Origin of the sequence: Pseudomonas sp. BIGb0558, from assembly GCF_024807515.1 — a bacterium.
Lineage (GTDB): Bacteria > Pseudomonadota > Gammaproteobacteria > Pseudomonadales > Pseudomonadaceae > Aquipseudomonas > Aquipseudomonas yamanorum_A.
In genome coordinates, this window is sequence record NZ_JANUEW010000028.1 from 1 (window position 1) to 55884 (window position 55884).

Here is a 55884-nt window from a genome sequence, read left to right on the forward strand (position 1 = left end):
CGAGGTGCCGACAGGCGGGGCAGAGCGTTTTGGTTACTTTGCCGCTTTTGCAAAGTGACTCGCTGTAAGAGCGAAACCATAAGCCGCCGTTACCTGACTAACGGATATTCACCCATACCACAGGGGTATCAAACCATACCAACCCGATATTAGACGAAAGCAAAACCACCAGAGGAAACTACCCACAATTACAAAAATACCTAAAGAATATAAAAATGCCCACCCACTCCTCCTGGATCGTACTGTCCATCACCGGTCTCTACATGCTGAGCCTGGCACTGATCAGCTACGGCGTTCGCCGCCACTCCCGCAGCGCCAATAACTACACAACGGGCGGTGGCCACTTCCCGGCGTTCCTGATCGGCTTCCTGATGCTCTCGGAATTCATCGGCACCGCAGTCAGTATCGGCACCGCCCAAACCGGCTTCAAGGTAGGCATCTCCGCCGCATGGAACCTGTTCGCCCTGGCCCTCGGTTTCGTGCTGTTCGCCTGGCTACTGGCGCGCAAGTACAAGGACCTGGGCGACAACACCATCTCCGGCGTACTCGCGCGCAACTACGGCCAGCGCACCCGCTTCGCCACCTCGATCATCACTATCTTTGCCCTGGAGATCGTCGCCGTGTCGATCTACGCCAGCGGCGGCGCGGTGTTGGCCAGCGTGATGCAAGTGGACCGAACCCTGGCGATCGTGATCGTCGGCGTGGTCTCGGTCGCGTACGTCAGCATCGGCGGCATGCGCTCAGTGATCTACACCAACTTCGTCCACGCCGCCTTGAAGTACCTGGGCGTAGGCCTGGCATTGTGGTTCGGCTTGAAGCAGGTCGGCGGCATCAGCCAGTTGCAGGCGCAATTGCCCGCCAGCATGTTTGACTGGACCACCGTGGGCTGGGGCCAGATCATCGCCTGGATGATCGCCGGTATTGGCTCGATATTTTCCACTCAATACGTAATCCAGGCAGTAAACACCGTGAGCCATGCGGGCAAAGCCCAGCGTGCGTGTTTCTACGTGGCCGTGCTGATGGTGCCGTTCGGCATCGGCGCAGCATTGATCGGGATGTGCAGCGCGGTGCTGTTCCCCAACGTTGACTCCCTGCAAGCCTTCCCCACCCTGATCGCCAGCATGGACCAACTGACCGCCGGGCTGGTGGTCGCAGGCCTTGCCGGGTCGCTGTTCGGCACCATCTCGGCAGTAAGCATGGGCTCGGCGACGCTGCTGCTGCGGGACTTCTACGAACCGTGGTTCAACCCGGAAAAAAGCGACGCCAAGTCCCTGCGCTTTGTGCGCCTGGCGACAATCGCCGTCGGCCTGTTGCCGATTGCCCTGGCGCTGACCTCGGACAAGGTGCTGATGATCGCCTTCCTCGGCAAGGCGTTGCGCGCCTCCCTCGCGGTACTGGTGTTGATGGTGTTCTATGCACCGAAATTCGGCACCGCAGCCGGGGCATTCCTGAGCATCATTGCCTCGTTGCTGGCCACCGTGGGCTGGTTCCTCGCCGGTAATCCGTGGGGCATCGACAACGCTTACATCGCCCTGTTTACCCCGCTGATCATCATGGGCATCAGCCATGTGACACGCCGCAAGACTCCGGCAGAACCACTGGTGGCGGCCACCAGCTGAGGTAGGATGGCAGCCCCACCAATAAGGAAGTTGTGAAATGCTGCCGATTCGCACCCCGCTGATCCTGCACCCCGGCCTGTCCACCCCTACCCGGCGCATCTGGCTGAAGCTTGAGAACCTGCAACCCTGTGGCTCGTTCAAGTTGCGCGGGATGACCACGCTGTGCGCCTACGCGGCGAGCCAGGGCAAGACCACGGTGGTGTGCCCTTCCGGCGGCAATGCCGGGCTGGCCACGGCCTTTGCAGCAAGAGGCTTGGGGTTGCAGGCGCGGATCGTGGTGCCCTCCACCACCCCCGAAGCCACCCGCGCGCGTATCCGCCAGGCGGGCGCCGAAGTGGTGGTGCACGGTGATCTGTGGGATCAATCCAACGAGCTTGCGTTGCAACTTTCCGAAGCGCCTGAAGCCCTGTATGTACCGGCTTTTGACCATCCGTTGTTGTGGGAAGGCCACAGCAGCATGATCGATGAAATTCTCGAAGACTGCCCGCAGGTGGGCGCCATCGTGACCTCCGTGGGTGGCGGTGGATTGCTCGCGGGCGTGCTGACGGGGCTGGAGCGTCATGGACGGTTCGACTGCAAGGTGATTGCCTGTGAAACGGCAGGCGCGGCGTCGTTTGCCGCCGCCGTGGAAGCTGGAAAACCGGTGCGCCTGGCGAAGATCGACACCGTGGCCAAGTCGTTGGCGGCCACTCAGGTGGCGGCGTGGCCGGTTGAACATATCGGCAGGTTTGCCCATCAGTGCGTGGTGTTGACTGATGCCGAGGCGATGATGGGCGTGGTGCGGTATGCCGATGATTTACGGCAGTTGGTGGAGCCGGCGTGCGGGGTTTCGTTGGCGGTGGCTTATCTGGAACATGCCGCGATTGCCGGGGTTGAGGATGTGGTGGTGATTGTGTGTGGCGGGGTGAGCATCAGCGCCCAAACGGTTGCTCAGTGGCAAGCACAGCAGCCCTTGTAGGAGCTTGCCAGCGATGGCGGAGTATCAGTCACATCATTGCTGAATGTGCTGCAGCCATCGCCGGCAAGCCGGTTCCTACAGCTGATGGGGCGCCCTCAGGCATCCTGCAGGATCAGGTCCGCGCCCTTCTCCGCCACCATCAACACCGCCGCATGGGTATTGCCCGAGGTCACGTTCGGGAAAATCGACGCGTCGACAATCCGCAACCCCTGCAGCCCATGCACCTTCAAGCGCTTGTCCACCACCGACACCTGCGAGTCCGAACCCATGGCGCACGACCCGCACAGGTGATAGATCGAGCCGCTGTTCTCGCGGAAGTACTGCAGCATCTGCTCGTCGGTTTCCACCGCAGCCCCCGGCAACACCTCGGCCACGGTCACGCCCTTGAGCGCCGGGGCCTGCATGATCTTGCGCATCAGCCGGCTGCCCTGGATCACCTCGTCGATGTCCTTTTGGGTGCTCAGGTAGTTGGGGTCGATCAAGGCCGCATCCCGTGGGTTTTTCGAGGCGATGCGGATCGTCCCGCGGCTGGTGGGCCGGCACGGGTTGAAGCACAGCAAAAAGCCTGAATACGGCTCGGGCTTGAGACTAGCTTTGTTGTTTTTCGGGATCTGGTACGACAGCGGGTTGAAGTACAGCTGCAGGTTCGGATGCGCCTGCTCCGCGTTGCCACGGAAGAACCCGCCGGCCTGGTTGACGCTCATGGCCAGCGCGCCCTTGCGGGTCAGCAGGTACTTGAGCCCCAGCTTGAACTGGCCGAACAGCGAGCTGAGCTGGTCGTTCAGGGTCGGGATATTGGCCTTGTAGTAATAGCTGGCGCACAGGTGGTCCTGCAGGTTCTGCCCCACCGCCGGCAGGTCCTTGACCAGCGGGATGTTGTGTTCGGCGAGCAGTTGCTTGTCGGCCACACCCGACAGTTGCAGGATTTTCGGCGTGTCTACCGCGCCCGCACACAGGATCACTTCCTTGCGTGCGCTGAAGGTGCGAACCACGCCGTGCTGGGTCACGCTGATGCCGGTGGCGCGCTGTTGGTCGTCGAACAACACGCGGTCTACCAGCGCATGCAGTTCCACGCTCAGGTTGGGTCGCCCCAACGCCGGATGCAGGTGCGCAAAGCTGCTGGAGCAGCGCTCGCCGTTGCGGGTGTTGACGTCGTAGAGGCCCGCGCCTTCGAAGTTCGGCCCGTTGAAGTCATCGCTCAGGCCGTAGCCCAACTGCTCGCAGCCCTTGAGGAACACATCGCAGATGGCGTGGGTCTGGCCCTTCATCGGGGTGATGCTGATGGGGCCGCTGCCGCCGTGGTATTCGGTGTCACCCAGCGGGTGGTTTTCCAGCTTGCGGAAGTACGGCAGCACGTCCTTGAAGCCCCAGCCGTCGTTGCCGTTGGCGGCCCAGTCATTGAAGTCATGGGCCTGGCCGCGCACGTAGATCATGGCGTTGATCGAGCCGGAACCGCCCTGCACTTTGCCGCGCGGGGCGTAGATTTCACGGCCAGCCAGCTGTTTTTGCGGCTGGCTGTAGTACATCCAGTTGAAGGTCGGGTTGTAGTACATCTTGGCAAAACCGACCGGGATCTTGAACCACCAGGAGCTGTCCTTGCCGCCGGCTTCCAGCAGTAACACCGAATGCTCGCCCGAGGCGGAGAGTCGGTTGGCCAGGACGCAACCTGCGGCGCCGGCACCGGCGATGATGTAGTCGTATGTCATTCACGGTTACCGCATAAGTCGTTTTTTTTAGCCCTTGGCGGGCGAAGTGTCTTTCACGTCAGCCGGCGTAGGCGCCATTTGCAGGTGCAGGCGTTCGCCGGTGTACGGCGTGTGCTTGCGCACCACGTCCATGTTCAGCTCCACCCCAAGGCCCGGCTCGGTGGACGGGATGATGTAGCCGTCCTCCCATTGCAGCGGCTTGGTCAGCACTTCGGCGTGGAAGCCACCCCAGGTCATGATGCTTTCCTGGATCAGGAAGTTCGGCGTGCACGTGGCCAGCTGGAAACTCGCCGCTGCGCCAATCGGCCCGTTGTACAGGTGCGGGGCGATTTGCGCGTAGTAGGCCTCGGCCATGCTGGCGATTTTCTTGGCTTCCAGCAGGCCCCCGCAGCGGGCCACGTTCATTTGCAGGATCGATGCACCGCCGGCCTGCAACAGCTTGAAGAACTCGTACTTGGTGGTCAGCCGCTCGCCGGTGGCGATGGGAATCGTGGTCTTGGCCGCGACCTGGGCCATGGCGTCTTCCTGGCCCGGTGGCACCGGTTCTTCGAACCACAGCGGGTCGTATTTCTCCAGGCGCTTGGCCAGGCGGATTGCCGACGACGGCACCATCTGCCCGTGGGTGCCGAACAGCAGGTCGCACTTGTCCCCCACCGCTTCGCGGATCTTGCGGCAGAAGGTTTCGCAGCGCTCCAGCACTTCCAGGGAAATCTGGTGGCCGGAGTACGCGGTGTACGGGCCTGCCGGGTCGAATTTGACCGCGGTGAAGCCCTTGTTCATGTTCTCGATGGCGCACTCGGCGGCCAGGTCCGGGTCGTCGTAGTCGTACTCGCCCTTGCTGTTGACCGGGTACAGGTAGGTGTAGGAACGCAGGCGTTCGTTGACCTTGCCCCCCAGCAACTCATAGACCGGCTTGTTGGCAGCCTTGCCGATGATGTCCCAGCAGGCCATTTCCAGGCCGCTGACCACGCCCATCATGGTCAGGTCGGGACGCTGGGTGAAACCGCTGGAATACGCCTGGCGGAAGAAACGCTCGATGTGGTGCGGGTCGTGGTTGAGCAGGTAGCGCTCGAACACGTCCTCGATGATCGGCAGCATGGCCTTGGGGCCGAAGGTGGCGGCGTAGATCTCGCCCACGCCTTCGATGCCGCAGTTGGTTTTCAGTTTGACGAACAGCCAGTACATGCCGCCGATGTGCGGTGGCGGTACGGCGACAATATGGGTTTCAAGGGCGACGATTTTCATCTCAGGCACCTGTCTGGTTGAATTTTTTACGATTGATCCGGGCGCGCAAGGTCAGGGCCGCAAGGGTCCCGAGCACGCCGATGAAGGCGATGTAGCCGAAGTACAGGTTGTAGCCGACCTGCCCCGGGTAGGTGTCGGTGAGGTAGCCGTTGATCAGCGGGATAAAGGTGTCCGGCAGGTAACCCACCACCGAGACGATGCCGATGGCCAGGCCGGTGATGCGCAGCGGGATGTCGCAGCTGTCGAGGATCGCCCAGTAAAGGCCGCGAATCGCGTAGGTCATCAGGCCGATAAAGATCACCGTGCCGATCAGCAAGCCGAGGCTGCCAATGGCCGGGAACACGATCAGGCCGACCATCGCCAGGGTCACCAGCACCAGCGCGACGATGAGTACCGAGATATTCGAGAACTTGTCCCCCAGCCAGCCGCCGCCGATCCCGCCGATAGGCCGCATCCACAGTTTGATGGTGGTGATGGTGCCCGCCATCACGGCGGTCATGCCGCTGCCTTGCAGGTAGTCAGAGAAGCTGTAGGTGGCCCAGAACATGTGATAACCGCAGAACACAATGGCGGTCACCAGCCACAGCTCGGGGATTTTCACCAAGGTGGCGAGGTCGGTGATCAGGTTGAACTTGCCCTTCTCCACCGCCGCGGTTTCGGCCATGGACTTGGGGTCCTTGAGCAGCACCAGCACACACCCGATGGCGATGCACACGAACGAATACAGGTACACCACATGCTTGAAACCTTCGGCGGCCGTCTGGCTGCGGGTTTCGGTGGCATAGGCGAACAGCCCCAGGGCCACGGTTGCCAGCAAGGCTTCCACCAGGCCACGGCCACCGTCGAGGATGCCGAAGAAACGGCCCTGCTCGCTGTGATGGGCAATCATCTTCACCCGCTTGAGCACCGAGGCCCAGAAGGTCAGGCCGGTGGTCAGGCCCCAGCAGCCGAAGATGATCATCAGGCCGGTCATCGACGGCACGGTGGAGTACCAGATGCCCAGGGCACCGGTGGCCACCAGCGAGAAAAAGATCAGAAAGCGCGGCGGCAGGCGATCGGCCAACCAACCGCTGGGCAGGTAGCTGAGGAGGAAGATCGTACCGAGCATCGAATACAGATAACCCAGCTGGCTGTGGTTTATCTGGAACACCTCGAGCATGGTGGTCTGGTAGACCTGGCGCAGGTAGAGGATCGGGTAGATCGCCCCGGCGGCCAGCACCAGCAACATCAATTGGAAGTAGCGACTGGCTTTGTCGCTTTTGGCCGCGGACACGGCATCGAAACCCTGGGCAACGGGTGCAGGCTTGGACATCTTGTAGACCTCGGGCACCCACTGTGCAGGTGCCCCGATAATTGTTTTTATTGAGGTGAAGCCGGTGGTCGGTGAATCAGTACTTCATGACCACCAAACGGGTCTGGGTGAATTCAAGCATCCCGTGCTTGCCGTCATCGCCGCCCAGCCCTGAGCGTTTCCAGCCGGCGTGGAAGCCCTGGTAAGGGTCCGCCGGGGTGCGATTGACGTACAACTCGCCGGCCTCAATGGCATTGGCGACTTTCATGGCGGTGCGGTAGTTCTCGGTGTAGAGCACCGACGACAGGCCGAACTGGTGGTCGTTGGCCATGGTCAGGGCTTCGTCGATGTCGCGGTACTTGAGCACCGGCAGCACCGGGCCGAAGATTTCTTCCTGGATGATTTCCATGCCCTGGCGGCAGCCACTGAGCAGGGTCGGCGGGTAGAAATGGCCCGGGCCTTCGGGGAGTACCCCGCCTGTTTCCAGTACAGCACCGTCGGCGATGGCGCGCTCGACCATGGCGTGAATATTCTGCCGGGAGCTGGCGTTGACCAGCGGGCCCATCAAGCCTGCGTCAGTGGCACGGTCACCGAATTTGACGGCGCTGATCTTCGCTTTGAGCAGCGCCAGGAATCGGTCGTAGACGCTTTCCTGCACGTACACGCGCTCTACCGCCGTGCACAGCTGGCCGCAGTGGGTGGTCTTGGACGCGATGATGTCGCTGGCGGCCTTTTCCAGGTCGGCGTCAGCCTCGATGATCGCCGGGGTCTTGCCGCCCAGTTCCAGGGACGGCTTGGCGATGTTGGCCTTGCAGTAATCCAGCACGATGCGCCCGGCGTTGACGCTGCCGGTCAAGGTGATCAAGCCCACGGCCTTGTGAGTGCACAGGGCGGCCGCAGTGGCGTGGTCCATGGTCAGGATGTTGATCACGCCGGCCGGCATGCCCGACTGCTCAACCGCGCGGGCGATTTCGAAGGCGGACAACGGCGTGTTGTTGCTCGGGCGCACCACCACGGTGTTGCCGGCAATCAGCGCCGGGGCGATTTTGCGCAACAGGGTGTAGACCGGGTAGTTGAACGGGATCAGGCATGCCACGACGCCAATCGGCTCGCGTTGCAGGAACAGGTTTTCGTCCGGGGTGTCGCTGGGAATGATCTCGCCTTCGATGCGGCGTGCCCATTCGGCATGGTAACGGGTGATCTGTGCGGCGTAGCGCGCTTCGTTGCTGGCGTCATCCAGGCTTTTGCCGGATTCGCTGGCCAGCGCCTTGCCTATGCTTTCAGCGCAGGTTTCGAGGGCGTCGGCGAACGCCCGCAGGTGTTCGGCGCGCTGGATGCTGGTGAGTCTGCCCCAGGTTTTCTGTGCGGTGGCGGCGGCGTCGACGGCGGCAATGGCTTCGTCAGGGGTGGCAGCGGATACCAGGCCTACCTGGGCCTCGGTCGCGGGGTTGTAGACCGCGATTTGGGTGGCGCTGGCAGGTTCGGCGAAGTGGCCGTTGAAAAAGTTGCGCTCGATTTGCATGTGGTTTTTGCCCAATCGTTGTTGTTTTGCGAGTGACTTGCAGTTTTGTCATTGGGCGGGGGTTGGACAAACGATTTATTGACGGGGGTAACGTGCGAAAAATGCAGGTTAGTGGCTGATCCGTATTAATGACCCGGGTCTGAGCCTGTATTGTTCCGCCCATCCTTCCTACAGTGCCGCCCACTTGGAACCGTGGGAGGACTAAGCATGCAACCAGCATCAACCGCACAGGCCTACAACTACAAGGTCGTGCGTCAATTCGTCATTGCAACCATCGTTTGGGGCGTGGTCGGCATGGCCATGGGCGTGTGGATCGCCTCGCAACTGGTCTGGCCCGAGATGAACCTCGACCTGCCGTGGACCACCTTCGGGCGCCTGCGCCCGCTGCACACAAGCCTGGTGATCTTCGGCTTTGCCGGCAGCGCGCAATTCGCCGCCAGCTACTACGCAGTACAGCGCACCTGCCAGGTACGGCTGTACTCGGACAAGCTCGCGGCCTTCACATTCTGGGGCTGGCAGTCGGTGATCGTGATCATGTTGGTGAGCCTGCCGCTGGGCTACACCACCACCAAGGAATACGCCGAGATCGAGTTCAGCGGCGCCGTGTGGATGACCGTGGTGTGGGTCGCCTATGCCATCGTGTTCTTCACCACCGTGGTGCGGCGCAAGACCCAGCACATCTACGTCGGCAACTGGTTCTTTGGTGCGTTTATCGTGGTGATCGCCATGCTGCACGTGGTCAATCACCTGTCGATCCCGGTGGACTGGTTCAAGTCCTACCCGGTGTATTCCGGCGCCACCGACGCCATGGTGCAGTGGTGGTACGGGCACAACGCCGTGGGTTTCTTCCTGACCACGGGTTTTCTGGGGATGATGTACTACTTCGTGCCAAAGCAAGTCGGGCGGCCGGTGTATTCCTATCGCCTGTCCATCGTGCACTTCTGGGCCTTGATCACCCTGTACATCTGGGCCGGCCCGCACCACTTGCACTACACCGCGCTGCCGGACTGGGCACAGTCGCTGGGCATGGCGATGTCGCTGATTCTGCTGGCGCCCAGCTGGGGCGGGATGATCAACGGCATGATGACGCTCTCTGGGGCCTGGCATAAATTGCGCACCGACCCGATCCTGCGCTTCCTGGTGCTGTCGCTGGCGTTCTATGGGATGTCGACGTTTGAAGGGCCGATGATGGCGATCAAGACCGTCAACGCCCTGTCCCACTACACCGACTGGACCATCGGCCACGTCCACGCCGGCGCACTGGGCTGGGTGGCGATGATCACCTTTGGTTCGCTGTACCACATGATCCCGAAAGTGTTCGGGCGCACGCAGATGCACAGCGTGGGGCTGATCAATATGCACTTCTGGCTGGCGACCATTGGCACGGTGCTGTACATCGCCTCGATGTGGGTCAACGGCATCACCCAGGGCCTGATGTGGCGGGCGGTGAACGATGACGGCACCCTCACCTATTCCTTTGTGGAAGCCTTGCAGGCCAGCCATCCGGGGTTTGTGGTGCGGTTTGTCGGCGGGGTGTTCTTCCTCAGCGGCATGCTGCTGATGGCCTACAACACCTGGCGCACGGTGCGGGTGGCGGATTTGAAGGTGGCGCAGCTTGAAGCGCAGATCGCCTGATGTGGGAGATCGTGCTGAACCTGGCGGCGGTGATCGGCCTGTATGGCGCGGTGGAGTATTGCCTGCGGGGTGAGTCGAGGGAGAGCCTGGATGAGGCCAGCCTGATTCCGTTTGCCGATGACCCGGAGGTGGCGCGGCGGGTGGAGTTGGCGACGGGCAAGCGGGTCAACGCGGTGGCGCCTGAAGAGGCAAAGCCGGGCTGGGGCAATGTCGATATTTGATAAAGGAATACGATCAATGTGGGAGCTGGCTTGCCTGCGATGCGGGCCACTCGGTGCTAATGAAACACCGCGGTGATGCTATCGCAGGCAAGCCAGCTCCCACAGAAGCCATGACTCAGCCGCGTTCGCGGGGAATCAGGCTCTGCAACTGCAACGCCAGGAAGTTGGCATCGAAGCCAAAGGTGTCCGGGTCTTTCAAACCATTGGTTTTCTTCCACAACCAGTCGTTTTTGCCCGGCAGCAGCACCAGGGAAATGCTGCCGTAGCGGGCGGCGGTCAAGCCCATCACCGACAGCGAAATCAAGCCACCGGCGCCCATCACATCCGGCACGAACTCAACCGGTTTGCCGGCGATATGGATGGTCAGTTTCTCGGTCTTGAAGGTGGAGGTCTCCACCGGCACGCTGGGGCCGGAAGCCACGTACGCTTCGCGCTGCACCTCCAGCAAACCGACGGTTTTCACAGGCGCAAGCCATTGCTCGATCTGGCCGAACAACTCGCTGATCTTCTGTGCCCAATGGGCCGATTGCACTTCGAACTGCTGCTTCTTGTGGGCTTCGCTGTCGGCGTAATGACGCAGCATCTCGCCCAGTTGTTGTACATCGTCCATTGCCGTGTTCCTTGGGTGACCCATGTTGCGAACCTTGATCATGGCAGATGCCGCACACCGGCGTATGACTAAAGCGCAGAGCTTGGGTAATGTGGTGCCCTCGCCCGTCCATTTCAGGAGCATCGCATGCGCACCATCGGCCTTATCGGCGGCATGAGCTGGGAGTCCAGCGCCGAGTATTACCGCATCATCAACCAGAGCGTGCGCGACCAGCTGGGGCCACTGCGCTCGGCGCAACTGTTGATGTACAGCGTCGACTTCGGCCCGGTGGAGCAGGCCCAGCACGCCGGGCGCTGGGACGACGCGGCGCTGATCCTCGAAGACGCCGCCCGCCGCCTGCAAGCCGGTGGCGCCGAATGCATCGTGCTATGTACCAACACCATGCACCTGGTGGCGCCGCGCATCGAAGCGGCGGTGTCCGTACCGTTTCTGCATATTGCAGACGCGGCCGGCGCGGCGGCGGTAGAGGCCGGCACCCTCACCGTCGGGCTGCTGGGCACCGCGTTTACCATGGAACAGGAGTTTCTCAAGTCACGCCTGGCGGCCCAGGGCTTGACCGTGCTGGTGCCCGACGCGGACGAGCGCCAGGCCGTGCACCGGATCATCTATGAGGAGTTGTGTGTCGGGGTGATCAGCGACGCATCCCGCGAGGTGTACCAGCGGGTGATCGAGTCCCTGGCGGCACGTGGTGCCCAGGCCATCATCCTTGGATGTACGGAAATCAGCCTGTTGATCAAACCGCAGCACAGCGACCTGCCACTGCTGGACACCACCGAGCTGCATGCGCAGGCTGCGGTGGCGTTTGCGTTGCAGGACGACTAGGCAGGCTTGCGGATACGCGCCATGGTCAGGGTGTCGACGAATGCGCCGTCACGCACGGCGTAATCCCGCAGCCGGCCTTCGGTCTCGAAGCCGAACTTGTGGTACAGGCGGTGGGCGGCTTCGTTGTCGGCGTACACCGTCAGTTCCACCCGGTGCAGGTTCATCCAGTTATCCGCCACCTCCAGCGCCGCACCCAGCAACCGGGAACCCACGCCCTTGCCCTGCCAGGCGGTGGCCACGCCCATGCCGAATGAACCGACATGGCTTTGGCGTACGCGCAAATACTGTTCAAGGCCGAGTTGGCCGATGACCTCACCGGCATGCACCGCCACCAGTTGTAGCCGCCGTTCGTTGTCCTGCACCAGGCGTTTGCGCCATGCCTCGGCCGACTGGAAAGGCATTTGCAGCACCTGACGGCACACAGCCGGGTCGTTGTAGAGCGCAGCGACGCCTTCAAGGTGGGCCTCGGTGAAGCGCGTGATAACGATCTTGGGTTCAGGTGTGTGCATGGTGTTTCGTCCTTTGAAAAACACGTGGCCGACCAGTGTAGGCGGCACAGCGGTTTTTTGGCGAGCACAAATCCTGCCGCACATCGTGCATCTGTAGGATAGCGATCGGCTCCCACAGCGCCGATACTTCACCCAGGCCCTGCCCCGTTTCGGCCTTCAAACCCTGTGACTAGAACAATAAAAAAGTCCCACAGAGGAACGCCCATGAGCCATCTTGATCCCCCCGGCCTGTTACAGGCTTTCAGCACCCTGACGCTTGATCTGCAACGCCTGGCCCAACATCAGGACATCGAACAGTTTCATGGCCATGCCCTGACGCGCATCAGCCAACTGCTGCCCTTCGACAGCGCCTGGTGGGGCCGCGCCGCGATCATCGATGGCCTGCCGGAAGAACACAGCAGCTACCTGCATCACCTGCCGCACACGTATCTGGCCGACTGGCAGTCGATCCGCCATGTGGACGTGACGGTCGGGCTGGTGCACGAGGCGCCCGGCCAGGCGGTGATTGTCGACATGCTCGACCCCGCCAACGGCCCGGGCCAGAACTGGTTGGGGCAGCGCTATGACATTGGCGAGTTGTTGTGTGTGATTCACGTCGACCCGCAAACCCGCCTCAGTGACCACTTGAGCCTGTACCGCAAGCCCGGCGCGCCACGGTTCAACCAGGACGACTGCCAACTGCTGAACAACCTGATGCTGCACCTGGTGGCGGCCGTCTCGGCGAACCAGATCCGCACCCTGGTGGCCATGCGCGAAACCCTCACCAGCCCGCGCAACCTGGCCCTGGCAGTCTGCGACCAGCGCGGGGTGTTGCAGTGTGCCGAACGCGGGTTTGTCGACCTGCTGCTCAGTGAGTGGCCGCAATGGAGCGGCCCCGCCCTGCCGGTGCCGTTGAGTCAGCGCGGGCATGAGGGCAAGCACATCCATATCGAAGCCTCGGCCGTGGGCGATCAGTTTCTGTTGGCCGCGCGCCTCAACCGCGCCCTGCCCCAGCTCAGTCCCAGGGAGAACGACGTGGCCCAGGGCTTTGGCGAGGGCAAGACCTACAAGGAAGTCGCCCGCGACCTGGGCTTGTCGCCGAACACCGTGCGCCATCACATCCGCGCCATCTACAGCAAGCTCGGGGTCAAGGACAAGGCGCGCATCGCGCACTTGCTGCACGCCCCGCCCGACTGACCTCACCCCTTAATTCGCTGCTTTTTTGCGCTGTCGTTTTGACGGCCACGGGCGCCCTTTGCCCATTTTCCGCTGCCATCCATCACATTCCATAAGAGATGCCTTGCGATGAATCACTCCACCTTGCGTCACCTGGCCATGCTGCTGGGCGGCACCCTGCTGAGCCTCGACAGCCAGGCCGCCGACCTCAACGCCCGGGACTTTTTCGGCGCGCCGTCCGGTACCAGCCTCGGCGTGCTGTACTTGCCGGCCACGCGCTACGATGATTTCCACGGCCCGGCCGACACCACCGGCAAGGCCGACTTGAAGGTCAACGCCGTGGCGTACCGCCAGGTGTTTTTCACTGACGTCTGCGGCACGCTGTGCACCCCGCAATTTATCCTGCCCTTCGCCGATATCAATGCGCGCTTGCCCGGCGCCAGCCAGCACACCGGCGAGAGCGGCTTTGGTGACCCGCAGGTCGGCGGCACGCTGTTTTTCATCAACGACCCGGCCGCACGCACCTACAGCGGGCTGTTGAGCCTGATCACCTTGCCGGTGGGCGAGTACCACAGCAAAAACCCCGACGTGTCCCCCGGGGCCAATCGCTGGGGCGCGACTTTCGTTTACAACTACACCCAGGGCATTGGCGAGAAATGGGTGCTGGAAGCCAACCTCGAAGCCCAGTTGTACGGCACCAATGACGACTATTTCGGCAGCGACCTCAAGCAAGACCCGCTGTACCGCCTGCAAGCCTTCGCCTCCTACGACTTCAGCCCGGCCACCTACGGCGCCCTGCGTTTGATCCACGCCGATGGCGGCGAGCTGCGCATCAACGACCAGCGCATCGACGACACCCACAAGCGCTACACCCAGGTGGGTTTCGAGGTAGGGCATTGGCTCGACCGGCAGAACCAAGTGATGTTCAGCCTTTCGCAAAACGTCGCGGCATCCAACGGCTACGCAGGCACCGACGCCCTGTTGCGGCTGGTCCATGTGTTCTGAATCACTTTCCCGGAGCTTGCCCATGAACACTCAGACCCACGCTGCAACCGCCGGCCTTTCGGCGCGGTCCTGGCCGTTGCTGGCGGCGATCATCCTGTTCGCCGCCATCACCCCGACCATCCTGATGACCGCACCGGCGGTGGCCGCGCAACTGGCCAGCCAATGGCAGTTGAGCCCGTCCCACATCGGCGACCTGTTCTCCACCGAGCTGGGAGCGATGAGCCTGGCCACCCTGCCCGCCTTCTGGTGGCTGAAACGGGTGGACTGGCGCCTGGCAGCCCTGGTCGCCGCCTTGGCATTCATTGCCGCCAACCTGTTGTCGATGCTCGCCGACACCTACGCCACCTTGCTTGCCTTGCGCTTTATGAGCGCCTTGGCGGGCGGTTCGTTGATGATCATCTGTCTGGCCAGCGCGGCCGCCACTGCCAATCCGAGCCGGGTCTACGGCTTGTGGGTGATGGGGCAACTGGTGGTCGGAGCCGTCGGACTCGGCGTGCTGCCCGGACTGTTTGCGCGCTATGGCCTCGGCGCCTGCTACCTGACTCTTGCGGGACTGATGACGCTGCTGTTGCCACTCGCCCGGTGTTTCCCGTCCGGCAGCCCGCCGCGCCAGCAAACCGATGCGGCGCCGATACCTGGCTCCCGGATGAAGGCTGCGCTGGGCATCGCCGGGATCCTGGCTTTCTACATCAGCCTCGGCGGCGTCTGGACCTTTATCGGCGCCATCAGCATTGGCGCTGCAATCTCCGCGCAACACAGCGGTGAAGTGCTGGCCCTGGCCACCGTGATGGGCATCGTCGGCGCCGGCTGTGCCTCGCTGATCGGCACACGGCTGCCACGCCTGCTGCTGTTGCTGGTGGGCTACGCCCTGATGGCCGGTGCGGTGCTGTTGCTGAGCGGTACCCCAACACTGATGCGCTTTGCCCTGGCAGCACTGCTGTTCAAGTTCACCTGGACCTTCATCCTGCCGCTGATTCTCGCCTGCCTGGCCGACCTCGACCGCAGCGGCAAGCTGATGAACACCTCCAACCTGGTGATCGGTGCGGGCCTGGCCATCGGGCCGGCCATTGCCGGGCGGCTGATCGAAGCCAGCGGCGGGTTTGCCTCGCTGCTGGTGGGCGGTGCCGCCGTCACCCTGTTGTCCCTGGCGCTGATGCTCGGCAGCCGCTCCACACCTGACGCTGTTTTAACTCGCTGAACTGGAGACTCTGATGAACCGAACCACCGCGTTTTTCTTTGATGAACTAAGCCTCTGGCACAGCGCCGGCGCCCACGCCCTGACTTTGCCGGTGGGCGGTTGGGTGCAGCCGCCTGCCGGCAGCGGGCATGCCGAGTCGCCGGAGACCAAGCGGCGCTTGAAAAGCCTGCTGGACGTGTCCGGGCTGAGCCGTCACCTGCAACAGCACAGCGCAGTCCCGGCCACTGACGAGGACTTGCGACGGGTGCACGGTGCCGACTACCTGCAACGCTTCAAGGCCCTGAGCGATGCCGGCGGTGGCGAGCTGGGCCCACAGGCACCGATCGGCCCGGGCAGCTACGAGATCGCCCGACTCTCCGCCGGGCTGGCCATCGCGGCGGTGGACGCGGTGCTGAGCGGACAGGTCGAGAATGCCTACTCACTGTCGCGACCACCGGGGCATCACTGCCTGGCGGACGGTGCCATGGGCTTTTGCTTCCTGGCCAATATCGCCATCGCCATCGAGGCCGCCAAGGCCCGTCGCGGTTTGGGCAAGGTCGCCGTGATCGACTGGGATGTGCACCATGGCAACGGTACCCAATCCATCTTCGAAGCACGCGGCGATGTATTGACGATCTCCCTGCACCAGGACGGCTGCTATCCGCCGGGCTACAGCGGTGAACAGGACCGTGGCCGTGGCGACGGCCTGGGCGCGAATATCAATATCCCGTTGCCGCCGGGCAGCGGCCACGAAGCGTATCTGCACGCGATGGAGCGCATCGTGGTGCCGGCCCTGGAGCGTTTCGAGCCCGAACTGATCATCGTCGCCTGCGGCTACGACGCCAACGCCGTCGACCCGCTGGCGCGAATGCTGCTGCACAGCGAGTCGTTCCGCCTGATGACCCGCGCGGTGCGCCAGGCCGCCGAGCGGCTGTGCCAGGGGCGCCTGGTGCTGGTGCATGAAGGTGGATACAGCGAGGCCTATGTGCCGTTTTGCGGGCTGGCGGCGCTGGAGGAATTGGCCGGCGTGCGCACGGCGGTGGAAGACCCGATGCTGGAGTTCGTCCAGTTGCAGCAGCCCAAGGACGTACTGCTGGGGTTTCAGCGCCAGTGGATCGACCGACTGGCGCAGGGCTTTGAGGCTTAGACCGCCGGGGCCGACACACGCCAGAGCCGGGCGATGTCCGAGGCGCGCTCGCGCAACAGGCGCGGCGCCTCGCTGCAGGCCTGCTCCAGGGTAGTCGGGCCGGACGGCAAGGCGAATGCGGCATCCACGCCATGGGCGTACATCTGCTCATAACCCTCACCCAACGTGCCGGCGATCACGATCACCGGCACGTTGTGCTGCTTGGCGATCCGCGCCACGCCAAACGGGGTTTTGCCCCGCAGGGTCTGGGCGTCGAAACGGCCTTCGCCGGTGATCACCAGGTCGGCGCCGCGCACGGCGTGTTCAAGGCCCACCAGCTCGGCCACCACTTCCACACCCGCACGAAATTGCGCGCCAAGGAACGCCTTGGCGGCAAAACCCAAGCCACCGGCAGCGCCGCTGCCGGGCTCGTCACGTACATCCTTGGGCAATACCTTGGCGCAGTGATCGGCGAAATGGCCGAGGGCGGCATCCAGCTGTTCGACTTGCCCGGGATTCGCCCCTTTTTGCGGGCCGAAAATCGCCGAGGCACCGTGGGGGCCGCACAGCGGGTTATTCACGTCGGCAGCGATTTCGAAGCGCACCTCGGCCAGGCGTGGGTCCAGTTGTTCCAGGCTGATACGCGACAGTTTGGCCAGTGCCAGGCCGCCCAAGGGCAATGCGGCACCTTCGGCATCAAACAATTGCACACCGAGGGCCAGCATCGCGCCGGCGCCGCCGTCGTTGGTGGCGCTGCCGCCAATCGCCAGGATGATGCGCCGGGCGCCGGCATCCAGTGCAGCGCGGATCAGTTCTCCAGTGCCAAACGTGCTGCTGGAACAGGCATCGCGTTTGCCCGGCGGCACCAATTGCAGCCCGCTGGCCTCGGCCATTTCGATGATTGCGGTGTGGCTCTCGGCCAACCAGCCCCAATGCGCATCAACGCCGGCGCCCAACGGCCCTTGCACGTTGGTGGTACGCAGCTCGCCCTGGCAGGCGGCGAGTACCGACTCCACCGTACCCTCACCACCGTCCGCCATCGGGCACTTGATCAGCTCGGCGTCGGGCCACACCGTGGCCAACCCCTCGGCAATGGCATTCGCCACGCCTTCAGCACTCAGGCTGTCCTTGAACGAGTCGGGGGCGATGATGATTTTCATGGGCTTTCTCCGGTTTTTATAACGCCCATGCTGCCAGTTGGCACCGGCAATAACGCCGGTCCATTGCACAAGAGTGGCTGGGGTTTGTTGTTCATTTCGACAAAGCCTGGGGCAAGAGCTGTACGCCGAGGTACAACGCGAGCATGCCGTCGAGGGTCAGCGGGTCGACGCCGCTCAGCTCGGCGATGCGCTCCATGCGATAGCGCAGGCTGTTGCGGTGGATACCCAGGGCATCGGCGCAGGCCTGGCTTTGGCCGTCGTGATCACACCAACTGCGCAGGGTCGCCAGCAACTGGCCGTTGCTGTCCTTGGCCAGTACCTTGCGCAGCGGGTTGAGGAGTTCGTCGAGGGCGTCGTCGTTGCGGTGGCGCCAGAGCATCACCGGCAGTCGGTAGCGGGTAAGGGTCAGCAAACGTGATTCGGGCAGCACATCGCGGCCATAGGCGAGCAGATCGCCCACCCGCCGGTAACAACGGCGCAGCCCGGCCAGGCCGTCCGCTTGCCCGCCGACGGCGACCCGCAGGACGTTCCAGCCCAGGCCGTCGAGTTTTTCCAGCAGGCGCGGGTTGTCGACTTGCACCGAGGCGGGCCTGCACCACAGCAGGGAAAACTGCGCGGAGCTGACGCACCAACTGTCGGGGTAGCGCGAGGTCAGCCAGGCGCTCAAGGCCTCGGCCGACTGGCCGCTGCCCAATTCAAACAGGTACGGCGTACGCGCCAGCTGCGGCTTGAGGCCCAACTGCTGCGCTTCGTCCACCAGGCGCGGTGAATCACCGGTCTCGGCCAGCAGCAATGCCAACAGGTCATCGCAGCGTTGGCGGCGCCATTGCTGCTCGGCTTGCTGGTGACGCTGGCTCACCAGCATCTCGGCGGTCATGCGCACCAGTTGCGCATAGGTGCGCAGCAACTCCGGTTCGCCGGTAATGCCCAGCACGCCGATCAGGCGCTGATCGTGCAGCAACGGCAGGTTGATCCCGGGTTGCACGCCCTTGAGGTGCTTGGCGGTCTGGCTGTCGATCTCCACCACCCGCACATTGGCCAGCACCAGCTGCGCGCCTTCATGGCGGGTGTTGATGCGTTCGGGTTCGCCGCTGCCCAGGATCAGGCCCTGGCTGTCCATGACGTTGACGTTATAGGGCAGGATCGCCATGGTGCGATTGACGATATCCTGCGCCAGGTCATGATCCAGCTCGAACATGGGGCTAAATTCCTGGAAAGTGGGTTGTTCATAGGCACAGCGCAAACGACGCCTGACTGTGCGCGAGCACAAAGACAGCACCCCTTGAGGTGGCCGAGACTCATTGGGCGATCAACGTTACCCTCGCATCGCGAAAAATCATAATAAAGAGAGACTGCCATGTCACAGAGCGCCGCTGTTACCCAGGCCACCGATGACGATAAAAACGCCGTATACAAGCGCATCACCCTGCGCCTGATCCCCTTCATTTTCATCTGCTACCTGTTCAACTACCTCGACCGCGTCAACGTCGGCTTTGCCAAGTTGCAGATGCTCGACGACCTGAAATTCAGCGAGACCGTGTACGGCCTCGGTGCCGGGATTTTCTTTATCGGCTATGTGCTGTGCGGCGTGCCGAGCAACCTGGCGCTGACCAAATTTGGTCCTCGGCGCTGGATTGCGCTGATGATGATCGTCTGGGGCACCTTGTCCACCTGCCTGCTGTTCGTCACCACGCCTAGCCACTTCTACGGCTTGCGCCTGCTGACCGGCGCGGCTGAAGCCGGGTTCTTCCCGGGTGTGGTGCTGTACCTCTCGCAGTGGTTCCCGACCTTCCGCCGAGGGCGGATCATGGCGCTGTTCATGTCGGCGATCCCGGTGTCCGGCTTGCTCGGCAGCCCGTTCTCCGGCTGGATCCTCAACCACTTCGCCGCCGGCCAAGGCGGGCTCGCGGGCTGGCAGTGGATGTTCCTGCTGCAGGGCATCCCGACGGTGATCCTCGGCGCCCTCGCCTACTTCCTGCTCAGCGACAGCTTTGCCAACGCCAAGTGGCTCACACCCCACGAGCGCGCGGTACTGGAAGCCGACCAGGCGACCGACCTGGCCAACAAGCCGAAGACCACCAGCGACTCGTTGCTGGCAGTGTTCAAGAACCCGGCCATCTGGGCGTTCGGCCTGATCTACTTCTGTATCCAGAGCGGCGTGTATGCCATCAACTTCTGGCTGCCGTCGATCATCAAGAACATGGGCTTCAGCGATAACCTGGTGATTGGCTGGTTGAGTGCGATCCCGTATCTGCTGGCGGCGGTGTTCATGTTGCTGGTGGGCCGCTCTGCCGACTTGCGCAAGGAGCGTCGCTGGCACCTGGTGGTGCCGATGCTGATGGGCGCGATCGGGCTGGTGATTGCGGTCAACTTTGCAACCACGCCGGCCATCGCAATCCTCGGCCTGACCATCGCCACCATGGGCGCCCTCACCGGCTTGCCGATGTTCTGGCCGGTGCCCACCGCGATGCTCAGCGCAGGTGCTGCCGCCGGTGGTTTGGCGCTGATCAACTCCATGGGCCAGATGGCGGGTTTCCTCAGCCCGTATATCGTCGGGTTCGTGAAGGATGCCACCGGGTCTACGGACCTGGCGCTGTACTTGCTGGCGGCGGTGATTGTCGCGGGCAGCGTGCTGGCGTTGCGCATGACGCGCACACTCAAGGCCTGACATCAGGGTAAACCGGCGCTGTCGACATCCACGGCGGCGCCGGTGATTTATAGTCAAAACACCGCCGGTCCCTCGTATTAACTCCAGCACCAAAGCCAAGTAACAAGAAGGCTACAAACCTTACCTAACCTTTACTCTGGCGCCGCGTAATCCCCTCAAAAAGCACTGTCTGAAACGTATGCCCGGGAATATGATTAAAACCGGTTCGATGCATAGGTAGAGGACTTGTCATGATCAGTCGACTCTCAAAAATGAAAGTAGCCATCGTGCTTATTGCCACCCTCGCCATCGCAGGGCAAGCAGAAGCCCGTGGTGGGTACGGCTATGGATGGGGTCACGGTGGTTACCGTGGAGGCTGGGGCTGGGGTGGGCCGGCCCTGCTGGGCGCAGTGGTTGGTGGCCTGGTAGTGGGCTCGGTGGTCGCCAACTCCCAGCCTCCGGTCTACGTGCAACAACCGGTTTACGTGCAACCGCAGCCGGTGTACATCCAGCAACCGCCGCCGGTCTACTACCAGGCGCCGCCGCCTCCGGGCTATTACTACCCGCCGCAACCGGTTCCGCAGCCGCGTTATTGATCGCTCACCCTTGCAGGTCCCGCATGAAAGCGGGGCCTGTCTGGATTGACCGGCGCTTAGAGTAATCCGCCGCCGTCGACATCAATCACGCTGCCAGTGACAAACCCGTTTTCCATCGCCAGCACATACCCGGCCGCCACTTCTTCGGCCTGCCCCACTCGCCCCACCGGCAATGCCCCGCCCGCCTTGGCAAACATCGCCAGTCGCTGCTCCTCGGACAAGCCAGAATACGCCTCGGTATCGATCACCCCAGGGCTCACAACATTGACCCTGCGTGGCGCCAGTTCCTTGGCCAGTTGCTTGCCGAGCGCTTCAGTCGCCGCATTGATCCCGGTCTTGATGAACTGCCCTGCCACCGTTTTGCGCCCCAATTGCCCCGAAGTCAGGGTAATGCTGCCGCGCTCGTCGAGAAACGGCAGCGCCGACTGGATCGCCCGCAGCGAGCCCCAGAGCTTCACGTTGTAGTTGTCTTGCGCCAGGTTCAGGTCGGTCTCGATCAAGGTCTTGGCCTGTACCGCAGGGCCGGCGGTGTAGACCAGATGGTCAAAACGCCCCACTGTTTCAAACAGGCGCTGCAAGGAGGCGGCGTCGGTCACGTCCACCTGCTCGCTGCGCACACCGTTCTCCACGGCTGAAGACAAGCGTCGCCCGGCCAGCACCACGTGAGCCCCGCGTGCCACAGCCTGTTTGGCCACGGCCGCACCAATACCGCTGCTGCCACCGATGACGATGACGGTTTTGCCGTTGAGGGGAGAAATCATGAAGAAATACCTGGTTGGGAAAATGAGCTTTCATCTTCCCAGCTTGGCAATCATTGAAAAATCCCGGTAAAACGACAAGATCTTTAAAGGATTTTTACAGATGAGCTCAATCCTCGATCTTGAAGTGTTCGTGCGCACCGCCGATACAGGCAGCCTGTCGGCGGCGGCCCGCAGCTTGAGCCTGACCCCGGCAGCCGCGAGCATCGCCCTCAAGCGCCTGGAAACCCGCCTGGGTATCCGGCTGCTGGCGCGCTCCACCCGCAGCATGCGCCTGACCGAGGAAGGCCGGCGCTACCTCGACAGCGTGCGCGTGGCGCTGGAAGCATTGTCGGAGGGCGAGCAGGCGATCAAGCAGCAGGGCCAGAGCTTGAGTGGTTTGCTGCAATTGGCGGCGCCCTCGGATTTCGGGCGCAATGTGCTGCTGGGCTGGCTGGATGAGTTCAAGCTCGAACACCCGAATGTGCGCCTTCAATTGTTGCTCAATGACAGCAATGCCGACCTGTTCCGCGAAACCGTCGACATCGCCCTGCGCTTCGGCGTACCACGGGATTCCAGCCTGGTGGCGCTGCCGGTGGTGCCCGATCACCAGCGCGTGGCCTGCGCCAGCCCAGACTACCTGGCACGCCACGGTACGCCCCGCACCCCACAGGACCTGGCGCAACACAGCACCCTGCGCTACATGCGCCGGGGCCGGGCGAACAACACCTGGTATTTTCGCCAGGGCGCCCTGCTCCAGGAAGTCGAGGTGAGCGGCGACTACCTGAGCGATGACGGTGAGATCGTGCGGCGCTGGGCGCTGGCCGGGCATGGCATTGCCTATAAAGCACGGCTGGATGTGGCCCGCGACATCAAGGCCGGGCGCCTGGTGCCGTTGCTCACAGATTGGCAAGGCGAGCCGACGCCATTCAATTTGATGTGCCCGCACCGGCTGCAAGTGTCGGAACGGGTCAAGGTGCTGCATCGTTTCCTGCAACTGCGCTGCGCCGAACTATTAGCGCAATAACCGTCGCGGGGCTTGTTCCAGAGCCTTGCTCTCTGGTATTGGATAGGCACTGTCTCCCCCTTTTGAGGTGTTCACGATGATTTACCGCACACTGGGCCAGTCCGGGTTGAAGGTCAGCGCACTGACCCTGGGCAGCATGATGTTTGGCGAGCAGACCAGCACCGAGGACTCGCTGCGCATCATCGACAAGGCCTGGGACCAAGGCATCAATTTTATCGACACCGCCGACGTCTACACCGGCGGACGCTCCGAGGAAATCGTCGGTGAAGCCATCGCCCGCCAGCGCCAGGATTGGGTGCTGGCCTCCAAGGTGGGCATCGGCCCGGTGGATGGCCTGCCAAACCGCAGCGGCTTGAACCGCAAGCGGATTTTCAATGCGCTGGAAGCCAGCCTGACGCGCCTCGACACCGATTACCTGGACATCTACTACCTGCACCGTGAAGACCACAACACGCCGCTGGAAGTGACGATCTCGGCGATCGGCGACTTGATCCGCGAAGGCAAGATCCGCCATTGGGGCCTGTCCAACTACCGCGGCTGGCGCATCGCTGAAGTGATCCGCGTGGCCGAACGCCTGGGGGTGGACAAGCCGATCATCAGCCAGCCGCTGTACAACATCGTCAACCGCCAGGCCGAGGTGGAGCAGATCACCGCCGCCGCCGCGTATGGCCTGGGCGTGGTGCCTTACAGCCCGCTGGCCCGTGGCGTGCTCAGCGGCAAATACGCGCCGGACGTGACCCCTGAAGCCGGCAGCCGCGCCGGGCGCCAGGACAAGCGCATCCTGGAAACCGAATGGCGCGTGGAGTCCCTGCGTATCGCCCAGCAGATCCAGCAGTACACCCAGGGCCGCGGCGTAGGGATTGTCGAGTTCGCGATTGCCTGGGTGCTGAATAACTCGGCGGTCAGCTCGGCGATTGTCGGGCCGCGCACCGAGGCACAGTGGGATGCCTACACCGGCGCGCTGGAGGTGAAGATCACGGCGCAAGATGAGGCATTCATTGATTCGCTGGTCACTCCGGGGCATTCCTCGACGCCGGGTTTCAATGACGTGAGCCACTTCGTGTCGGGGCGGATTGCCCGGCCATAACCACGCTTTACGGGAGGATCCGAGAAATCCTCCCGTAAACTGCCCCAAAACAGCGCAAACATCTCACCTTAAAAGCACTATATTCCCTCCCTGAAATCTTCCCTCTTTTGTATAAATCGGTTTTCGCGAGGACAGCGTGTCTAAAGGTGTTGTGTTATCGGTCTTGGCCTCGGTGTTGTTTGCCGTAATGTATTACTTCACGTCGCTGCTCACGCCCTTGAGCGGCCTGGAGATTTTCGGCTGGCGGATGTTGCTGACGGTGCCTTGCATGACCGTGTTCATGGTCGTCAGTGGCGAGTGGCGCCGTGCCTGGGAGTTGGTGCGTCTGGCCGCAGCCAAACCCACGTTGATTGGCGGGCTGGTGCTGTCTTCGGCCTTGCTGGGGGTGCAGTTGTGGCTGTTCATGTGGGCACCGCTCAACGGGCGCAGCCTGGATGTATCCCTGGGGTATTTCCTGCTGCCGTTGACGATGGTGCTCACCGGACGCCTGGTGTATGGCGAACAGTTGTCGCGCCTGCAAAAGGTCGCGGTGTTTTTTGCAGCCTGCGGCGTGCTTAACGAGCTTTATCAGGTAGGCGGTTTCTCTTGGGCCACGCTGGTGGTGATCATCGGTTACCCGATCTACTTCATCGTGCGCAAACGCCTGAAGACCGACCACCTCGGCGGGCTGTGGCTCGATATGGCGCTGATGTTGCCGGTGGCGTTGTGGTTTGTACAAAGCGGCGAGCAGGGTTTTGCCGTGCTCGACGCCCACAAGGGTTTGTACGCCCTGATCCCGATGCTGGGTTTGATCAGTGCTTCGGCGCTGGTGTGCTACATCGTCGCCAGTCGCTTGTTGGCGTTCAGCCTGTTCGGGCTGCTCAGTTATGTGGAGCCGGTGCTGTTGCTCGGCGTGGCATTGCTGCTGGGGGAAAGCATCAAGGCCGGCGAATGGCTGACGTATATCCCGATCTGGCTGGCGGTGATGGTGCTGGTGTTTGAAGGTTTCAAGCACCTGGTTCGCCAGCGCAAGGCCTGATGTGAACCTGTAGGAGCGAGCTTGCTCGCGAAAAACCTGAGAGCAACGCGTTCATCCAGAATGTACGCGTTTTCGTTAACGTTCTTCGCGAGCAAGCTCGCTCCTACAGAAAGCAGGATCAGTCAGCGGTGAGCACACCACGACGTACCTGGTCACGCTCGATGGATTCGAACAGTGCCTTGAAGTTACCCTCGCCGAAGCCGTCGTCGCCCTTGCGCTGGATGAACTCGAAGAACACCGGGCCCATCAGGGTTTCCGAGAAGATCTGCAGCAGCAGGCGCTTGTCGCCCGCCACTGACGAACCGTCCAGCAGGATGCCCCGCGCTTGCAGTTGGTCCACCGGCTCGCCGTGGTTCGGCAGGCGGCCTTCGAGCATTTCGTAGTAGGTATCCGGTGGCGCGGTCATAAAGCGCATGCCGATTTTCTTCAGCGCGTCCCAGGTCTTGACCAGGTCATCGGTGAGGAACGCCACGTGCTGGATGCCCTCGCCATTGAACTGCATCAGGAACTCTTCGATCTGCCCGGCGCCCTTGGACGATTCTTCGTTCAGCGGGATGCGGATCATGCCGTCCGGGGCGCTCATGGCCTTGGAGGTCAGGCCGGTGTATTCGCCCTTGATGTCGAAGTAGCGCGCTTCACGGAAGTTGAACAGCTTCTCGTAGAAGTTCGCCCAGTAGGCCATGCGCCCGCGGTACACGTTGTGGGTCAGGTGATCGATAACCTTCAGGCCGGCACCCACCGGGTTGCGCTCGACGCCTTCGAGGTAGACGAAGTCGATGTCATAGATCGAGCTGCCCTCGCCGAAGCGGTCGATCAGGTACAGCGGCGCACCACCGATACCCTTGATCGCCGGCAGGTTCAGTTCCATCGGGCCGGTTTCGATATGGATGGGCTGGGCGCCCAGTTCCAGCGCCCGGTTGTAGGCCTGTTGCGAATCCTTGACGCGAAACGCCATGCCGCACACCGACGGGCCGTGCTCGGCCGCAAAGTAGGAAGCAATGCTGTTGGGTTCGTTGTTGAGGATCAGGTTGATCTCGCCCTGACGGAACAGGTGCACGTTCTTGGAGCGGTGGGTCGCGACCTTGGTGAAGCCCATGATCTCGAAGATCGGCTCCAGAATGCCCGGGGTTGGCGATGCGAATTCGATGAACTCAAAGCCCATCAGGCCCATTGGGTTTTCGTACAGGTCTGTCATTTTCGGTGCCTCATCATTCTTGTCATTAACGGATGTCGTTAGTTGCCAGCAAGGATGAGGTGGGAAGGAGGCGCACAGGAGATACCCCGCACGCTGCGGGCGAGGAAGTCACCAAAGATGAGGGGGGACCCGAGTAGCTTCATGGTTACATCAGTCTCTTACGGGCGAGGCTTGCGTTAGCGCAAGTCCTTATTCTTGTATGCGTAAATCGATTCTACACAGCGTAAACAGATTTGTCCGTACTCTTATCAAATCCCCATTGCCCTCGCCCGCGCAAGGGGTTTGTTGCACAGGTAGATGCCCAGCAGGATCACCGCCCCGCCCATCAGCATCGGCGTGGTCAGTTGCTCTCCGAGCAGCAAAGCGCCGCAGATGACCGCCGTCAGCGGATTGAGGGCGATAAAAACGCCCGCGCGGGTGGCGCCGATACGGCGCAGGCCATCGTAATAGCCGATATAGGCCAGCGCCGAGCCCAGCACGCCGAGGTACAACAAACTCGTCAGTTGGGGCAGATCGATGGCGCTCAGTGCGGCCACCGTCAACCGGCCCGTCGCCAGCGTGGTGATCGTCAGCATCAGCGTGCCCAGCAGGATCGACCAGGTCACGGTTTGCAACGGCCCGAGGTGTTGGTTGAGGCCGCGGGAGAACAGCGAGTACACGCCCCACCCCACCACACAGCCAAAAATCAGCAGGTCACCGATCCAGGCATTCGCCGCGCCCTGCAACAGCTGTGGGTTACGACTGACAATCACCAGCCCCGCGCCGCCTAGGCACAGCGCGATACCCAGCAGTTTGAGCGGCCCTAAACGCTCCTTGAACAGCAGCCACGACGCCAGGCCAATCACCGCCGGGTTCAACGCCACAATCAGCGATGCCCTCGACGCATTGATGTAATGCAGCCCGTAGAAAAAGCACAGGTTGTAGAAAAAGATCCCGAAAAAACCCAGCACGCTTAATTGCACCCACTGCGCGATGGTCGGGCGCACCAGACGAATACGTACCATGCCCAGGAAGCCCAGCAACGCCAGGCTGGCCAGCACAAAGCGCACGGTCGCCGCCAGCAGCGGGTCCAGGCCTGCGGCCAGATAGCGCCCGGCAACGAAGGTGCCGCCCCAGATCATGGTCACGGCCGCCAGCTTCAGATAGGTGAGACGGTCAGAGGTCGGGTTCATCAGATTTCTACTCAGGAAACACAGGAATGGCTTATTGTTTGGCTAATCCCTTGTCATCGTAAAATGAGTAAATACTCATGACCCTTACCCAGCTTGAAATCTTTTCACTGGTGGCCGAGCTGCAAGGCTTCACCAGCGCCGCCAATCGCCTGGGCATCAGCCAGTCGGCGGTGTCCCACGCAATCAAATCCCTCGAGCAGGAATTGGGTGTGGAATTGATCCGCCGCCATCAGTCCCAGGTGGAACTCAGTGATATCGGCCAACAGCTGCTGTTGCGCGCCCGGGCCATGCTCGGGTTGGCCAATACGCTGCAACAGGAAGCCGCCGATGCCCGCGGGATGAAGCGCGGGACGTTGCGCATCGGCTCTTTCGGGCCCACTTCGTCGATTCGATTGTTGCCCAGGATTCTGCAGCGCTTTGGCCAGTTGCACCCGGGTATTGAGGTGCATGTCGATGAAGGGCCGGATCGGCAGGTAATGCAGTGGCTGGAAGAGCGGCGCATCGATGTGGCGTTCGTGGTGCTGCCCGAGGAGCGCTTCGATACGTTCCCGTTGGTCGAGGACCAACTGGTGGCCCTTCTGCCCGTGAACCATCCTTCAGCCCATCAACCCAGGATCAGTTTGAAGCAGCTATGCAACACCCCGTTTATCCTGACCCAGGCCGGGTCTGCCGAGCTGGTCTCGCGGCTGTTCCTCGGGGCCGGGCTCAAACCGGATATCCGCTACCGCTGCTCGCAGTTGCTGAGCACGCTGGACACTGTGCGGCGCGGCGATGGTGTGACCATCGTTGCCGAGTTGTCACTGCCGCAGACGAACGAACCAGGTTATTTGAAAAAACCCCTGGCACCTGCCGTCAAGCGCCAGGTGGGGCTGGCCGTACTGGATCAACGCCAATCGTCTCCCGCCACCCTGGCGTTTATAAAGCTGGCAACCCAACAGGATTACTCATCGGACGTCCATTCGGCTTGATGGCTTTGTGTTGATCCGTTGTCGTCAATGGCCGTGAAACGGATCCCGGGCTTGTCCCGGGACGGGGCCGCCCCCGTCAAAAGTACGACTTCGGCAGTATACGGTGCGATCATCGGCGGGTCGTCGCTACGGCTTTGAGCGCCATTAGCGGCCAATACAACGCTGGAAAGGGTCACGTAATAGGCGCTGGGATTGCTTACCCCAAGCCTCGGTTCATCCCCCGCAAGCCTGCGCCATTTCAGCCCTTGCGAGGCCTCCAGAACGGACGACGACAATGTATTCGGGCGCAGAAACAATTTGATCCGTGCGCGAAACGCCACTTGCACCGTACTGGCTTCGCCCTCGGGCCTGGGCGGGACACCCAGTACGTTGAGCCAGAACACCGACTCCCTGTCCGTTGGCAGCGCCGTGCCCTCCCCCTTATTGAACATCAGTCGCAACGCCTTGCCTTGACCGGCTTCCATACGCACGATGGGCGGACTCAGGCTAAAGGGAACATCGCTGAGTTCAGGCGCCAACTGCGCATCCCCATCGTCAACCCAGGCTTGTACCAACCGCGGGCCGCTGCTCTCATTTGTCAGATTGACCGTGACCTCCCGCGCCTGCGCCGGATAGACCACACGGGTGCGGTCAATCACGATTTCCGCGCGAGGCAAGCTCGAAAACAGCAGCAGCGCCAGGCCTGATGCAAATCCCGCCGGATTCAAAATCCAGCGCATCAGCGATAGGCCATGGTGAACGTTGCCACCCCGTTTGCCGTGCCCGGGGTAATGCTGGATCCGGTCTGGATATAACGGGCGGTCAGGGGGATAGTGAACGTCCCGTTGCCGGTGCTGCCTGCCAACCATTGGTTGGGGTTACCGATGGCCGAGGAGTCGGCGCCATAGCGGATCAGCGTGGGCCCGCGCAACAGCTGCAACGCCACACCGTCGGCGGTTGAGCCACCGGCCAGGGACAACACGTCGGTACGGTTGGCCGGTTGGGTCTGGTCGGTCACCGTGATCAACACGTCACGGGTACTGCCATCACCCCCGCCGCAGCTCAGGCTGATATTTTCGGTAGTACTGCCCGCATTGCTGCCGACCCCTCGGAATGCGGTAGTAGAAACCGTCCCCAGCGACATTCGCACCGATGGCGTCGACACGCTGCAGGTGGGCTTGCGGGGCGCTCTGAAGTCAATGCTTGGAAGCCTGGTCTCGTGAGTAGAGCCACCGGTCGAAGCTTCCAGGGAAAAGAACCCTAAAAACCCGCCATCATACGTTCCGCCAGTGGTCGGACCGGTAAGCACCATGTAAACAACAGCCTTGAACCCCCAAACGCCAAGCCGATTACCGGTTGTATGCAACGGTGGGTTCAAGAATGGACCGACGGCCACGTAACCACCGTTTGTATCTGCAGCCCTCACTGCGAAACCAATACCGGGTATTCCACTGGAGATAATCGGCATTCGTAGCCCGGAGTGGCTGAGGAACTGGCCTGAATCAAAGCCGTTCAGCCGGTAGCGGGAGCTGCGGATAATCCAATCGTCATATCCCGTACACCTTATGGCGTCGACCATGTCGAAACTGTACCCATTAGTATTTCCGATAACCTGGCCCACGACCGCGTTTGCAGGTATATCCACTGTCGCAGGGGTGGACACGGTGAGGCTTGGCCCACGTGAGCAGGTAGCAATCCCATAAGCCGTGTTGGACAGCAGTGCTCCGCTGAGCAACAACATACTGGAGGACATGCACCACGCCATACCACCCGGCCTTTTATACCCTCTGGGCCGCGCTAACTGCCACCACAGCCTCGTGAACATCACGCAGCAAAAACGAATAAGCATTTTTCCATATCCCCCAAAACGGTTTGAATCGCTCAATAAGCTCGCCATCGTCACAGCCCGGTCAACACATGGGAGCCAGGCGAAGCGACACACTGCCCTTGCAGAAGATCAGTGTTTGCCTGACGCTCGCCCTTGAGCTGCGGTGGCATTTGGTAGTTGATGTGGCACTGCCCGTCAGCCGCCGAACTCCACTTGACCAGCAGCACTCCGCTGTCCGCGATCCCGCGCACAAACGCCTTGCTGGCCTGACCGACCACGCCCACTTCACGGCCCTGCTCATCGAACACTTGGGCGGCGAATGGCAGTGGCTGGCCGTTTTTCTGCGTGGCCTTGAGTATCACGGCGCGCCCACTGATGGTTTCGAAGGTGATCAATGTCACTGCGCCCAACGTCGGGGCCACCGTCTGGGTTGACTCCTTCAACTCCACATCCAGGGCGGTGCCTTCGGGGTCGATCTCAACCACGTTGTTCTGGAAAGCCCTGAGTGACGGCACGACTGCGTAGCCGCTGCTGTCGATACGAGTACCGCCAGCGCCGCCCAGCATCGCGCCTTCGGCATTCGGTGCATGAACCAGCGTCGAGGCCTCCCCCAGGCTTTGGGACAAGGTCATGCCACCCGCGTGAGCAACAACAGCGCCATCGGCACTGAAGGACAACTGAGAACTGTCCCTGCTCTGGCCATACCCCGCCCGCAAGTTGGCCGCACGCGTGCGGTAGCCCGCATACGTATTGACATCGCTGGAGCTACTACCCCCGCTGGTACTGCGGTTAGCCGAAACCCCATAGCTGCCTTCGGCATTTTCCCCGTACAAACCGTTGATCCCCACTTGCTGCTGGGTGCCGCGGGACGAACCGGTGTCACGGGATAACGTGGTATTGATACTGGGCGATTTGAAATCACTGCCCAATGGCATCGACAGGGACAGCATGAAGCGATTGTCGATGCGACCCTGTTGCGCGGTGCGCCCAAAAAACACCTCGTCAGCAAGTTCACCATCAGTCAGTTGGCGGGTGTCCTCGATCCGCGAACGCTGGGCCGAAAGGTTCCAATTGACTTTTTTCCAAGTCGCCCCGTAGCCCACCGTAAACGAGGTCTGGCGTCCTTGCTGCTGCCCCCAGTAATCGACCGAGCTGCCATACAGGCTCAACGTACCGTCCCCCAGTTTTTGGCTGACGGTCAGGTCAATACGGCTTTTCTGACGGGCATAGCCATTGATGTCTTCGTCCCGGCGCCCGAGATCACGCACGTTGATCGCATCAGGCAAGCTGAGAAAACCGTCGGACGAAAAACGATAGGCCCCCAGCAAAAAATGCGTACCCGAGCTCGGCAGGTTCTTGTTGTAGCCCAGGCCAAAGCTGTGGCCGGACAAATTGCCCTGTCCCGGCACGCCCGTTCGCGAGCCACTGCCGTCGAGGGAAAACGCGCCGAGAGGCGTACTCACCGCCACACCGACCTTGCCCTGGTTATAACCCTCGGAAAATGAGCCGCCGCCATACAGCGTCACCTCGTCGGTCAGGCCTCGCTGTAAGGTGCCCTGGAACACCGACGGGGCTTTACCTTCGATCCCCCGCTGCTGTACCTCGCCCAAGGTTGCGCTGTATCGGATGGCGTCGGCACGCAACAACTGTGGGGTCACAGAATATGGCACTACAAAGGTGTTCCGGCGCCCGTCCACTTCGGTCACGCTGACGGTCAGGTCGCCGCCGGAGCCAGTGGCAAACAAATCACTGATGACAAAGGGACCTGGAGCAACCTTGGTTTCATAAATGGTGTAACCGTTCTGGCTGACCGTGACAGTGGCATTGCTGCTTGCCACACCACGAACCTGCGGCGCATAGCCTTGTTGCGATTGCGGCAACATGCGCTCATCGGTCGCCAGGGTCACGCCGCGTATGCGCACGCCGTCGAGAATCTGCCCACTGCTGAAGCTGTCGCCAATGGTCAGCTGTGACTTCCAGGGAGCGATGCTGCGCTGCACGTAGGTCGCGGTATTTTGATAAGGCTGCAAGCCAGTGCGAGAGTTTTGACTCAGAGCTCCCTGGTGCCGCAAACGCCAACTGCCCAGGTTAACGCCCGTATTGAGCCCCAGGTAGGATCGATCGTCTACGTTGCCCGAGGTGCGGGCCGACGTACTGAAGTTGTAGTTGAGCAAGCCGGCGGTGACGCCGTCATCCCAATAGGCCGGATCGACATAATCCCGGGCGGATTGCTTGAGGTAGAGCTGCGGAACGCTGGCAGACCGCTCCAGCGCAGATGCATCAAAATTGCTGCTGGCCAGTGGAATCCATTGCCCCAGGTCGCCGCAGAGCGCGCCGTCCAGACGCGGGCTGGTTTTCACGTCAAGGCCGGCGTCGCGCTCAACGTTGTCCCACGCAATACCCAACTGCTCCAGCATTTGCCGGGAAAAACAGGGCACGGCGCCACTTTTCGTATCGAGGGCGATAAAGTCGACATCGCGGCGCCCCACGCGCTGACCGTTGACGATGATATCAACGCGGTAAACACCAGGGCTCATGACGTTGCTGGTATTGAAACGGGACATGTCCACCGTGGCCGCCGTACCGCCGGAGAACGCTCCCAGATCAAAGGTCGGCGTGGTCGCAAAAGCCATCTCGGAGTAGATCAATACCGCGCCGAACAGCCCGCCAAGCATCAACCTTCCAGGTTTGAAGGGCAAAACCGGGGCGCAACGATATACCCGTAGTTGAACGTAATTTGGCATAGTCAAAACTTCAGAAGGGGCTTAGAGCAATCTGTGCGACATCGAGCGATGCGTGCAGCCATCCAACCGACGTCAACAGCCGTCTGTTCACGCTCAAAATTGCAGCGCAGCTCGCTGGGTGGGTGAAAAGGCACCGTAGTCATTGATGTACTTGAAATGCACTTGAGCACTGGGAGGGATGACGGCTACCGCCTCGCGAACCGGCAGGCTCAGCGTGCCGCCTGGCTCGACCATCTGCGCGTCGACCGGGAGCACTCTGGCGCCAGGCCCGGCTCCCATGGCCAAGGCAATTTCATTGAACGTCACGTGGTACGCCGAAGGGTTGTGTACCTGCAGTAACACGCCCTTGGCGCTGCGCTGCAGGGCGAAACGCAGTTGGCCAGGAGCTGTGTCTGCATTGCCGGGCAAACCGGTCGGCCGGAAGAACACCTTGGTGCGTATACGGAAGGCGAATTGCAGGTGATTGCGGTCGCCCTCTTCGGTTACCGGGTCGAATTCGTTAATCCGGGGCGGCACCTCCAACACATTCAACCAGAACAGAGACTCTCGGTCGGCGGGCAATGGAGCCTTGTTGTAGGCCAGGCGCATCGCCTGACTTTTCCCCGCATCCAGGCGAAACACCGGTGGCGAAAGACTAAAGGGGGCTTCGTTCAGCTCACGAGCCTGATGTGCATCACCGCCATCGACCCACGCTTGTACCAGCCGAGGTGTGTGCTGATCATCATTGGTCAACTGGATCGTGATCTCACGGCGCTGCTCTGGATAAACCTGCCGTGTGCCGTTGATGATGACCCCGGCAGAGGCAAGCTGGGTGGCCTGGCTCAGACTGAAACCCAATACAACTCGCATCAGCAAACGGCTGCATGTCGTTGAGAGATTGAACATTGTTTATTCCTTGATAGGCTCTTGTCTGCACCCGGCAATCGCACCGGGTGAGAACTTCAGGCAAAAAACGCAGGGGCAATCAGCCCGGCCTGATCAAGGAAACGTAACGGAGTACTGCACACTGGTACTGACCAACCCAGCGCCCGCGGGCCCACCGGTGGCGATATAGCGTGCTGTGAAAGGCAGCGTCGCCAGGCCGCCGGTGACGGTTGCAGGCGTCGAATTGAGACCCGAGCGCAAGTCGATGGGTGTGTTCACGGCACTGTCGACAATCTGTACTTCTACGTTGGTCGCCGGAGTTGCCGCTGCGACGTTACGTAGGTTGCCGGTGCCCGGATTGATGTTCGGGCTGCTTGCCTCGTACAACACAGCAACTACAGTTCCATCCGGGCATGTTGCGTTACCACCGACGTACACGAAGAACGGTTTTGCCCCGGCGGTTTGACCAGCAGCCGCAAGGGCTGAGGTCTGGACGCTTGACAGCACGACGGGGAAGTTGGCTCCCGTACCTGGAGAGGCACCGGTACCGCCGCTGATCGTGCACGTAGTGCCTTTAACCTCGCCGGAAATCGTGATGGTTCCGTCCGCCGCAGACACAGCAGTGGCCATTACCCCAGAAGTTGCCAGTAATGCCATTGCCAATAGTTGTTTCTTCATCATCAACGCTTCCTTAAGAAAATGGGCTAACGAAAGCGGCCCAAGACAACGTCGTCCTTTGGTCACACCTTCGTAGCCTTCTGTGGGGAGCACGCTGAGATTCGATCCATACAAAGTCTCATCAAATTGTTTCGCGCCTGCGCCTCAACTATTCCGCTTCGGTTTCAACGGGCGCCAGCGCATGGCTCAGGGATGCGCCATTGTCATCGAGGGTCGTGAATTGATCCTCGACCTGCCCTGCCGGCCCTGCGGCGGTGAGCGTCAGCGTGGCGCTGGAGCGCGGTGTCAACATTGGAGGGAGGTCGTTGCGCCAGGTACGGCCTTCGCGGTTCAGCACCACAGAAGACAAGGTGATGAAATAGTCGCCCGGATTGCTCACGTGCAACGAGCGGCCCTGCCACGTCCAACGCAAGGCTGCGGGTGCGTCCGCCACGGCGCCCGGCAAGCTTTCGGGGCGTAAAAACAGCTTGATCCGGGTGCGAAAGGCCAGGCTCAGGTGGTTGCTTTCACCGGCCGGCGGCGCTGGCCGGATCACCAGGACATTGAGCCAGTACAACGACTCCGTGGTGAGGCGTGGCTGATCGGGCTCCGACGTATGGATCAGGCGCAACGCCTGCCCCGCTCCGGCCTCCACCCGCAAGAGGGGCTGCACCACCAGAAACGGCACATCGCTGGACTCAGGCCGCGCCATGGCATCACCCGCGTCGATCCACACCTGCACCAGCCTCGGCTCAAGCGCCTCGTTCGTCAGGCTGAGGGTCATCTCCCGGGCCTGTTGGGGGTATACCACCCGGGTGCGGTCAATGACGACATCTGCCGATGTTTGGGTACTGGCCAACAGGGATGCCGTGACCAGCAATACCCTGATGTTCATCAGCGATAACTCAGGGTGAAGGTCGCAACACCATTGGCGCTGCCCGGAGTGATGTTGTCCCGGGTTTGAATGTAGCGAGCGGTCAGCGGGATACGCAGGGCACCGTTGCCAATGCTGCCCGCCAGCCATTGGTTAGGGTTGCCCTCGGAAGCCGAGTCGGCGCCGTACAGGATCAATTGCCCGCCACTCAATAATTGCAGGCCGACCCCCGTCGCCTTCGACGCAGGCGACAACGACAAAACACCGCTGCGGTTGGTGGGCGCGGTCTGGTCGGTCACGGTAATCAATACATCAGTGGTCCGCTCTTCGGTGGCCCCCGCGCAGTTGATCACCAGGTTATCGGTCACGGAGCCGGCATGGCTGCCAACCCCTTTGAAGTCTCTCCTGGCCACCACGCCCAACGCCAGGGTGAGCGTCCTGGTGCTGACGCTGCAGGTCGGTTTTATCAGTGCCGCGATCACTGCATTGCCCAGGTTCACGGCGAGAAACCCCGGCCCGCTGACGTCCGCAGGGCTGACCGTAAACCTGGCAATCGTGCGAGGGCCCAGCGTGCCCCCCGACACCTGCCCGGTGACCACCAGGTAGAGGCGCCCCTTCAAGCCCCAGGTTCCCGGCTTGCGCTGAGGCGCAATGTGCAACTTGATCGGGCTATCGGAGATGGCCCTCAACGGCGTGTTCGGGTCTTGTGCCGCAATGGCGAATCCCAGCCCGGGAATGTTGCTCGCAAACACTGGCATAACCAGCCCCAGGGCGCGGTAGGTCTGCCCTGTGGCCGGGCTGTTGACGACGGCCAGGGACGACGCCTCGGCTATCTGGATCAGCCAGTTGGGGTAGGTGCAACCCATGGCATGTGTGGTACCGAAGGGAAACTGGCCGATGGCGTCTCCCACCTTCGCGTCAGCCGGCACCTTGATCGTGGGAAGAGAGAGGTTGATGTCGGTACCGGGAGTGCATTGGGCCTTCTCGGCGGCCTGTGACATGCCCATCACACCCAACAAGAACAGGCCGATAAACAGCCTCATGATTGAGTCACCCTGCACTGTCCCTGCACTTGATCCACCTGGCTCTGTCGCCCGCTGCCGGCAGGCGGTAACCGATAGAGGATGGCGCATTGATCAGTGGATTTTTCGCCCCACTTCACAGTCAACGTGCCCTGGTCGGCGATACCGCGCACAAAGGCCTTGCTGGCCTGGCCGATCACCCCCACTTCGTTGCCCTGTTCATCAAACACCTGCGCGGCAAACGGCAATGGCTCCCCCCGCTCCCGGCGGGCCTTGACCACCACCGCACGCCCGACAACCGTCTTGAAGATCACCCGCGTCACCGCTCCCAGGGTCGGTACCACGTCCTGTGTGGTCTGCGTCAGTTCCACATCCTGCGCGGTGCCATCGGGGTCGATGCCCACCGTATTGGCCTGGTAGGCGCGCAGCGAAGGCACCACCGCGTAGCCGCGCCGATCGACCCGCACGTTGCCACTGTTCAGCAACGCGCCCTGGGCATCCGGCACATGCACCAGCGCCGCCGCTTCACCCAGGTAGTGGGAGAAGGTCAGGCCACCGTCATGCACAATCAACCCGCCGTCAGCATTGAACGACAATTGGCTGTTGCCGCCCGCCTGCCCATAGCCCATGCGCACATTGGCCGTGCTGGCGTGGTAACCCACGTTGGCACTGGCCGAGCGCTGGGCGCCACCTGCGTCAGCCGCATTACTGGCAGACACCCCGTAGTTGATCGCCCCGGCGTCATCCAGCACACCGCTGATGCCCAGTTGCTGCTGACGGCTTGAGGATTCGCCGCGGCTTGCGGACAGGGTCGTACTCAGGCTCGGCGCACGCACGCCGCTGCCCAGCGGCATGGACAACGTCAGCAACAGGCGATTGTCTACCTGGCCGCCGCCGGGTGTGCGCTCATCCCGCAGCCCGGTATGCTGACGGTACTCCTCGACCCGCGAGCGCTGGGCCGAGAGGTTCCAGCTGACCTGGCGCCAGGCGGCGCCGTAACTCACACTCAGGGACGTTTCACGCCCTTGCCGGCGGTTCCAGTAATCGGTCGAGCTGACGGAAAAGCCCAGCGCGCCGAGGCCGACCTGCTGGCTCACACTCAGGTCAAGCCGGCTTTTCTGCCGGGCATAGGCGTCGATATCCCCTTGCTGGCGGCCCAGTTCGCGCACGTTCATGGCATCCGTCAGGTTCAAGTAACCCACGGTGGAAAAACGATAGGCACCCACCGTGAAATGGGTACCGGTTTGCGTGAGGTTCTTGTTGTAGCTCACACCGAGGTTTTGCCCGGTCAGCACGCCATGCCCGGGAATGTGGGCGCGTGAATCCGTGAGGTCCACGGAAAACGCCCCCCAACCGGTGCCGAACGCCACACCTGCATTGCCCTGGATATAACCCTGGGACAGACTCGCGCCGCCATACACCGTCAAGCGGTCGAGCAGGCCATGCTGGAGCGTGCCCTGAAAGGCCAGTGGCGCACCGCCTTCAATGCCACTGTGACGGACTTCACCCAGCGCCAGGCTGTAGCGCGTGACCTCGCTGCGCAACAGGTGTGGCGCGACGGAAAAGGGCACGGTGTACACGGTTTTGCGGCCATCCACTTCGCTGACCGTGACGGTCAGGTCGCCGCCACTGCCGGTGGGGAACAGGTCATCAATGACAAACGGGCCGGGCGCAACGCTGGTCTCATAGATCGTGTAACCATTCTGACTGACACGCACCGTCGCCTGAGTGTCGGCAATGCCTCGCACCACGGGCGCATACCCTTGCTGCGAGGGCGCGACCATCTGATCGTCACTGCTCAGGCTGATCCCCCGCAGGCGAGTGCTGTCGAGAACCTGGCCACTGCTGAAGCTGTCCCCCAGCGTCAGGCGCGACTGCCACGCCGCAAGGTTGCGTTGCAGGTAGGTCGACGTGTTCTGATACGTCGCCCGCCCGTGGCGGGAGTCCCATGACTGGGCGCCCTGGTGACGCAACCGCCAGTGCCCGAGGTTAAGACCGCTGTTGAGCCCCAGGTAGGCATGATCCTCGCCCGTGCCGCGGGTTGTGGTCGAACTGCTGAAGTTGTAGCTGAGCAAGCCGGCGGTGATGCCCTCGTCCCAGCGGGCCGGATCCACCGCGCCACGGGCGGCGGCGTTCATGTAGACCTGCGGCACACTGATCGCCAGCGTCAGTGCCGCCGAATCAAAGGTGCTGACGGCCATCGGGATTCGACTGCCCAAGTCGCCGCACAGCGGGCCGGGCACAGGCACTGGCTCGACCTTGCCGCGAACCACCCCCAGGCGCTCGAGCAACGGCCAGTCCAGACACGGCACGGCGCCCTCCTGATGCGGCTCGGCGATAAAATCCAACTCGTGACGCCCCGCGCTCTGGCCGTTGATGGCAAGGTCGACACGGTACTGGCCGGGGCCCAGGTTGTTACGACGATTGAAGCGAGACACATCGACGCCAGGGGTCGTTCCCCCCGAAAACGCGTCAAGGTCGAACATCGCCGCAGACGCCGGCACCTTCGGGCAGAACAACAGGCCGCAGATACCACTGAGTACCGCGGGTGCAGAAAGAGAACGGGGTTGGGTTCGGATCCGCATAAATCAGGGCTTCAGGTGACTGTCGTTAAAGGAGGCCTGCCGAGGCGCAGAGAACCCGCCGAAATCATTGATGTACTGAAACTGCACCTGCGCGCCGGTCGGCAACTCGCCCAAGGTGCCGGGCAGTGCCAGATCCAGGCTGGCGTACGGCGCGACCATGCCTTGGTGCTCGGTGGGCATTCGCCCGGCGCCCGTCACCAGCGCCACTTCGTGAAAGGTCACGTAGTAGGGTGTGGGGTTGTGCACCCGCAGCAGCGCCGGGCGGCCTGCCAATACACGCCACTGCAGTTGGTCCGCCGCGTCGTGGGCAGTGCCGGGTAAATCCTGCGGGCGGAAAAACACCTTGGTGCGAATGCGAAACGCAAAGCGCACCTGGTTCGCGTCCGCCTGAGCCCCAGCACCGTTGGGCGGCACTTCCAGCACGTTCAGCCAGAACACGGACTCCCTGTCCGATGGTAATGGCTCACGGGTGTACGCCAGGCGTATGGCCTGGCTTTTACCGGGGTCGACGCGAAATACCGGCGGGGAAATGCTGAACGGCACCTCGCTGCGTTCGGCGGCGGCCTGGGGGTCGCCACCGTCCATCCACACCTGCACCAGGCGCGGGGCCGATGCATCGTCGTTGGTGACCTGGACGGTGATCTCCCGTCGCGGCTCCGGATAAATCTGCCGGGTGCCATTGATCACAATGCCCGCCTGCGCAACACCCATGGTCAGGCAAAACAGCACGATGCCGGCTGGAAGGCTTGATAGAGCGAACATGGTCGGTCCTCTCGGTCAAGGCAGGTTTACGGGTAAGTCACCCAATACTGCACTTCGGTCTTGAAGGCACCGGGACCCGCCACGCCGCCATGGGCCACGTAACGTGCCGCGAACGGTACCGTCGCCTTGCCTCCGGTAACCGTGGCAACCGTTGAGGCCTGGCCTTTGCCCAGGTCTATGGGGGTGTTCGCCACCGTGTCGATAATTTGCACTTCCACGTTCGCTGCTGCCGGGGCCGCGGCCGTGTTGCTCAAATTACCGGTAACCGGGTTGATGGCCGGGCTGCTGCGCTCAAACAACACCGCGACCTTGGTGTTGTCGGCGCAGGTACCCGCCGCCCCGCCCACAGAGATAAAGAAATCCTTGGATGGGCTTGCCCCGCCGGCCAGGGAGCCGGCCTGGACGTTGTCCAGTGCCACCACAAAGTCTGCACCTGAGCCCGCAGTGCCACTGGTGCCACTGCTAATGGTGCAGGTGCTGGCCTTGATTTCGCCGGTCAGGGTGATCGTTCCATCGGCCGCACTCAGGGAGCCGGAAACAAGCGCAGCGGCCATTAATAAACGGGCCAAGCCGGATACATGTTTTTTCATGACGCAGGTATTCCTCATTCATTGAAGTAAGTGCCCCGAGTGACCTGACAAACAGGCAGGCGAAGGCCTTGCGCGAAACATTCGATCGCGAGGGCTGCTCAACTGGGGACTGGGGGTCGTGGCACGTGCAGAGGCCACACAAAACGCCCGACGTACGTTATTGCAACGCACGACGAGAGCCGTTTGACGTAGGTGCATCCAGGACACGGGATGAACAACGTCACTTTGTTATTAGGCGGGATACAAGTCCGAGCACTTTTGCAACAGACTGGGCACCTGCAGAGGGCGCCAAATATGTTGCAAAGTATGCAACGGTCAAAAAACGCTCACAACTGACCGAATGGCTAGGTGCACCTCAAATTGCCTGCCGAACATGCTTATTTGACCAACGCCATCTATCATCCTGGCTTACTGTCCGTCCCTCACTCGGGGGCTTTTTTCTTTCGCCACAGGCTGCCCCATGCCACTCACCGTCAAAGGCCCGCGAAAAGCCTCCACGCGCCACCTGATCACCTTGCTCAGCGGCGCACTGCCGATCTTGCTGGGCGTGCTTATTCTGTACTGGCAAGCCGGCCGCACCCTGGAAAACAGCACAGCGCAAACCGCCATCGAGGCCGTGCGCCAGTTTGACCTGATGCTCGACAACACCGCCCTCGCTGCCCAGGAACTGCTGCCACTGGCCGGTCATGAATGTGATAACCCGACACAACTGGCACTGCGCGAACAAGTCACCCGGCGCCCTTTCGTGCGCGCCACCACCTTGTCCTGGCAGCGAAACATTTATTGCAGCTCGTTGTTTGGCGGCAACTACCAGTCGCCGGTCAATCCTGAGGACTACATCGACGGCCGGCTCTGGCTGATGAAAGGCAACCCGGTCACGCCCGACACTGCCTTGCTGGTGTACCGCCTCACCGAGGGTGACCGGGGCGCCTTTGCCTCCATCGATGGCTACCACTTGACCAACGCCTTGCGCCTGATCAGCCGCTACGCCGACCTGGTGTTGCAGGTAGGGTCCAACTGGCTGGCATCGGATGGCAAGGTGCACAACACGGCCCTGCCAACGTTCGCCGTGGCCCAGCATCATCTGGATTCCAAGCGGTATACCTACAGCGTGGAGGCCGGGATGCCGGAAGGCGAAACCTGGCGCTACATGAAAGCGCGGTATCCGGCTCTGTTCGTTCTGGTAGTGTTTTTCGGCGTACTGGCGGGCATCCTCGCTCACTGGCTGCAAAAGCGCTCATCCGCGCCGACCCTGGAACTGCAACGTGCCCTGGGCGCCAATGAGTTCGTGCCCTACTACCAGCCAGTGGTGCGGGGTGACAGCATTCGCCAGTGGGCCGGCTGTGAAGTGCTGATGCGCTGGAATCACCCCAAGGAAGGCCTGGTGCGCCCTGACCTGTTCATTCCCCTGGCCGAACATTCCGGCCTGATCGTGCCCATGACCCGCGCCTTGATGCGCCAGACGGCCCTGCAACTGGCACCTCACGCCGCTCAATTCGCTGATGGCTTTCATATCGGCGTCAACATTACCGCGCGCCATTGCCATGACCTGGAACTGGTGGAGGACTGCCGGGAGTTCCTCGCCGCATTCCCGCCGGGCAAGGTGATCCTGGTGCTTGAGTTGACCGAACGTGAGTTGATCGAGCCCACCGACATCACCCGCCAGTTGTTCCAGGCGCTGCACGAAATGGGGGTGATGATTGCGATCGATGACTTCGGCACCGGCCATTCAAGCCTGGGTTATTTGCGCAACTTCAATGTCGATTACTTGAAGATAGATCAAAGCTTTGTGGCGATGATCGGTGTTGATGCACTCTCGCGGCATATACTCGACAGCATCATTGAACTGTCCGCCAAACTGGACCTGGGCATCGTGGCAGAAGGCGTCGAAACACAAGAGCAATGCGACTATCTTACCGCTCAAGGTGTAGATTTCTTGCAAGGTTACCTGTTTGGCAAGCCTGTCCCTTGTGATGAGTTCATTAGATTCCTGAACGGTCATTGAATAGCCCGCCACTTCTACGGAAATATTGTTATTTATACAAAAGACATGATTTACTCATGGCTGATTAACTACTACAATTTTTCCTGCCTGTGCTGAATTGGCAGGAGGGCCACTTTCACTGAGTCGCCTTAAGGCTCTTGGCTTATCGCTTTGTTTGCAGTAGATATCAGCCAAATACACTATTGGAGTATAGATTTTGTCCAGACTCGCCGAATTTCGCGCAGCAGAAAAAGCCCTTCAAGAGCAGCTTGCCCAGCTGGAATCCCTGAAGAACGATGCTGGCCTGAAGAAAGAAATCGAATTCGAAGAAAAGCTGCAAGGGCTGATGAAAACCTACGGCAAAAGCCTGCGCGACATCATCTCCATCCTGGATCCTAACCCGGGCAAGTCCGGCGCTTCCGTCGCCGCAGCACCCAAACAGCGCCGTGCACGTGTGGTCAAGGTTTACCACAACCCGCACACTGGCGAACTGATCGAAACCAAAGGCGGCAATCACCGCGGCCTGAAGGCATGGAAAGAACAGTACGGCGCAGCCACTGTAGATTCCTGGCTTCGCGGCTAATGCTTTCCAGCTAGTACAAACGCACTAACCAAAGCCCCGCAGATGCGGGGCTTTTTTGTTTGCAGGCATCAACATTGAAACAAAATAGTACCGAAGCACCTTCAAAAACGAACTTTAAATAACATTTCACTTTGTTCAATCGACTAATTTCCAGCCCTTCCTACAGCACTCAAAGTTTAAGGCTGTCGCGCACCGAACTGACTTCGTCCTTGCTTGATTCGTAAGCTTCAGCCTGGCCTGCGTATGAAAAAACATAGGCCTTATCCGTATCGACCGCCCCGACCAACGTTTGCGACAGCACGTGCCGACCGTTCTCGGTGATTACACAGGTAGTTTCCAGCGCCTCGAGCCGGCTCAATGTAGTGGGATGCATCTTGGTGCACACACTTTGATAACCGCCTTGGGCAAAGTCCTTCTGGATGGATTTGCGCATTTCCAGTAGCACGCCCTGAAGGTTGACCGTATGCCCCGCTTCAATTGGGGTTCCCGTCAACTCCATGACCATCAGGGTCGCACCATTTTCATCGTTCTTTATCGCGCGCTGACGGGACACTGCCGAGGGCTGCGCCGGGGCTTGATCGTCCGGCACCACCTCCTCCACCTGCCAGCCGCTGGGCCAATGAATTTCAGGGTCGGCCGCCCATACGGCGGTGCTGCCCAACAACAGGCCCAGGGTACTTAACAGCGGTGCGCGAAATCCGATCATTGCGAAAAACACTCAAGGTTCAAGCGACAAAGTTTGGGCCCCGACGCCCGCTGCCCGCAAGGGCTGCGTGACCTTTTTCATTTGGCGCAGCAGGCCGGGCTGCGTATCATGGACCGGCTGCACGGATGCCAGCCGCAAGCCAAGGGATGCTCCAACCGGAGCCACGTTTGCCCCATTTTTCTCTGGAGGGCCCATGAGCCTGCACGAACTGAACACCTTCCCGGGCGTCACTGCCCAACCTGACACCGCCACCGCGAACTTCGTGTTCAACCACACCATGCTGCGGGTCAAGGACATCACCAAGTCGCTGGATTTCTACACCCGCGTCCTGGGTTTTTCCCTGGTTGAGAAACGTGACTTCCCGGAAGCCGAATTCAGCCTGTACTTCCTGGCCCTGGTCGACAAGTCCCAGATCCCGGCGGACGCCGCCGCCCGCACCCAGTGGATGAAGTCGATTCCGGGCATCCTCGAACTGACCCACAACCACGGCACCGAAAACGACGCCGACTTTGCCTATCACAACGGCAATACCGAGCCGCGTGGCTTTGGCCATATCTGCATCTCGGTACCGGACATTGTCGCCGCCTGCGCACGCTTTGAAGAGCTGGGCTGCGACTTCCAGAAGCGCCTGTCTGACGGCCGCATGAAAAGCCTGGCCTTCGTGAAAGACCCGGACGCGTACTGGGTTGAAATCATTCAGCCAACGCCGCTGTAAGGTTTCACAAGCAATAAAAAACCCCATGATCACTCATGGGGTTTTTCATTTCCGGGCCAGTATTTACGCCGGAGCGGAAGTGCGGATCAAGTGATCGAAAGCACTCAGGGAAGCCTTGGCGCCCTCGCCTACTGCGATCACGATCTGCTTGTACGGCACAGTCGTTACGTCACCGGCGGCAAAAACGCCTGGCAGCGACGTCTCCCCACGGGCATCGACAATGATCTCGCCACGTGGAGTCAGTTCCACAGTGCCTTTGAGCCAGTCGGTGTTGGGCAGCAAGCCGATCTGTACAAAGATGCCTTCCAGGTCGATCGTCTTGAACTCACCGCTGTCGCGATCCTTGTAGGCCAGGCCGGTAACTTTCTGGCCATCGCCCTTGACTTCACTGGTCAGCGCGCTGGTGATCACATCAACGTTCGGCAGGCTGTATAGCTTGCGCTGCAACACGGCGTCGGCGCGCAGCTTGCTGTCAAACTCAAGCAAGGTCACGTGGCTGACGATACCGGCCAGGTCGATGGCTGCTTCAACGCCAGAGTTACCGCCGCCGATCACCGCCACACGCTTGCCCTTGAACAGCGGACCGTCGCAGTGCGGGCAGAAGCACACGCCCTTGGCTTTGTATTCCTGCTCGCCCGGCACACCCATTTCACGCCAGCGGGCGCCGGTAGCCAGGATCACGGTCTTGGACTTGAGGGTCGCACCGCTTTCAAAACGGATTTCGTGCAGTTCACCAGCGTTCTTCGCCGGGACCAGCGCAGTGGCGCGCTGCAGGTTCATGATATCCACGTCGTACTGACGCACGTGGGCTTCCAGGGCGCTGGCCAATTTCGGCCCTTCGGTTTCCTGTACCGAGATAAAGTTCTCGATCGACATGGTGTCCAGCACCTGCCCGCCAAAGCGCTCAGCGGCAACACCGGTGCGGATGCCTTTACGTGCAGCGTAGATAGCAGCTGCCGAACCCGCTGGGCCACCGCCGACGACAAGCACGTCAAACGCGTCTTTGGCGCTGATTTTCTCGGCAGCTTTTTCGATGCCGCTGGTGTCGAGCTTGGCGAGGATTTCTTCCAGGCCCATGCGGCCCTGGCCGAAGTTCACACCGTTCAGGTAAACGCTTGGCACGGCCATGACCTGACGATCATCGACTTCGGCCTGGAACAACGCACCGTCGATAGCGACGTGACGGATATTCGGGTTCAGTACCGCCATCAGGTTCAGCGCCTGGACCACGTCCGGGCAGTTCTGGCACGACAGCGAGAAGTAAGTCTCGAAGCTGAACTCGCCTTTGAGGGCGCGGATCTGTTCAATCACTTCGACACTGGCCTTCGAGGGGTGGCCGCCGACTTGCAGCAGCGCCAGCACCAACGAAGTAAATTCGTGGCCCATCGGGATGCCGGCGAAACGCAGGCTGATATCGGCACCCGGGCGGTTGATGGAGAACGATGGCTTGCGCGCATCATTGCCATCTGTTTTCAGGGTAATCAGCGTGGTGAGGCTGGTTACGTCCTGCAAGAGAGCAAGCATTTCCTGGGATTTCGCACCGTCGTCGAGGGAGGCGACGATCTCGATCGGCTGGGTGACCCGTTCCAGGTATGACTTCAACTGAGCTTTAAGATTGGCGTCCAACATACGGGCGATTTCCTATTAATTCGGTTTATTGCAGACAAAAAAACGCCCGAGCGAATCTCGCCCGGGCGTTTTGAGGGCGGATGCAGCTTACTTAAGTGCGGTAACCCGCCCTTGGGACTTCACAGACTTAGATCTTGCCGACCAGGTCCAGGGACGGAGCCAGGGTGGCTTCGCCTTCTTTCCACTTGGCTGGGCACACTTCGCCCGGGTGAGCAGCAACGTACTGAGCGGCCTTGATTTTGCGCAGCAGCTCGGAAGCGTCACGGCCAACGCCGCCATCGTTCAGTTCAACGATTTTGATCTGGCCTTCAGGGTTGATCACGAAGGTGCCACGGTCTGCCAGGCCAGCTTCTTCGATCAGTACGTCGAAGTTGCGGGAGATGGTCAGGGTCGGGTCGCCGATCATGGTGTACTGGATTTTGCCGATGGCTGGCGAGGTGTTGTGCCAGGCAGCGTGGGCAAAGTGGGTGTCGGTGGAAACGCTGTAGATTTCGACGCCCAGCTTCTGGAATTCGGCGTAGTTGTCAGCCAGGTCTTCCAGTTCGGTTGGGCAGACGAAGGTGAAGTCGGCTGGGTAGAAGAAGACGACAGACCATTTGCCTTTCAGGTCAGCATCAGTCACGTCTACGAAGTTGCCGTTTTTGTAGGCGGTAGCTTTGAACGGTTTTACTTGGCTGTTGATGATAGGCATCGTTGACTCTCCGTCAGGTTTTGTAGAAGGGCTTAGTAAGTTGATGGGGTGAATCCTACCCACTCTCCCGGCCGATGGCTCATTGGCAAACCTGATGCTGACGATTGGTTTTCACTATTAGGCGACTGTATTAATAGAAGAAACCTTCAATCACTCAAGGGACGCGCGGGTCATGCCGAGAAAGGGCGTCGCCTCAACATAGCGCATGGCAGATTTCATGTCCTTCCAGCCGACGTAAGTCATCAGCGACTTCAAGTCCCAGCCGCTGCGATGGGCCCAGGTGGCGAAGCCCCGGCGCAGGGAATGGCTGGTGTATTGATCGGCCGCAATGCCGGCACGCTCCAGGGCCTGGCGCAACAGCGGGATCACGCTGTTGGGGTGCAGGCCCTCCTCACCCAGGTTGCCCCAGCGGTCAATCCCGCGAAACACCGGGCCACGCACCAGCGCCGAGGCACTGAGCCATTCGCTGTAGGCCTGTACCGGACACAGGCGCAACAGTGCCGGTGTCTGATAGGTGCGTCCAAGATTTTCCCGGTCGCTTTTACTGCGCGGCAGATACAGAGTGATGCCTGAGCCGGGCACCGCCTGCACATGCTCGATATTCAAGCGGCACAACTCATCGCTGCGAAAGCCACGCCAGAAACCCAGCAGGATCAACGCCGCGTCACGCTTGGCCCGCAGCCACCGGGGATGATCTTCGGCGCTTCGAGCATCGCGACCTTCCTGTTCGAGAAACTGAATAACCTGCTCCAGGTGCTGTAGCTGTAACGGCTCAGCCTGTTTTTCCTGGGCCGGATGCACGGCACGAATCCCTTTCAACACTTTGCGCACCACCGGCGCCTTGGTCGGATCGGGAAACCCCTGGCTGATATGCCATTGGGCCAGGGCCGACAAGCGCAGTTTCAGCGTGTTGACCGACAGCACACCCGCATGCGCCACCAGGTAGCGCGCCACACTGTCACTGGTCGCCGGCAGGAACCCACCCCAATTCACCTCGAAATGCTCGATCGCCGCGCGATAGCTACGGCGGGTGTTATCGCGGGTGGCCGCATTCAGATAACGGTCCAGCTCACTCATGCCTGTACTGCCATTGGAGGTTGTCCACTTCAAAACCTTGATCACACGGGATAATACGCCAATATCCCATCTGTTAAATCATCAATTTCAGGTGAAATTTAATCGTGATATAGTACGTATATACATACTACGTACCACAGTACTAAATCGACGGAGACTCCATGGCTCGCGGCGGCATCAATAAAGCAGTAGTTCAAACGGCACGCCTGGCGATTCTCGCCCGCGGCGAAAACCCCAGCATCGACGCAGTACGCATCGAGATGGGCAATACCGGCTCGAAAACCACGATTCATCGCTATTTGAAGGAGCTGGACGAAAGCGAAACCCGCCAGACCATCACCGAAGCGCCCATCGACGACGAGCTGGGTGAATTGGTGGCACGCCTGGCCCAGCGCCTGAAGGAGAAGGCTCAGGAGCCTATCGACCTGGCCCTGGCGCAGTTCCAGCAACAGAAAGCCGCCCTGCTCGCCCAGGCCGAAGAGCTGGAAGCCGCCCATAGCCAACTCAAGCAACAGTTCGATATCCAGGCGGCCGCCTTGGCCGATGAAAGCGCAGCCCTGCAAAGCACCCGTTCCAGCCTGCAAACCGAGCAAACCCGCAACGCTGGCCTGAGCCAGGCCTGCAGCGATTACGAGCTGCGGATCAACGACAAGGACGAGCAGATTCGCTCACTGGAAGAGAAACACCTGCATGCCCGGGATGCCCTTGAGCATTACCGCAACGCGATCAAGGACCAGCGCGAACAGGAACAGCGCCGCCACGAAGGCCAGTTGCAGCAGGTACAGGCAGAATTGCGCCAGGCCCAGCAGAGCGCGATGGTGCGCCAGGATGAAATCACCCAGTTGCATCGCGATAACGAGCGCCTGCTGATTGAGCACCGGGTTACGCTGAAAGAATTGAGTGCACGGCAGGAACAGGCTCGCCAGGACCGCGAACAGCAGCGTCAGTTGAGCGAACAGGTGAATGTGATCGACAGCGAGCGCACCCTGTTGCAGGAACGCTTGCGGGTTGCGCAGTTGGAGAATCAGGCACGCCAGGAAGCGCTGGCCGAGCACCAGCAGGCCAACAAAGCCCTGGAGCTGGACCTGGTCAAGGCCCAGGCCAGCATCGAGGCGCTGCGCCTGGCGGCCGTCGTTGCGACGACGCCAGAGGCAACTACCGAGGGCTGATTACTGCGCCACCGGCGTGCGCATGGTGACGAACTCTTCCGCCGCCGTAGGGTGCACGCCGATGGTTTCGTCGAAATGCTGCTTGGTCGCACCCGCCTTGAGCGCGATCGCCAGGCCCTGCACGATCTCGCCGGCGTCGGGGCCCACCATGTGGCAACCCAGGACCTTGTCGGTCTCGGCGTCGACCACCAGCTTCATCAGGGTCTTTTCCTGGCATTCAGTCAGGGTCAGCTTCATCGGCCGGAAGCGGCTTTCAAAAACCTGCACCTTGTGGCCGTCTGCCCGGGCCTGCTCTTCGCTGAGGCCCACGGTGCCGATGTTCGGCAGGCTGAACACCGCCGTAGGGATCATTGCGTAGTCCACCGGGCGATATTGCTCAGGCTTGAACAGTCGACGCGCCACAGCCATGCCTTCGGCCAGCGCCACCGGCGTCAGCTGCACGCGACCGATCACATCGCCAATCGCCAGGATCGACGGTTCGGCGGTCTGGTAGAGGTCATCCACTTCGACAAAGCCACGCTTGTCCAGCTTGACGCCAGTGTTCTCCAGCCCCAGGTTGTCGAGCATCGGACGGCGGCCGGTGGCGTAGAACACGCAATCGGTTTCCAGCACGCGACCGTCTTTCAAGGTGGCCTTGAGGCTGCCATCGGCCTGCTTGTCGATGCGCTCGATGTCGGCATTGAATTGCAGGTCGAGGCCGCGCTTGGTCAGCTCTTCCTTCAAGTGCGTGCGCACCGAGCCGTCAAAGCCGCGCAGGAACAAATCGCCGCGGTACAGCAGCGACGTCTGCGCGCCCAGGCCATGGAAAATCCCGGCAAACTCGACGGCGATGTAACCGCCACCGACTACCAGCACACGCTTGGGCAGCTCTTTGAGGAAGAACGCCTCGTTGGAACCGATCGCGTGCTCGCGCCCCGGGATTTCCGGGATCTGCGGCCAGCCACCAGTGGCCACCAGGATGTGTTTGGCGGTGAAGCGCTCACCGTTGATTTCCACCTGGTGCGGGTCTACCAGCCGCGCATGCCCTTCGTGCAGGGTCACGCCGCTGTTGACCAGCAAATTGCGGTAGATGCCATTAAGACGGTTGATCTCGCGATCCTTGTTGGCGATCAGGGTCGCCCAGTCAAAGTTCGCTTCACCCAGTGACCAGCCAAAACCGCTGGCTTGCTCGAAGTCTTCGGCGAAATGCGCGCCGTACACCAAGAGCTTCTTCGGCACGCAGCCCACGTTCACGCAGGTACCGCCCAGGTAGCGGCTTTCAGCCACTGCCACCTTGGCGCCAAAACCGGCAGCAAATCGTGCAGCGCGCACACCGCCGGAACCGGCGCCAATTACATAAAGGTCAAAATCGTAGGCCATTTCACTCTCCTCGGCAGGACAACAGCATACCTGCTTACATGAGGCCGAAAAACGAAAAAGCCACCCGAAGGTGGCTTTCTCAGATCAGGCAGGCAACTTGAATCAGTAAGCCTTGCCAGTCTTGTAGAAGTGCTCGTAGCAGAAGTTGGTCGCTTCGATGTAGCCTTCAGCGCCACCGCAGTCAAAGCGACGACCCTTGAACTTGTAGGCAATCACGCAACCGTCTTTAGCCTGCTTCAACAGGGCGTCGGTGATCTGGATCTCGCCACCCTTGCCCGGCTCGGTTTCTTCGATCAGCTTGAAGATGTCCGGGGTCAGGATGTAGCGACCGATGATCGCGAGGTTCGACGGAGCATCTTCCGGTGCCGGCTTTTCAACCATGTCGCGTACGCGGATCAGGCCATCACCAATATCGTCGCCGGCGATTACGCCGTACTTGTTGGTTTCCTGAGGGTCAACCTCTTGAACTGCAACGATGGTGCAGCGGTACTTCTGGTACAGCTTGACCATCTGGGTCAGGACGCCGTCGCCTTCCAGGTTTACGCAAAGGTCGTCGGCCAGTACCACGGCGAACGGTTCGTCACCGATCAGCGGGCGACCGGTCAGGATCGCGTGGCCCAGACCTTTCATTTGGGTCTGGCGGGTGTAGGAGAACGAGCACTCGTCGAGCAGTTTACGGATGCCGACCAGGTATTTTTCCTTGTCGGTGCCCTTGATCTGGTTTTCCAGCTCGTAGCTGATGTCGAAGTGGTCTTCCAGGGCGCGTTTGCCACGACCAGTCACGATGGAGATTTCGTTCAGACCGGCATCCAGTGCCTCTTCAACGCCGTACTGGATCAGTGGCTTGTTCACCACCGGCAGCATCTCTTTGGGCATGGCCTTGGTCGCTGGCAGGAAGCGAGTGCCGTAACCGGCTGCTGGGAACAAGCATTTCTTGATCATATGAGTCCTTACAAAGGGCTGTGCGTACGAAATTCGGCGCAGTCTAATCAGGCCGCAGTCACCTTACAATGGGTCCTGCTGGCGTTGCGATGTCAACATAGAGAAAAAATGTCGGCGTAAGTTCCGCCGGCATTCAATCAAGTGCCTTCGACGCTGTTAAAAATCGTCGGCTTGCGCCCGTCATTCAAAGGGCTTCAACCTTTTTAGCACGCTTTATGGCGATCGGCACTGACCTGCAACAACTTGCGCCGCCCCACGCCGTTTGGCGCTATCATTGCAGCCTGAACCAAACAACGAGATTGATAGATGTCAGAACCAAAAGGCGTGAACGGCTACCTGATCACCAAGCGAGCGGATGGCTGGCACCTGATCAACTTCCACGGCGACAGCGTTGCCGGGGCATTCGCGAGCGAAGCCCAAGCCATAGCGGTGGCCGAAGTGTTTGTGGATGAAGCAGGCCACGCGTCGAGCAAACGTCCCAAGACCAAGTAATACCCGCAGTAACGCCAATCAAGCCTCGTTTAACGGGGCTTTTTTGTGTTTGTCTGTACGTTGATGGCGGTTCGCTATAATCTCGCCTGAAACGCCCCACGACAGTGTCCGCGCTCCCCTCCAACACCCTGATGACGACTCCTACATGAACAAGATCCTGGCACTGATTGCGGTACTGGCGCTTACCGGTGGCTGCACCACCACCTCCGACACCGTCCTGAAAAATGGCGAACAAGGGCTGGCCATCGATTGCTCCGGCGAAGCCAACTCCTGGGCCAGCTGCTATGAAAAGGCGGATGCGTCCTGCGCGGGCACCGGCTACCGGATTGTCGGCACCGAAGGCACGCCGGCCCTGAAAGAAAGCGACAAGACCCTGGGCAAGGATGTGGGCAACTATAAAACCCGCAGCGTGACCGTCGTCTGCAAATAATTACATGTGAATTTCGGCGAACTTGATCCCCAGGCCGCGAATGGTCTCGATCAGGTCGTCCAGGCGAGAAAAGGATTCGACTTCGTCCTGGTCATCCACCAGGAAATAGCTGCGGCCGCCGCTCTTCTTGAAGAACACGATCCACTCGCCCGTATCCGCGGGATTTTGAATCACATGGGTCGCAGAAATATGCCCCCCTGCATGCCGTTCTCTGACTTGCTCACGCTTCATGACTGAACTTCCGAAAAGACAATGCCGCTGTTTCAGCGGCATTTTTTGTGTGGATTATCGACAGTTTAACGGATGCCTTGGCCGATCAGCACGCCATCGACCGTCTGCCCGTAAAGATTGACGCCATCATTGGCGTGAAACTTCACCCGGGTTTTCTCCACGGAGCCCTCCACCAGGCGCGGATCCTGAGGCCGCTCGTGGCTGTTCACATAGCCCGCTACGTCCCACGCCTGCTGATCGGTCAGGCTGCCGCCCTGGCCCAGGGGCATGTTGTGCTTGATGAAGGACGCTGCCGTGTTGATCCGGTGCATACCGGCACCCCAGTTGTAGGAGTCTTTACCCCAGAGTGGCGGCATCACGTAGCTGTCACCGACTTTCTGGCCCTGGCCTTCGGCACCATGGCACACCGCGCACTGGCCTTTGTAGACCTCCGCGCCCTGGGCCAGGTTGTAACCCTTGGCGGGAGTCGGCACATCCGGATAGCCACGCCCCGGCAACTCGACCCCCAAAGGCGCCTTGCTCGCCAGCCAGTAGGCATACACCGACAGCGCGGTAATCTCCGGGCTGTCTGCAGCCGGTGGCGTGCCGCCATTCATGCTGAACTGGAAACAGCCCTGCAGGCGCTCGGCAAAGGTGTTGACCTTGTCGTTCTTTTTTCGATAGGCCGGGTACATCGGGTAGGCCCCCCACAGCGGCGCCGAATTGGCCAGGCGACCCTGGTCCAGGTGGCAGTTGCTGCAATTAAGGCCATTACCGACAAACTGCGGCGCCAGGCGCTTGGTGTCGACAAACAGCGCGTAACCCTGTTTCACCAGTTTGCCGTAGGCATTGTCCGGCAGTTCACTCTCTTTCGGCGGCTGAAACTGCGCTGCAGCGGGGTGAGCGGCTGGCTGCAACTGTGACTGGTCCTCCATGGCGATGGTCGCGGCATGGGTCGGCACACTGATCAGGGTTCCCAGCAACGCAGCAAACAAAAAGCGCTTCATGGCTTGGCCTCCTGGCCGCTCAACGACGCAAAATAGGTGGCCACGGCCTGCACTTCTTCAGCGCTGAGGGATTTGGCGACATGCCCCATCAGATCGTTCGGATCGTTATGGCGTGTACCACTGCGCCAGGCGTTCAACTGCCCCGCCAGGTAGGCTGCCGATTGGCCGGCCAAGGGTGGAAACGCATCGCCGACACCCACGCCGGCCGGCCCATGACAACTGACGCAAGCCGGAATCTGGCGCTCCCATGCGCCTTGCAGGGCGATTTTTTGCGCAGCGTCAGTGGGCAAATCGCTGCGGTGCACCGGGGCAGGCGCCGGCGCGGGCATTGCCGCCAGCGCCTGGGTCACGGCGCTGATTTCTTCTTCCGTCAGTGCGCTGGCCAGCGGTTGCATCACGGGACTGTTGCGCGTGCCGCTTTTGAAATCCTGTAGTTGCTTGCGCAAATAACCCGCAGGCAAACCGGCCAAGCGCGGAAAACCCGCCGCCGCCAGCCCCAGGCCATCAGCCCCGTGGCAAGCCACACAGGGCGCCGCTCCCGGCTGGGAACCGCCCTGAGTAAACACGTTTTTTCCCTCTAGCGCGTGGGCATTGCCCAATAACAGCAGTAACGCGCCACCCATCAGAACTCGTTCCAGAGACATCATCACGACTCCATTTTTATAGTTATATGCTTAGTCGAATTAGGCATAAGCCTACAAATGGTAGGGTAATGGTCCGATAGCTACAACACTCAAAACCTACAGAAAGGGACTACACACAAAAAACACGCACAAAAAACCCGACACTGCGATTGCAGGCCGGGCTTTTTGAGCGGATTCGAAGGTGTGCGGCTTACAGGCTCAACCGGAAATGCAAGCCTCCCCCGCTGCCTTCACGTCACCTGGGCGAATAGGCACATTGGACATGCTCTCGTAGAGCTTGATGCTGCTGCCGCTGGAGCGCTCTTCAATTTCGAAGATAGCCGACGGATCAGCAGAGAACTTCTGCGGCACAATCACTTGCACACCATCCTTGTGGGGCTCGATCTGCGATGGCCGGCGGGTTTTGGACAGTTTCTGGACCACACACGCCGCGTATTCCTGCGGCTTTTTGCCAGAGATCACTGCCAGCGTCGGTGGGGTCTGCTTGATATCCGCCACCGAAGCACATCCACCCAACGCCAGGGCCAGAACCAACACACTCCACTTCATATAAAAAACCTCCGATAAAGACCCTACGACAGCGGGGAAGGTATTTTTCTCCCGCCCACGTTGGATTTATCCCTGATAACTCGGTAAATAACTGTTTTAAATTGTCGAAGTCGTCGACGACGGTCCGATAATAAACGTGCTGGGGCTGATAAACTCTATCTTAACCTACGTATCGTTCTGATTTTTCAGAAAAAGCCCTTCTGGAGACACCCCATGAAATTCATCCACCAGCGCGAACACCTTAATGAGGGAGACATTGTCGTCATTGAATGCTCGCAAACCTGCAACATCCGCCTGATGAGCGACGCCAACTTTCGCAGCTTCAAGAACGGCGGCCGCCATACCTACCACGGCGGCGCGTTTGACAAGTTCCCGGCAAAAATCACCGCGCCGAGCACCGGGTTCTGGAACATTACCCTGGACGTCGTGACCCGCCGCGCCATCAGCGTGACCAAGAAGCCGACCTTGTCCCACAAGATCCGCATCGTGCGCCGTACCAATTCTAAACTGAGCTGACAGGAATGCCCGTGACCACCACCAAATATGTGATCAAGTACAAACTCAACGGTGAGCGCCGTTTCGAATTCGCCCAACTGCAAGCTGGCAGCATCGAGGAAGCCAAGGAAGCCCTGGCGAAAATCCACGATGCCAGCGATGAAATCACTGATATCAATGTAAGCAAGGCCCTGTAATTCGAGCGCAAGCATCGGAGTGTCATGACACGGGTGACTTCCTAGACTGGCCGCCTTTATCCGCTGCCACAGGAACTCGTCGATGTCTTCTACCCCACTGCAAGAGCGCCTGGCCAATCTGGACTGGCGCGCGATCGAGCAGGACCTCGATCAACAGGGCAACGCACTGATTCCTGCCTTGCTGAATCAGCATGAGTGCGCTGAACTGAGCGGCCATTATCCCCGACACGACCTGTTTCGCTCCCATGTGCTGATGGCCAGGCACGGCTTTGGCCGGGGCGAGTACAAGTATTTCCGCTATCCGCTGCCACCACCGATCAGCGAGCTGCGTGAACAGCTGTATGGGTACCTGGCGCCCCAGGCCAATCGCTGGAACGAACAGATGAACCTGCCCATCACCTACCCGGCCGATCATGCCCGGTTCATCGCCCGTTGCCACGCTGCCGGCCAGCAGCGCCCTACCCCGTTATTGCTGCAATACGGCCCGGGCGACTACAACTGCCTGCACCAGGATCTGTATGGGGAACACGTGTTTCCCCTGCAAGTTGCCATCCTGTTGTCCCAGCCGGGAGAGGACTTTCGTGGCGGGGAGCTGGTATTGACGGAACAACGCCCAAGAATGCAATCCCGGGCGCAGGTGGTCCCGCTGAACAGGGGCGACGCGGCGATCTTCGCGGTCAACCAGCGGCCGATGCCCAGTGTGAGGGGGTTTCATCGGGTGACCTTGCGTCATGGGGTCAGTGTTCTGCACAGTGGCACGCGGCATACCTTGGGAGTGATTTTTCACGATGCGCAGTAAGACCCATCCCGGCACCACCGCCGATCTGTTTGCCGACGAGGCCTTGCAGCAGCCCTCGGGCCGCGAACAAATCGGTGAGCAGTCCTACGTCCT

Annotated in this window: 56 protein-coding genes (1 of these 56 only partly in view); 25 read left to right on the plus strand and 31 right to left on the minus strand. The window is 60.9% G+C overall.

Translation table 11 applies throughout. The annotated features are described in order from the left end of the window. The first annotated feature begins 215 nt into the window (after nt 1-215). Together M2400_RS25055 and M2400_RS25060 are read left to right on the plus strand one after the other, a co-directional pair. A complete protein-coding gene (locus M2400_RS25055; protein ID WP_177046342.1) occupies nt 216-1619 on the plus strand; it encodes a sodium:solute symporter family protein in 1404 nt (467 codons plus the stop codon). Nucleotides 1620-1656: 37 nt separating this feature from the next. Beyond that, nucleotides 1657-2577 (plus strand): pyridoxal-phosphate dependent enzyme, encoded by a 921-nt coding sequence (locus M2400_RS25060; RefSeq protein WP_259198871.1) that lies wholly within the window; start codon nt 1657-1659, stop codon nt 2575-2577. Between the two features lie 95 nt (nt 2578-2672). On the opposite strand, the gene M2400_RS25065 is transcribed toward M2400_RS25060, so the two are convergent. From M2400_RS25065 to aldA, 4 genes are all read right to left on the minus strand, one after another. Continuing rightward, nucleotides 2673-4283 (minus strand): GMC family oxidoreductase, encoded by a 1611-nt coding sequence (locus M2400_RS25065; protein WP_259198870.1) that lies wholly within the window; start codon nt 4281-4283, stop codon nt 2673-2675. Nucleotides 4284-4310: 27 nt separating this feature from the next. After that, nucleotides 4311-5528, minus strand: coding sequence for a mandelate racemase/muconate lactonizing enzyme family protein (locus M2400_RS25070; RefSeq protein ID WP_259198869.1), 1218 nt, complete (start codon nt 5526-5528; stop codon nt 4311-4313). Between the two features lies 1 nt (nt 5529). Further along, entirely contained in the window at nt 5530-6840 is a 1311-nt protein-coding gene (locus M2400_RS25075) for a nitrate/nitrite transporter (RefSeq protein ID WP_259198868.1), read from the minus strand. 76 nt (nt 6841-6916) lie between these two features. Beyond that, entirely contained in the window at nt 6917-8341 is a 1425-nt protein-coding gene (gene aldA / locus M2400_RS25080; RefSeq protein WP_259198867.1) for an aldehyde dehydrogenase, read from the minus strand. A 207-nt stretch (nt 8342-8548) separates the two neighbouring features. Between aldA and ccoN the strand changes: the two genes are divergently transcribed. Then, entirely contained in the window at nt 8549-9976 is a 1428-nt protein-coding gene (ccoN, locus tag M2400_RS25085; RefSeq protein WP_259198866.1) for a cytochrome-c oxidase, cbb3-type subunit I, read from the plus strand. Beyond that, on the plus strand, nt 9976-10197 hold the full coding sequence (locus tag M2400_RS25090) for a cbb3-type cytochrome c oxidase subunit 3 (RefSeq protein ID WP_010171341.1): 222 nt from the start codon (nt 9976-9978) through the stop codon (nt 10195-10197). The genes ccoN and M2400_RS25090 overlap by 1 nt, the downstream gene beginning before the upstream one ends. Before the next feature lie 115 nt (nt 10198-10312). On the opposite strand, the gene M2400_RS25095 is transcribed toward M2400_RS25090, so the two are convergent. Beyond that, nucleotides 10313-10807 (minus strand): hypothetical protein, encoded by a 495-nt coding sequence (locus M2400_RS25095; protein WP_177046357.1) that lies wholly within the window; start codon nt 10805-10807, stop codon nt 10313-10315. Between the two features lie 126 nt (nt 10808-10933). On the opposite strand from M2400_RS25095, the gene M2400_RS25100 reads away from it, so the two are divergent. After that, nucleotides 10934-11629: an aspartate/glutamate racemase family protein gene (locus tag M2400_RS25100; RefSeq protein WP_177046359.1), complete on the plus strand. Its 696-nt coding sequence runs from the start codon at nt 10934-10936 to the stop codon at nt 11627-11629. Here the strand turns inward: M2400_RS25100 and M2400_RS25105 are convergent. Beyond that, nucleotides 11626-12138, minus strand: coding sequence for a GNAT family N-acetyltransferase (locus tag M2400_RS25105; protein ID WP_177079753.1), 513 nt, complete (start codon nt 12136-12138; stop codon nt 11626-11628). The two genes, M2400_RS25100 and M2400_RS25105, sit on opposite strands and share 4 nt — an antisense overlap. A 204-nt stretch (nt 12139-12342) precedes the next feature. On the opposite strand from M2400_RS25105, the gene M2400_RS25110 reads away from it, so the two are divergent. The 4 genes from M2400_RS25110 (at nt 12343) to M2400_RS25125 (ending at nt 16622) form a co-directional block, all read left to right on the plus strand. Next, a complete protein-coding gene (locus M2400_RS25110) occupies nt 12343-13314 on the plus strand; it encodes a helix-turn-helix transcriptional regulator (RefSeq protein WP_177046363.1) in 972 nt (323 codons plus the stop codon). 138 nt (nt 13315-13452) lie between these two features. Continuing rightward, complete coding sequence (locus M2400_RS25115; protein ID WP_405046208.1) at nt 13453-14298, plus strand: transporter; 846 nt, start codon at nt 13453-13455, stop codon at nt 14296-14298. A gap of 22 nt (nt 14299-14320) precedes the next feature. Next, nucleotides 14321-15496: an MFS transporter gene (locus M2400_RS25120; protein ID WP_259198864.1), complete on the plus strand. Its 1176-nt coding sequence runs from the start codon at nt 14321-14323 to the stop codon at nt 15494-15496. A gap of 13 nt (nt 15497-15509) precedes the next feature. Next, nucleotides 15510-16622: a class II histone deacetylase gene (locus M2400_RS25125; protein WP_177079756.1), complete on the plus strand. Its 1113-nt coding sequence runs from the start codon at nt 15510-15512 to the stop codon at nt 16620-16622. Here M2400_RS25125 and M2400_RS25130 read toward each other — a convergent pair. Both M2400_RS25130 and M2400_RS25135 read right to left on the minus strand, forming a co-directional pair. After that, nucleotides 16619-17761, minus strand: a complete 1143-nt coding sequence (locus M2400_RS25130) for a glycerate kinase (protein ID WP_259198863.1) — start codon at nt 17759-17761, stop codon at nt 16619-16621. The two genes, M2400_RS25125 and M2400_RS25130, sit on opposite strands and share 4 nt — an antisense overlap. A gap of 91 nt (nt 17762-17852) precedes the next feature. Further along, nucleotides 17853-18959, minus strand: coding sequence for a sugar diacid recognition domain-containing protein (locus tag M2400_RS25135; RefSeq protein ID WP_177079758.1), 1107 nt, complete (start codon nt 18957-18959; stop codon nt 17853-17855). 159 nt (nt 18960-19118) lie between these two features. Between M2400_RS25135 and M2400_RS25140 the strand changes: the two genes are divergently transcribed. After that, nucleotides 19119-20429: an MFS transporter gene (locus tag M2400_RS25140; protein WP_177046374.1), complete on the plus strand. Its 1311-nt coding sequence runs from the start codon at nt 19119-19121 to the stop codon at nt 20427-20429. A 230-nt stretch (nt 20430-20659) separates the two neighbouring features. Next, nucleotides 20660-21004: a hypothetical protein gene (locus M2400_RS25145; protein ID WP_256348161.1), complete on the plus strand. Its 345-nt coding sequence runs from the start codon at nt 20660-20662 to the stop codon at nt 21002-21004. Nucleotides 21005-21060: 56 nt separating this feature from the next. Here the strand turns inward: M2400_RS25145 and M2400_RS25150 are convergent, their stop codons facing one another. Further along, nucleotides 21061-21765 carry an SDR family oxidoreductase gene (locus M2400_RS25150; RefSeq protein WP_177046376.1) on the minus strand — a complete coding sequence of 235 codons (705 nt, stop codon included), beginning with the start codon at nt 21763-21765 and terminating at the stop codon, nt 21061-21063. A 100-nt stretch (nt 21766-21865) separates the two neighbouring features. Between M2400_RS25150 and M2400_RS25155 the strand changes: the two genes are divergently transcribed. The 3 genes from M2400_RS25155 (at nt 21866) to rarD (ending at nt 24873) form a co-directional block, all read left to right on the plus strand. Beyond that, nucleotides 21866-22768, plus strand: a complete 903-nt coding sequence (locus M2400_RS25155; protein ID WP_259198862.1) for a LysR family transcriptional regulator — start codon at nt 21866-21868, stop codon at nt 22766-22768. Nucleotides 22769-22844: 76 nt separating this feature from the next. Then, nucleotides 22845-23855 (plus strand): aldo/keto reductase, encoded by a 1011-nt coding sequence (locus M2400_RS25160; RefSeq protein WP_177121389.1) that lies wholly within the window; start codon nt 22845-22847, stop codon nt 23853-23855. Nucleotides 23856-23991: 136 nt separating this feature from the next. Next, on the plus strand, nt 23992-24873 hold the full coding sequence (gene rarD, locus M2400_RS25165) for an EamA family transporter RarD (protein WP_177046382.1): 882 nt from the start codon (nt 23992-23994) through the stop codon (nt 24871-24873). A gap of 118 nt (nt 24874-24991) precedes the next feature. On the opposite strand, the gene hppD is transcribed toward rarD, so the two are convergent. Further along, a complete protein-coding gene (hppD, locus tag M2400_RS25170) occupies nt 24992-26068 on the minus strand; it encodes a 4-hydroxyphenylpyruvate dioxygenase (RefSeq protein WP_177046384.1) in 1077 nt (358 codons plus the stop codon). Nucleotides 26069-26316: 248 nt separating this feature from the next. Continuing rightward, nucleotides 26317-27240, minus strand: coding sequence for a DMT family transporter (locus M2400_RS25175; RefSeq protein ID WP_259198861.1), 924 nt, complete (start codon nt 27238-27240; stop codon nt 26317-26319). A 77-nt stretch (nt 27241-27317) separates the two neighbouring features. On the opposite strand from M2400_RS25175, the gene M2400_RS25180 reads away from it, so the two are divergent. After that, nucleotides 27318-28208 carry a LysR family transcriptional regulator gene (locus M2400_RS25180; RefSeq protein ID WP_259198860.1) on the plus strand — a complete coding sequence of 297 codons (891 nt, stop codon included), beginning with the start codon at nt 27318-27320 and terminating at the stop codon, nt 28206-28208. On the opposite strand, the gene M2400_RS25185 is transcribed toward M2400_RS25180, so the two are convergent. The 10 genes from M2400_RS25185 to M2400_RS25230 form a co-directional block, all read right to left on the minus strand. After that, a complete protein-coding gene (locus M2400_RS25185; RefSeq protein ID WP_259198859.1) occupies nt 28181-28927 on the minus strand; it encodes a molecular chaperone in 747 nt (248 codons plus the stop codon). The genes M2400_RS25180 and M2400_RS25185 overlap by 28 nt on opposite strands. Beyond that, nucleotides 28927-30084 carry a fimbrial protein gene (locus M2400_RS33435; protein WP_310503562.1) on the minus strand — a complete coding sequence of 386 codons (1158 nt, stop codon included), beginning with the start codon at nt 30082-30084 and terminating at the stop codon, nt 28927-28929. Before M2400_RS33435 ends, M2400_RS25185 begins: the two co-directional genes overlap by 1 nt. 2 nt (nt 30085-30086) lie before the next feature. Beyond that, complete coding sequence (locus M2400_RS25195; RefSeq protein ID WP_259198857.1) at nt 30087-32690, minus strand: fimbria/pilus outer membrane usher protein; 2604 nt, start codon at nt 32688-32690, stop codon at nt 30087-30089. Between the two features lie 162 nt (nt 32691-32852). Next, nucleotides 32853-33644, minus strand: coding sequence for a molecular chaperone (locus M2400_RS25200; protein WP_259198856.1), 792 nt, complete (start codon nt 33642-33644; stop codon nt 32853-32855). A gap of 93 nt (nt 33645-33737) precedes the next feature. Then, a complete protein-coding gene (locus M2400_RS25205) occupies nt 33738-34304 on the minus strand; it encodes a fimbrial protein (RefSeq protein ID WP_177046397.1) in 567 nt (188 codons plus the stop codon). Nucleotides 34305-34449: 145 nt separating this feature from the next. Further along, complete coding sequence (locus M2400_RS25210; RefSeq protein WP_259198855.1) at nt 34450-35175, minus strand: molecular chaperone; 726 nt, start codon at nt 35173-35175, stop codon at nt 34450-34452. After that, entirely contained in the window at nt 35175-36197 is a 1023-nt protein-coding gene (locus M2400_RS25215) for a fimbrial protein (RefSeq protein ID WP_259198854.1), read from the minus strand. Before M2400_RS25215 ends, M2400_RS25210 begins: the two co-directional genes overlap by 1 nt. After that, nucleotides 36194-38761: a fimbria/pilus outer membrane usher protein gene (locus M2400_RS25220; RefSeq protein WP_259198853.1), complete on the minus strand. Its 2568-nt coding sequence runs from the start codon at nt 38759-38761 to the stop codon at nt 36194-36196. The genes M2400_RS25215 and M2400_RS25220 overlap by 4 nt, the downstream gene beginning before the upstream one ends. Nucleotides 38762-38764: 3 nt before the next feature. Continuing rightward, complete coding sequence (locus M2400_RS25225) at nt 38765-39523, minus strand: molecular chaperone (protein WP_177079768.1); 759 nt, start codon at nt 39521-39523, stop codon at nt 38765-38767. Nucleotides 39524-39549: 26 nt separating this feature from the next. Then, the gene (locus M2400_RS25230; protein ID WP_259198852.1) at nt 39550-40113 is read right to left on the minus strand and encodes a fimbrial protein; all 564 of its coding nucleotides are present in this window, start codon (nt 40111-40113) and stop codon (nt 39550-39552) included. A gap of 460 nt (nt 40114-40573) precedes the next feature. Between M2400_RS25230 and M2400_RS25235 the strand changes: the two genes are divergently transcribed. Together M2400_RS25235 and M2400_RS25240 are read left to right on the plus strand one after the other, a co-directional pair. Continuing rightward, nucleotides 40574-42118 carry an EAL domain-containing protein gene (locus tag M2400_RS25235; RefSeq protein ID WP_259198851.1) on the plus strand — a complete coding sequence of 515 codons (1545 nt, stop codon included), beginning with the start codon at nt 40574-40576 and terminating at the stop codon, nt 42116-42118. A gap of 196 nt (nt 42119-42314) precedes the next feature. After that, a complete protein-coding gene (locus tag M2400_RS25240; protein ID WP_003212570.1) occupies nt 42315-42680 on the plus strand; it encodes a histone-like nucleoid-structuring protein, MvaT/MvaU family in 366 nt (121 codons plus the stop codon). Between the two features lie 169 nt (nt 42681-42849). Here the strand turns inward: M2400_RS25240 and M2400_RS25245 are convergent, their stop codons facing one another. After that, a complete protein-coding gene (locus tag M2400_RS25245; protein ID WP_177046411.1) occupies nt 42850-43386 on the minus strand; it encodes a DUF4946 domain-containing protein in 537 nt (178 codons plus the stop codon). A 193-nt stretch (nt 43387-43579) separates the two neighbouring features. Here M2400_RS25245 and gloA point away from each other — a divergent pair, with 193 nt between their 5' ends. Further along, nucleotides 43580-44101: a lactoylglutathione lyase gene (gloA, locus tag M2400_RS25250; protein WP_259198850.1), complete on the plus strand. Its 522-nt coding sequence runs from the start codon at nt 43580-43582 to the stop codon at nt 44099-44101. Nucleotides 44102-44164: 63 nt separating this feature from the next. Here gloA and ahpF read toward each other — a convergent pair whose 3' ends face one another. From ahpF to M2400_RS25265, 3 genes are all read right to left on the minus strand, one after another. Then, nucleotides 44165-45730 carry an alkyl hydroperoxide reductase subunit F gene (gene ahpF / locus M2400_RS25255; protein WP_177046415.1) on the minus strand — a complete coding sequence of 522 codons (1566 nt, stop codon included), beginning with the start codon at nt 45728-45730 and terminating at the stop codon, nt 44165-44167. Nucleotides 45731-45857: 127 nt separating this feature from the next. After that, on the minus strand, nt 45858-46421 hold the full coding sequence (gene ahpC / locus M2400_RS25260) for an alkyl hydroperoxide reductase subunit C (RefSeq protein WP_003173835.1): 564 nt from the start codon (nt 46419-46421) through the stop codon (nt 45858-45860). A 150-nt stretch (nt 46422-46571) separates the two neighbouring features. Beyond that, entirely contained in the window at nt 46572-47498 is a 927-nt protein-coding gene (locus M2400_RS25265) for a site-specific integrase (RefSeq protein ID WP_259198849.1), read from the minus strand. Between the two features lie 161 nt (nt 47499-47659). Here M2400_RS25265 and M2400_RS25270 point away from each other — a divergent pair, with 161 nt between their 5' ends. Then, a complete protein-coding gene (locus tag M2400_RS25270) occupies nt 47660-48667 on the plus strand; it encodes a DNA-binding protein (protein WP_259198848.1) in 1008 nt (335 codons plus the stop codon). Here the strand turns inward: M2400_RS25270 and gorA are convergent, their stop codons facing one another. Further along, nucleotides 48668-50026, minus strand: a complete 1359-nt coding sequence (gene gorA, locus M2400_RS25275; protein WP_177046421.1) for a glutathione-disulfide reductase — start codon at nt 50024-50026, stop codon at nt 48668-48670. Nucleotides 50027-50128: 102 nt separating this feature from the next. Next, the gene (gene galU / locus M2400_RS25280) at nt 50129-50968 is read right to left on the minus strand and encodes a UTP--glucose-1-phosphate uridylyltransferase GalU (RefSeq protein ID WP_003212579.1); all 840 of its coding nucleotides are present in this window, start codon (nt 50966-50968) and stop codon (nt 50129-50131) included. Between the two features lie 306 nt (nt 50969-51274). Between galU and M2400_RS25285 the strand changes: the two genes are divergently transcribed. Together M2400_RS25285 and M2400_RS25290 are read left to right on the plus strand one after the other, a co-directional pair. Next, nucleotides 51275-51460, plus strand: a complete 186-nt coding sequence (locus tag M2400_RS25285) for a hypothetical protein (RefSeq protein ID WP_010171394.1) — start codon at nt 51275-51277, stop codon at nt 51458-51460. Nucleotides 51461-51605: 145 nt separating this feature from the next. Further along, the gene (locus M2400_RS25290; protein ID WP_003212581.1) at nt 51606-51890 is read left to right on the plus strand and encodes a hypothetical protein; all 285 of its coding nucleotides are present in this window, start codon (nt 51606-51608) and stop codon (nt 51888-51890) included. On the opposite strand, the gene M2400_RS25295 is transcribed toward M2400_RS25290, so the two are convergent. From M2400_RS25295 to M2400_RS25310, 4 genes are all read right to left on the minus strand, one after another. Next, nucleotides 51891-52121 (minus strand): hypothetical protein, encoded by a 231-nt coding sequence (locus M2400_RS25295; protein WP_010171395.1) that lies wholly within the window; start codon nt 52119-52121, stop codon nt 51891-51893. A gap of 65 nt (nt 52122-52186) precedes the next feature. Beyond that, nucleotides 52187-53107: a c-type cytochrome gene (locus M2400_RS25300; protein WP_259198847.1), complete on the minus strand. Its 921-nt coding sequence runs from the start codon at nt 53105-53107 to the stop codon at nt 52187-52189. Next, a complete protein-coding gene (locus tag M2400_RS25305; RefSeq protein ID WP_177046433.1) occupies nt 53104-53754 on the minus strand; it encodes a c-type cytochrome in 651 nt (216 codons plus the stop codon). The genes M2400_RS25300 and M2400_RS25305 overlap by 4 nt, the downstream gene beginning before the upstream one ends. Before the next feature lie 195 nt (nt 53755-53949). Then, the gene (locus M2400_RS25310; protein ID WP_003212585.1) at nt 53950-54300 is read right to left on the minus strand and encodes a hypothetical protein; all 351 of its coding nucleotides are present in this window, start codon (nt 54298-54300) and stop codon (nt 53950-53952) included. Nucleotides 54301-54513: 213 nt separating this feature from the next. On the opposite strand from M2400_RS25310, the gene M2400_RS25315 reads away from it, so the two are divergent. From M2400_RS25315 to alkB, 4 genes are all read left to right on the plus strand, one after another. Further along, complete coding sequence (locus M2400_RS25315) at nt 54514-54816, plus strand: DUF1883 domain-containing protein (protein ID WP_003212586.1); 303 nt, start codon at nt 54514-54516, stop codon at nt 54814-54816. Nucleotides 54817-54827: 11 nt separating this feature from the next. Further along, the gene (locus tag M2400_RS25320; protein WP_177046340.1) at nt 54828-54992 is read left to right on the plus strand and encodes a hypothetical protein; all 165 of its coding nucleotides are present in this window, start codon (nt 54828-54830) and stop codon (nt 54990-54992) included. An 82-nt stretch (nt 54993-55074) separates the two neighbouring features. Further along, entirely contained in the window at nt 55075-55791 is a 717-nt protein-coding gene (locus M2400_RS25325) for a 2OG-Fe(II) oxygenase (RefSeq protein ID WP_259198846.1), read from the plus strand. Next, nucleotides 55781-55884, plus strand: the 5' portion of a protein-coding gene (gene alkB / locus M2400_RS25330) for a DNA oxidative demethylase AlkB (protein ID WP_177046437.1). Its footprint extends 577 nt past the window's final position; only the first 104 of its 681 coding nucleotides appear in the window; it begins with the start codon at nt 55781-55783; the stop codon falls past the right edge of the window. Before M2400_RS25325 ends, alkB begins: the two co-directional genes overlap by 11 nt.

Coding starts and splice junctions, on each gene's coding strand:
- M2400_RS25055 (WP_177046342.1), top strand. CDS start 216: ATGCCCACCCACTCCTCCTGGATCGTACTGTCCATCACCGGTCTCTAC.
- M2400_RS25060 (WP_259198871.1), top strand. CDS start 1,657: ATGCTGCCGATTCGCACCCCGCTGATCCTGCACCCCGGCCTGTCCACC.
- M2400_RS25065 (WP_259198870.1), bottom strand. CDS start 4,283: ATGACATACGACTACATCATCGCCGGTGCCGGCGCCGCAGGTTGCGTC.
- M2400_RS25070 (WP_259198869.1), bottom strand. CDS start 5,528: ATGAAAATCGTCGCCCTTGAAACCCATATTGTCGCCGTACCGCCACCG.
- M2400_RS25075 (WP_259198868.1), bottom strand. CDS start 6,840: ATGTCCAAGCCTGCACCCGTTGCCCAGGGTTTCGATGCCGTGTCCGCG.
- aldA (WP_259198867.1), bottom strand. CDS start 8,341: ATGCAAATCGAGCGCAACTTTTTCAACGGCCACTTCGCCGAACCTGCC.
- ccoN (WP_259198866.1), top strand. CDS start 8,549: ATGCAACCAGCATCAACCGCACAGGCCTACAACTACAAGGTCGTGCGT.
- M2400_RS25090 (WP_010171341.1), top strand. CDS start 9,976: ATGTGGGAGATCGTGCTGAACCTGGCGGCGGTGATCGGCCTGTATGGC.
- M2400_RS25095 (WP_177046357.1), bottom strand. CDS start 10,807: ATGGACGATGTACAACAACTGGGCGAGATGCTGCGTCATTACGCCGAC.
- M2400_RS25100 (WP_177046359.1), top strand. CDS start 10,934: ATGCGCACCATCGGCCTTATCGGCGGCATGAGCTGGGAGTCCAGCGCC.
- M2400_RS25105 (WP_177079753.1), bottom strand. CDS start 12,138: ATGCACACACCTGAACCCAAGATCGTTATCACGCGCTTCACCGAGGCC.
- M2400_RS25110 (WP_177046363.1), top strand. CDS start 12,343: ATGAGCCATCTTGATCCCCCCGGCCTGTTACAGGCTTTCAGCACCCTG.
- M2400_RS25115 (WP_405046208.1), top strand. CDS start 13,453: ATGCTGCTGGGCGGCACCCTGCTGAGCCTCGACAGCCAGGCCGCCGAC.
- M2400_RS25120 (WP_259198864.1), top strand. CDS start 14,321: ATGAACACTCAGACCCACGCTGCAACCGCCGGCCTTTCGGCGCGGTCC.
- M2400_RS25125 (WP_177079756.1), top strand. CDS start 15,510: ATGAACCGAACCACCGCGTTTTTCTTTGATGAACTAAGCCTCTGGCAC.
- M2400_RS25130 (WP_259198863.1), bottom strand. CDS start 17,761: ATGAAAATCATCATCGCCCCCGACTCGTTCAAGGACAGCCTGAGTGCT.
- M2400_RS25135 (WP_177079758.1), bottom strand. CDS start 18,959: ATGTTCGAGCTGGATCATGACCTGGCGCAGGATATCGTCAATCGCACC.
- M2400_RS25140 (WP_177046374.1), top strand. CDS start 19,119: ATGTCACAGAGCGCCGCTGTTACCCAGGCCACCGATGACGATAAAAAC.
- M2400_RS25145 (WP_256348161.1), top strand. CDS start 20,660: ATGATCAGTCGACTCTCAAAAATGAAAGTAGCCATCGTGCTTATTGCC.
- M2400_RS25150 (WP_177046376.1), bottom strand. CDS start 21,765: ATGATTTCTCCCCTCAACGGCAAAACCGTCATCGTCATCGGTGGCAGC.
- M2400_RS25155 (WP_259198862.1), top strand. CDS start 21,866: ATGAGCTCAATCCTCGATCTTGAAGTGTTCGTGCGCACCGCCGATACA.
- M2400_RS25160 (WP_177121389.1), top strand. CDS start 22,845: ATGATTTACCGCACACTGGGCCAGTCCGGGTTGAAGGTCAGCGCACTG.
- hppD (WP_177046384.1), bottom strand. CDS start 26,068: ATGACAGACCTGTACGAAAACCCAATGGGCCTGATGGGCTTTGAGTTC.
- M2400_RS25175 (WP_259198861.1), bottom strand. CDS start 27,240: ATGAACCCGACCTCTGACCGTCTCACCTATCTGAAGCTGGCGGCCGTG.
- M2400_RS25180 (WP_259198860.1), top strand. CDS start 27,318: ATGACCCTTACCCAGCTTGAAATCTTTTCACTGGTGGCCGAGCTGCAA.
- M2400_RS25185 (WP_259198859.1), bottom strand. CDS start 28,927: ATGCGCTGGATTTTGAATCCGGCGGGATTTGCATCAGGCCTGGCGCTG.
- M2400_RS33435 (WP_310503562.1), bottom strand. CDS start 30,084: ATGGCGAGCTTATTGAGCGATTCAAACCGTTTTGGGGGATATGGAAAA.
- M2400_RS25195 (WP_259198857.1), bottom strand. CDS start 32,690: ATGCTTGGCGGGCTGTTCGGCGCGGTATTGATCTACTCCGAGATGGCT.
- M2400_RS25200 (WP_259198856.1), bottom strand. CDS start 33,644: ATGTTCAATCTCTCAACGACATGCAGCCGTTTGCTGATGCGAGTTGTA.
- M2400_RS25205 (WP_177046397.1), bottom strand. CDS start 34,304: ATGATGAAGAAACAACTATTGGCAATGGCATTACTGGCAACTTCTGGG.
- M2400_RS25210 (WP_259198855.1), bottom strand. CDS start 35,175: ATGAACATCAGGGTATTGCTGGTCACGGCATCCCTGTTGGCCAGTACC.
- M2400_RS25215 (WP_259198854.1), bottom strand. CDS start 36,197: ATGAGGCTGTTTATCGGCCTGTTCTTGTTGGGTGTGATGGGCATGTCA.
- M2400_RS25220 (WP_259198853.1), bottom strand. CDS start 38,761: ATGCGGATCCGAACCCAACCCCGTTCTCTTTCTGCACCCGCGGTACTC.
- M2400_RS25225 (WP_177079768.1), bottom strand. CDS start 39,523: ATGTTCGCTCTATCAAGCCTTCCAGCCGGCATCGTGCTGTTTTGCCTG.
- M2400_RS25230 (WP_259198852.1), bottom strand. CDS start 40,113: ATGAAAAAACATGTATCCGGCTTGGCCCGTTTATTAATGGCCGCTGCG.
- M2400_RS25235 (WP_259198851.1), top strand. CDS start 40,574: ATGCCACTCACCGTCAAAGGCCCGCGAAAAGCCTCCACGCGCCACCTG.
- M2400_RS25245 (WP_177046411.1), bottom strand. CDS start 43,386: ATGATCGGATTTCGCGCACCGCTGTTAAGTACCCTGGGCCTGTTGTTG.
- gloA (WP_259198850.1), top strand. CDS start 43,580: ATGAGCCTGCACGAACTGAACACCTTCCCGGGCGTCACTGCCCAACCT.
- ahpF (WP_177046415.1), bottom strand. CDS start 45,730: ATGTTGGACGCCAATCTTAAAGCTCAGTTGAAGTCATACCTGGAACGG.
- ahpC (WP_003173835.1), bottom strand. CDS start 46,421: ATGCCTATCATCAACAGCCAAGTAAAACCGTTCAAAGCTACCGCCTAC.
- M2400_RS25265 (WP_259198849.1), bottom strand. CDS start 47,498: ATGAGTGAGCTGGACCGTTATCTGAATGCGGCCACCCGCGATAACACC.
- M2400_RS25270 (WP_259198848.1), top strand. CDS start 47,660: ATGGCTCGCGGCGGCATCAATAAAGCAGTAGTTCAAACGGCACGCCTG.
- gorA (WP_177046421.1), bottom strand. CDS start 50,026: ATGGCCTACGATTTTGACCTTTATGTAATTGGCGCCGGTTCCGGCGGT.
- galU (WP_003212579.1), bottom strand. CDS start 50,968: ATGATCAAGAAATGCTTGTTCCCAGCAGCCGGTTACGGCACTCGCTTC.
- M2400_RS25285 (WP_010171394.1), top strand. CDS start 51,275: ATGTCAGAACCAAAAGGCGTGAACGGCTACCTGATCACCAAGCGAGCG.
- M2400_RS25290 (WP_003212581.1), top strand. CDS start 51,606: ATGAACAAGATCCTGGCACTGATTGCGGTACTGGCGCTTACCGGTGGC.
- M2400_RS25295 (WP_010171395.1), bottom strand. CDS start 52,121: ATGAAGCGTGAGCAAGTCAGAGAACGGCATGCAGGGGGGCATATTTCT.
- M2400_RS25300 (WP_259198847.1), bottom strand. CDS start 53,107: ATGAAGCGCTTTTTGTTTGCTGCGTTGCTGGGAACCCTGATCAGTGTG.
- M2400_RS25305 (WP_177046433.1), bottom strand. CDS start 53,754: ATGATGTCTCTGGAACGAGTTCTGATGGGTGGCGCGTTACTGCTGTTA.
- M2400_RS25310 (WP_003212585.1), bottom strand. CDS start 54,300: ATGAAGTGGAGTGTGTTGGTTCTGGCCCTGGCGTTGGGTGGATGTGCT.
- M2400_RS25315 (WP_003212586.1), top strand. CDS start 54,514: ATGAAATTCATCCACCAGCGCGAACACCTTAATGAGGGAGACATTGTC.
- M2400_RS25325 (WP_259198846.1), top strand. CDS start 55,075: ATGTCTTCTACCCCACTGCAAGAGCGCCTGGCCAATCTGGACTGGCGC.